Below are 57,671 nucleotides of genomic sequence, written 5' to 3'. Positions count from 1 at the left end.
AAAATTAAGGAAAAGTTTTTCAGACCGCTTGAAACTCTCTTTTGGAGCTGATTATTTTGTAACCCAATTCAATGAAGGTTTTAAGGAAAATTCAGGTTCCGTTTTTGCCAATGGTTATAGTGCTAACATTGGTGCTATTTACACAGAAGCTGATGTTTTTTTCTCTAAAAAATGGGCTACGAAAATAGGGTTTAGAGTTTCTAATACTGATTTGCTGAATGAAACAGCTTTTTCTCCTCGAATTTCATTGGCATATAAAATGGCTAAAAATAGTCAGTTCTCCTTTGCGTATGGTGATTTTACGCAAACTCCCAGTGCGGAATATATAAAATACTCGAAAAGTCATCAGTTTGAAAGCGAAAGGGCTTCACATTATATTTTGAATTTTCAATACAATAAAAACGGGAAAACGTTTCGTGCGGAAACGTATTATAAAAACTATAGTAATTTGGTTACATTCGATACGGAAAGAGCGGTGTATAATTCGGTTTACGACAATGCCGGTTATGGTTACGCCAAAGGATTGGATTTGTTTTGGAGAGACGGAAAATCCATTAAAAATTTAGAATATTGGGTTTCCTATTCGTACATCGATACTGAAAGAGCGTATAAAAATTTTAGTTCTCAAGTAACCCCCAGTTTTGTTGCGGATCACAGCTTGTCTATTGTAACAAAATACTGGATAAATGATTGGAAATCACAAATTGGTTTTACAAACTCATACAGTTCAGGGCGACCTTACAACAATCCCAACGAAACAAAATTTATGAATGGAAAAACGAAGTCCTACAATAGTTTGAGTTTCAATTGGGCGTACTTATTATCACAACAAAAAATCGTATACTTCTCTGTTTCCAATATTTTGGGTACTCAAAATGTATTTGGCTATGAGTATGCCAACAATCCGGATAATACAGGATTTTACAAAAGGAAGGAAATCATTCCTACGGCCGATCGTTTCTTCTTTGTAGGATTCTTCTGGACCATAAGCAACAATAAAAAAGACAATCAGTTGAGGAATCTTTAAAAAGAGTCATAAAGTCAAAGGTCTAAAATCCTTGTTTACAAAAAACTTTCAACTTTATAACAATTCATCCCTAAAATTCTACAGTTCAGTGTTTTTATATTTTAAATTAATAAAAAGCACAATACTTTTGAAGTATAAATTATAAATCGTTTCAATCATCAAATTCACAACCATTTAAAACCAAGAAATCATGACCAAAATTAGTATCACAATCGCATTTTTTATCTGTAGTTTATTATCCGCTCAAGGAAAATTTGAGCAAGGAATGGGAAAAGCATTTCAGCTTTGGGGAGAAGGAAAAAACACCGAAGCCTCTGATATGTTTGAAAGAATTGCCACTGCTGAAAAAACAAGCTGGTTGCCTAATTATTATGTGGCACTGGTGAATACAACTACGGCTTTTAGAACTAAAGATAAAGATCAAATGAATTTGTTATTGACAAAAGCACAAAAATCGATGGACACAGAAATGGATAAAAATCCAAACAATGCCGAGCTGTTAGTAATGCAAGCCATGATTCACACTGCCTGGATTGCATTTGACCCTATGACTAACGGACAAAAATTATCCGGAAAGGTTATGGAGTTGTATGGAAAAGCACAAGCAATGGCCCCAGAGAATCCTAGAGTTGTTTTTGGTAAAGCGGAGTTTGAAATTGGTGGTGCTAAATTTTGGGGGACTGATACCAAACCAATGTGTGCTCAAATTGAAAAAGCTATTGGACTTTTTGCTACTTTTAAACCGGAAACGCCTTTCTCGCCAAAATGGGGTTTAGACAGAGCCTTATTAGCACAGAAAAATTGTAAATAAGCCGATAGGAATTGTTCTTTTTAGAAAATAAAATATATAAATGTAACGATTGAAAACAATAAAATAATGTATCTAAAACCACATTTACTGAAAGCTTTATTTATTGGAGTTGTAATTTTTTTAGTATCCTTTCTAATTGAATTTATCACTGTAGGTACTGAAGTTTTTAACCTCAGTTTATATAGATATTTCTTATACTGTATGCTTTATAGTGTTACATTGTATATTGTTAATGCAGGGTTGTTTCAATTTTTAGATCAAAGATTTAAAGATAATATTTATTCGTCAACCCGAATAGTTATTGGTTTTGCCAGTTCTTTTTTTATTTCTCTATTTGTTATTTTTTTGTTGCGATTTTTTTTGAAAGTAGTTGTTGAGAAAAAAGCAGTAGCCGTTTTTTTAGCTAATGAAACTCCTTCGAATTATGTAGAATCATCCATTATTACTTTTATTGTTCTGTTGGGGTTTCACGCATTGCATTTTTATAAAGCCTACAATGAAAATAAAGTCAAAGAACAGAAAATTATTGCGGGAACTGCCAATGCTAAGTTCGAAAGTCTTAAGAATCAGATAGACCCCCATTTTCTATTCAATAGTTTGAATGTTTTAAGTTCTTTGATCGAAGAAAATCCAGACAATGCACAACGATTTACAACGTCCTTGTCTAAAATTTATAGATATGTATTGGAGCAAAAAGATAAAGAATTAGTTTCTGTTGAAGAAGAATTGGCTTTCGCCAAAACCTACATGAACCTACTGAAAATGCGTTTTGAGAATAGCTTGTTTTATGAAATGCCATCAGCGTACATAAATCCGGATGCCAAAGTAGTCCCACTTTCGCTTCAACTTTTATTGGAGAATACAGTAAAACATAATGTAGTTAGCGAACAAAGACCATTGCACATCAGGATATATGTAGAGGGGGATTATTTAGCTGTTCAAAACGATTATCAAAAGAAAGAAGTGTTGCAGGATCGTCAGGGCGTGGGACTACAAAATATTATTAATCGTTATGGGATTATTACAAAACGAAAAGTATTAATAGTTCAAAACCAACAAGTCTTTACTGTCAAAATACCTATTTTAACTAAACAAATTACCGTTATGGAAACTACTACAAATTATAACGAAAACAATGCGTATTACAGAGCCAAAAAAAGAGTGGAAGAATTAAAAGGATTTTATGGAAACCTGATTTCTTACTGTTGTGTGATTCCGCTTTTAGTATATATTAATTTAACTTTTTCACCTCAATTTCAATGGTTTTGGTTTTCAGCTGCCGGATGGGGATTTGGAGTGATTATGCATGCTTTCAAAGTTTTTGGATACAGTTCCAATTGGGAGGAAAGAAAAATTCAAGAAATTCTGCGAAAAGAAGAGCATAAACAAAACTGGAATTAGTATTATTTAAGGATGTGAACATTTAAAAATAAAGTAAAATCATGGAAAATACATATCAAAATGAAGAACGTTATTTCAAGGCCAAAAAACAAGTGGAGGAAATAAAAGGATTTTATGGCAATCTAACGTCTTATGTACTGGTAAATATTGTTTTATTTGTGATAAACATTGTTACCTCGCCAGAGCATTTATGGTTTTTCTGGCCGTTGTTAGGCTGGGGAATTGGAGTTGTTTTTCACGGAATGAAAACCTTTAATTATACCCCGTTTTTTGGCAAGGAATGGGAAGAACAAAAAATTAGAGAATTTATGGATAAAGAAAATAAACGTAACGAAACTTGGCATTAAGACTGTTTTTTTAAATTCAAATGCGAATGGATTAATTTTAATAAGAAATATTGATAAAATGAAACGGAACTATAAAACGGAGTTTGAAGGATATCAACCTGAAGATAAATACGCAGCAGCTGAGCGGGAAGTGAAGCGGTTAAAAGGATTTTACATCCATTTAATGGTGTACGTAATCATAAATATAATGATTGTATTCCTCAATATTAGAGATTTAGATAAAGGAGAAAGCTATTTCAAAATAGAAAATTTCTTTACTGCTTTCTTTTGGGGAATAGGATTAGCGGCTCATGGATTATCCATTTTTGGGAGAAATATGTTTTTTGGAAAAAATTGGGAAGAAAAAAAAATCCAAGAGTTAATGAAAAAAGAAAAAAGTGAGAAATGGGAGTAAAACAAGTATTTAGTTATAGTTTTAGTTAACGCAACAACTGGATAAACGATTCAATAGTATATGACGACAATAATAATAGAAGATGAAAAGCCAGCCGCTCGTTTGCTGCAACGTAAACTCGAAAAGCTAAATCTGACTGTAGGAGTAATGCTTCATTCCGTAGAGGAATCCATTGCTTGGTTCTCTAATAATGAACATCCAGATTTGATTTTTCTGGACATTCAATTATCGGACGGATTGTCGTTTGAGATATTTGAAAAAGTGACTATTAAGAGTGCCGTGATTTTTACAACAGCTTATGATGAATACGCGCTTCGTGCTTTCAAATTAAATAGTATTGATTATCTTTTGAAACCTATTGATGAAGATGATCTTCAAATTGCCGTTGCCAAATTCAAAACGCTGCTGCCAAAACAAGAATTAATGCCTCAAGGCTTTGGAATCGATTTGGAGCAAATTAAAAAAATGCTGACCAATCCATTTGAAAGAAACTACAAAAAACGGTTTACAGTTAAAATAGGGCAGTATTTGAAAGTAATTTCGATTGATGAAATCGAATGTTTTTTTAGTGAAAATAAAGGAACCTACCTGCATACATTTGACAATAGAAATTATTTAATCGAATGTACTTTGGAGCTTTTGGAGCAGGAATTAGATCCTGCGGATTTCTTTCGAACCAGCCGAAAATTTATAATTCCAATGAAAGCAATCAAAGAAATAGTCTTGTATAGTAACTCCAGATTAAAGGTTATTTTGCCTTCTTTTAAAGAAGAGGAAGTGATTGTAAGCAGGGAAAAAGTGGCCGAATTTAAAACGTGGATTGGGTGATTTTAGATCTAAAAAAACTGTTTCAAACACAAGATAAAAAGATCCTCAACAGAGATTTTTTTAGCTCTTGTAATTGAAACAGCTCATTGCATTTAGGAAGTAAAATTAATCAAATAGTGATTTAATTTCCTTTTGGGTTTTACCTAATTTTTGTTGTAATCTACCCCACATTTCATCCTCTTTTCCTTCTTCATACAACAAATCGTCATCGGTCAAATCGGCATACTTTTGTTTCAGTTTTCCTTTTAACTCATTCCAGTTTCCTTCAATCTCTTTTGAATTTGGCATAACATTTTAAGTTTAAATTACTATTTGTTCTTTTACAAATTTGGAAATTTTAGACCAGTATTTTGTTATATTATTTCAGGAAATAATTGCATAATTCCGATGATTTACTGTTTTAATCAAAAAAATAAGAATTATTTTTAATTAAAGTAAAATGCTAGGTTATGATTTGTAAAGTAATGGTAATTATTTATTTATAAATTAAGTATAGATTATATCTATGACCAATTTACACCTTAAATATTACTTTTCGAATGCTTATTATCACGAAAATAAGTGCGGTATAAATGATAAAGAACGGAATAATATATTCAATTAAATTCAGGGGAAGCATTACAGCGATAATGAGTAATTGAAAGCCTAAACCGTAAATTGAAAGCAAGGTCATAAACCAGTTGGGAAACGTTTTAACTTTATAGGCATCCTTGTCGAGATAGTGAATTATTTTGTCAAAGGTCCCATATACAATGGTGTAAATTAGAAACAAAATATCGACAGATTTTTGGGTCTCCCCTGGCAAAGCTCTTGGGGATTTGTGCTCAAAAATTTTGCTTGTTTTATCTCCGCCAATTGATTTAGTTCTTAAAATTACATAGTAATAATTGTATAAAGTACCTTGCAATTGGATACCAATAAACGCCAAAATTGTAAGCCAAATTGTAGTTTTTGAAACATAACAAATTGCCATTAGAAAGAGAAAATTTAGTATGATATCGAACACGCTATCTAGGTATCTTCCGGTGTAGGAAGGGGTCTTTTTTAATCGTGCCAATTCACCATCTGCAGCATCGATTCCCGATTTAAGAATAATGAAAAATCCAGCTAAAAAATAAGATCCTTCTAGAATGTAATAAATAGCGATTAGACCAGAAAGCCCAAAAAGTAGGGTGACATGTATGGGTGTGAAGCGGGTGTTTTTTAATTGATTGGCGAGAAATTTCCCAAAGATTCTTCCGTAATCGGATAGATCTAAAAATTTATCTTGAGCTGCAAGTTTAGACATTTAAGGTTATAAACAAAGGAATGCGACAATATAGTCTGGTATTATTTTATAGATATTATAATTTTATTTCGATAATCGGTGTAAAGTAAACGTCATTGCAGTGAGTAAAAAGAAGGCCATTATTTGATGTGCCAGCCCCAACCATAGCGGAACACTATAAAGCAAAGTGAAGACGCCTAAAGTAAATTGTAGAAAAACAAGAATTACTAAACTGTTGATTCCTTTTCTTTGTAGTGAGGAAAGCACCTGTTTTTTACTTTTGATATACAAAGCAACTATAAGTCCTACGACTACGTAAGCCATGGTTCTATGAACAAATTGCACACCGCTTTTTCCTTCAATAAGATTTAAAAATAGTGAATTTTTTTCTATAAAAACACTTTCGTGAATAAATTGTCCATCACTCATCAACGGCCAATGATTGTGAAGTAATCCGGCATTTAAACCGGCAACAAACCCACCGTATATAATTTGAATAATCAAAAACAGTAATGCAACACGCGCAAGATTTCGCAGTTGAACTATAACAATTGATTTATTTGGATAGAGTAGATCCAAAGCTACCCAAAGGGTATAAGCAAATGTTATGAAAGCAAATGTTAAGTGCAATGCCAATCTGAAATGGCTTACGTCAGGATTGTTAATTAAACCACTTCGTACCATAAACCAGCCCAAAAAACCTTGGAAACCTCCCATCAACAAAAGAACTACGCATTTCTTAATGGTCTCATTTGAAAGTCTTTTTTTAATCAAAAAATAAAGGAAAGGCACAATAAACGCTAATCCTATTATTCTTCCTATAAAGCGATGAAACCATTCCCAGAAATAAATAAATTTATAATCGCTTAGGGTAAAGTCATTATGGATATTTATTTTTTGATACTCTGGAAATTTTTTATATTCTTCAAATGCCTTCGACCATTTTTCGGCTGTCAATGGAGGGAAAGTATCTGTAACTAAATGCCAGTCTGTCATTGATAAACCAGAATTGGTCAATCGCGTAATTCCTCCCACTACCACCATCATAAACAATAATATGCACCCTGATAATAACCAAATGATAACGTAATTATTTTCCTTTTTCATTATTTGAGATTAATTTTTGCAAAGATATTTGAAATGAAATGAATTGTTAATTCAACAAGCGTTAATCTTTAATCCTAATTTTTTAGCTCTTTTTAACATAAATTCATAAGCCGGTTGGTACTCATTCTGTATTTCTCCCTCAAGTATCGCTTCCTTGATGGCCTCTTTTAGCATACCAATTTCCTTGGATGGCTTCAAATTAAATAGTTGCATGATTTCCTCTCCTGAAATTGGGGGTTGAAAATTACGAACATGATCGCGTTCTTCTACTTCTACAATTTTTTTACGGACGATTTCAAAATTATGATGGTATTTTTTGAATTTATTAGGGTTTTTGGTAGTAATGTCGGCTTCACATAATGTCATTAGATTTTCGACATCTTCACCGGCGTCAAAAACTAAACGGCGTACTGCGGAGTCCGTAACGGTGTCTTGTGACAGAACAATGGGGCGGGAACTCATCATGACCATCTTTTGTACAAATTTCATTTTCTGGTTCAATGGCATGTGCAAACGCTCAAATATTTTTTTTGCCATTTTACCGCCTAGAAATTCATGTCCATGAAATGTCCATCCTTGTTTTTTGTTAAAACGTTTCGTTGGTGCTTTTCCAATGTCATGTAATAACGCAGACCAGCGTAGCCAAACATCATCTGTATTGGGACAAATGTTATCGACAACTTCCAAGGTGTGATAAAAATTATTTTTGTGCGTGTGCCCTTCTATTTCTTCCACTTGATTCAAAGCGGTCAGTTCCGGAAGGATAATATCCAAAAGGCCCGTTTTGAACAATAGCAAAAATCCAATGGAGGGCTTATCTGTAGAAAGGATTTTATTCAATTCGTCAACAATGCGTTCCCCAGATATAATTTTAATTCGTGACGCATTTTTTGTAATAGAGTTCAAAGAGTGCTCCTCAATTTCAAAACCCAATTGGTTTGCAAAACGAATGCCTCTTAACATTCGTAAAGGATCATCAGAAAAAGTAATATCCGGATCCAAAGGGGTTTTGATTGTTTTGTTTTTTAAATCTTCCAGACCGTTAAAAGGATCTGATAATTCGCCAAAGTTTTTTGCGTTTAATGATAAAGCCAAAGCGTTTATAGTAAAATCACGACGGTTTTGATCATCCTCTAGCGTTCCGTTCTCTACGACAGGATTGCGACTATCAAGATTATAGGATTCTTTTCGAGCACCTACAAATTCAATTTCAGTATCTTCAAAACGCAACATCGCTGTTCCATACGTTTTGAAAACTTGAACTTTTGGTTTTTTAGGAAGTAATTGAGAGACTTTCAAAGCCAGTTCGATTCCGCTGCCAACGGCAACAATATCAATGTCTTTTTTAAAATCTCTATTCAAAATCAAATCTCTAACAAAACCACCAATTACATAACTATCAATGTTAAGTTCTTGGGAAGCTTGCGAAATGACTTCGAAAATTTTATTGTTTAAGGCTTCTTTATAGGAAGTTTTGATGCTCATTTTAAAAATGTTTAAAGTTTATAGTTGCTAAACTAAAAACTGAATCCTGCTAACTATTTGCGAATCACTTTTACCTGGGAATCGTTCGTCAATTTTATAATTGTAGATGGTTTTCCGGCAATTTTTTCGCGATGCAAATTTACAACATAGTCTACGCCTTTTATAATTTCAGGACTGATTTCTTTGAAACTTTTTGGAGTAGGTTGACCGGAGATATTTGCTGAGGTTGAAACCAACGGTTTTTTCATCTTTTCCAACAATTTAAAGCAAAATGGTTCTTTCACGATACGAATTCCAAGAGAGTTATCTGGAGAAACTAAATTTAGAGCCACATTTCTGGGTTTATCAAGGATTATTGTTGTCGGATTTTCAGATAAATCCATAATCTGCCAGGCTACTTCTGGGATATCCTTGAAGACATTGTACATCATTTTTTCGCCATTCATCAAAACAAGCATGCTTTGGGTTTCGGCTCGTTGTTTGAGTTTGTATATTTTAGCGACCGCCTCAGGATTTGTAGCGTCACAGCCTATTCCCCAGACGGTGTCAGTAGGGTAAAGAATTATGCCGCCTTCTTTTATGACGTCGTAAGCATTGTGTATTTCTTGGTTGATGTCCATTTTGTTGTTTTAATATGGCAAAGATATTTATATGAATCTAAAAAAATCAGGATACAATTAAAAATGTTTTTTTAGAATTTATGTCGTCAGATTGCTGGTTGATTTGAATCGAGAACTAATTTTCTAAATCTTTTTCTTTAGGATTATATAATATTACACAGGCTGCAATTCTCATTTTAATTTTAAATTAAAGGATTTTGAATTTGCAAAACTATACGTTTTTTATGAATTATTACCAGAAAAGCGATTTAGCTTAATTTGAAAAATTGTTTTAGTATGATTATAATTGGATAAGGGCTTGTTTTTCTATAAGCTTCACTTTGATCAAAGGCCTAGGCTAAAATTGTGGGTAGGTAAATAAAGTTAAAAGTTTATCTATATTATGTTTAATTAAGATTCTATTTTTGTAAAAAATAAATAGCTCAAAATAATTTATATAATGATAAAACCTAAACGCATAGCAATAATAACCACCCATTCATTTGGCTATATTGACTTTTTAGTTGCTAAACTTAAGGCGGCCCATACTGTTGATTTGACTTACGTTAATATTGATGCGATTCCTTTTTCTTATAAAAATATTTTTTCGAGACTTCTTAATTTTTTCATGAAACTGATGAGCCTTCCTAGTTTAAAAGAAGGTAATAAGACAAATTACATAAGACAAGTAATTCAAAACGGGGATTTATTTAATCAAATTTTAGTTATTAGACCTGATAAATTGCAACGAAAGACTTTGTTCGTATTAAGGGACAATGCAATTCAAATGACCTGTTTTTTGTTTGATGGTATTGAAAATTTTAAAGATCAAAAAAAGACATTGTCTTTTTTTGATACGGTTTACAGTTATGATAAAAAAGATGTTGAGAAGTATAATTTTCAATTTTTGACTAATTATATTTATGATGATAATATTCAAAACAATGATATTGTCAATAAAGTTTTTAATATTTCTTCATTTGATAGAAGATTCCCTTTTTTAGAAAAAATAGCCAATTATTTAGCTAAAAATTCTATTACTTTCAAGTTTGTAGTTAAAAAAGATAAAAGATTTAACCATAAAAACATAGAAATTATTACTGAATACTTACCCATTAGTGAGGTTAAAAAATTAATTGCAAACAGTTTAGTTTTGGTAGACATTCAGAAGGAAAATCAATACGGGTTGAGCTTTCGTATTTTTGAAGCCTTAGGTTACGAGAAAAAAATAATTACTAATAATGAGGATGTTATTACGTATGATTTTTATAATAAGAATAATATTTTTGTAATTTCTGAGGAAAATTATGAAATACCACTTGATTTTTTTGAAACGGATTATACTAAAATTGAGGATGAAATTATTAATAAATATAAATTATCAAGCTGGATTTTAGAGGTTTTTAAATTAAATTTAGAATAAAATGAGCCTTTTGAAATTCTTAAGTGCTTCTTAAGCGATTCTTAATCTTTCAAAATAATGTTTGGACTACATTTACCGTTAAAATAATGTTAAATGAGAGTAATACATTTTACAACTTCAAAAGTTTGGCGCGGCCATGAACAAATGATAATAGATATTTATGAATCATTTAGAGATAATAAATTTGTTCAAAATCAATTGATTCTGTGTACAGGGGATTCTGAGATTTTTAGGATTGCCACGGAAAGGAAATTGCATGTACAGACAATCAATTTTAAATCAGAATATGACCTTAAATTAGCTAAGAAATTTAAAAAAAATGTAGTCGATTATGGTGCCGATTTGATAATCATGCATAATAGTAAAGCACATACTATTAGTGTGTTGTCGTCTATTTTTTTTGGATTAAAAGTTCCTTTAATTTTATGCAGAACGTTAATTAAAGATATTGGAACTAATTTTTTTAGAAAATACAAGTACAATTATAAAGGGATAAAAAAAATCATATGTGTATCCGATTCAGTAGTTGAGATACTTAAACCTTCAATAAAAAATCATGACTCCATGACAGTCATTGGAAGTGTGGTTGATACAGATCGGTTTATTAACAATAAAAAAAATGGATTTCTGCACAGAGAATTCAATATACCATTAGATTATAAAATAATTGGAAATATCTCTGCATTTTGCAAAGTTAAAGACCACTATACTTGGGTAAATACAGTAGAAGAATTGCACCGTAGGGGTCTTAAAGCAAAATATATTTTAATAGGTGAAGGGTCTTTAGAACTAGAGATTAAAGACTATGTCAAATCTAAAGGATTAGAGAATGAAATTATTTTTGCGGGTTTTAGAAATGATATTAATAAATGCCTTCCTGAATTTGATTTGTTTTTATTTACCTCAAATTCTGAAGCGACAGGAGGGGTTATTCTCGAAAGTTATGCCTGTAAAGTTCCAGTTGTAGCTTCTAAAGCTGGTGGAATCCCAACTGTTTTAATTCATAATGAGACCGGTTTATTAGCAGAAACGGGCAATCCGATTGATTTTGCCAATAAAGTTGAGATTCTAATAAACGACAATACTATGCAGGATAAATTTATCAAAAATGGCTTTGATTTTTTGATGGCTACTTCCACACGCTTAATAATAGGCACTAAATTTTTAGATGTTTTGAATGAAGCAATTTTTATTAATTTAATTTAGTCAAATTTTTTATATTATGATTTCCATATTATGTCTGTTTTTATTTATTTTTTTAATTTTTATAAATTCTCAATTTAAATTGTTTTATTCTCCTTCAAAAAAAGTTAGAATTTTAGAATATCATTCTATCTCTACAAATGGTTTTGAGGACCAGATTACCATTAGTAAAGAGAAAATAATAGAACAATTTGAGTATTTAAAAAATAATAATTACACGACACTTTGGATGTCAGATCTTGATGACCTACAAAATAAAAAACAGAATTTAGCTCCAAAAACCGTTATCCTTACATTTGACGATGGTTTTTTAGATAATTATACAGTTTTATTTCCTTTATTAAAACACTACAATTTTAAAGCAGTTTGCTTTATGGTTTTGGGTAGAATAGGGCAAGATGTAGACTGGAACGGTCAGTATGTCAATGAGAATATGAAGTTGATGAATAAACAACAATTATTAGAAATTGGGACTCACATTGAGTTGGGGTATCATACATTTAAACATGATAATTACGCTGATTTGACTTTGGATGAAATTGAAAAAGATCTTGAGCAGTGTAAAGAAATAATAACAAGGGAAAATTTAAATGTTTTTCCTGCTTTGGCATATACTTACGGTGGATATTATAGGAAAAAAGGAGTCAATCAAAAACTGTTTTTTGATGTATTAAAAAACGCAGGCATTAAATATGCCCTAAGAATAGGAAACAGAATCAATATTTTTCCTTTAATAAACAGGTATGAAGTTCAACGTATCGATATTAGAGGTAGAGATTCGATGAAAGATTTTAAAAAGAAAATTATTTTTGGACGCACAAAATTATTTTAGATAGTAGAAATTTCATGAAATCCAGATTCTCATAATTCGTAGCATTAAATCAATTACTTAAATATTAGTTGTATAGAGGGTTATGTCGGTTTTAATAGCATAGTGAACCTTGATGTATTTTGGGCTAATTCCCATTTAAAATAGCTTGATATTCTTTTAAAGTTTTTTGAGCCATTACTGAAGCTGTATAACTTGAAATTAATTTTTCGTAGGAAAGGGTTACAAATTTTCTCTCAAGCTCTTTATTGTTAAACAAATAAATTATTTTTTCTGATAGCATCTCAAAATCTTCTTTTGGAGTTAAAAGACCGTTAATGCCTTCTTGTATAATTTCAGGAATTCCTCCTACATTAGTACTTATTACAGGTTTTTTATGATAAAAACTTTCAAATATTACTTCGGGTATGCCTTCGCTTTGTGAGGTCATTAATAATGCATCAAATTGTGGGATGAAGTTAGAAGCACTTGGTACATATCCTAAAAAATGGATGTAGTTTTCCAATTTTAATTCTTTAATTTTTGTTAATAAATCTTCCGTGCGCTCCGTAAAAGAGCCAATTTGCACAAATATTATATCTGTTCTTTTTTTTACATTCACAATTATATTAACTGTTTCTATAAGTGTCTCAAGATTTTTAGCCCTAATGTGATTTCCTATTGTTCCTACTATTTTTTTAGAGGCATCAATAGCAAATTTCTCGCGTAATAAAAAATCTGTCGCAGTGCTTTTATTGGTAACAGACGTGCCTTGGTAAACTGTAATTACCTTATCTCGATCTTTAATTGACTGTAAAGTAATTCTTCTGGTCTCGTCTGAAACACATAAATATTTTTTTATTTTAGAATAGTTGTATTTATAAAGTGTAAGTTTTTTATTTTTTATTGGGAATGACGTTTTCTTACTAAAAAGAAAAGGAGGTAAATTAGCGAATTTATCCGCAATAATAGTCAACGCAATTGCAGACGGATCATGAATGTGAATAATATCAACTTTTTTAGTTTTACATAAATTAATGATTTTCAATGAAAAGCGGAGATCTATATTATAAGCTAAAGGTGCAGTTTGAAATTCGATTTGGGTTTTATTTAAACGTTCGTGAAAAAGAGTGTTTTCAACACATAAGACAATATTTTTTATTTCAGGATTGGATTGTTTCAATTCATAACATAAGGTTTCAATATGGTTTTCGCCACCGCCCCAACTTTTTACTGCAGATATATGTAGAATGGTCATGTATTGATTTTATTGTTTAAATTTGTTTACTAATTTTTGGTTTTTATTAGAAAGTTCGTTCGTAATTCTAACATTTATTTAATTCAATCTTCCTTTACTTTCTCATTTATGTAACAATACAGCATGATTTAGGCATAATTTTAGGTAAAATTACATTAAATATTTTAAGTCTTGAATTCAATACTTACTTTTGTCATTCTATTGTCCCTTTTATGAAATATATTTTTGCCCCTTCTTTTAAATCTATTGAGAACCAAATCAGCAGCTGTATCAATAATTTTGATACGGATGGAATATTATTTGGTGATGGTCAAAGAAATAAGATAAAACTCTTCGATTTAGAAAGTAAAACCATTAATATCAAATCGTTTAAAATGCCTAATCTTATTAATCAAGTAGCCTATAAATATTTCAGAAAATCTAAAGCCAGACGTTCTTTCGAGTATGCAAATACATTAATAACAAAAGGTATAGGAACGCCTCAACCCATTGCTTATGCTGAAAATTTTAAAGTTTTAGGACTGGAAAATAGTTTTTACATTAGTGAACACCTTCCGGCCGAATTGACTTTTAGAGAACTAGTACAAAATCCGGACTACCCAGACCATGAGAATATCTTGCGTCAGTTTACCCAATTTACATTTGATTTACATCAAAAAGGAATTGAGTTTTTAGATCATTCTCCAGGAAATACATTGATACAAAAGCGATTGGAAGGTAAATATAATTTCTATTTGGTAGATTTAAACCGAATGAATTTTCATCATGTAATGGATTTTGATTGTCGTATGAAAAATTTTCATCGGCTTACGCCAAAAATTGAAATGTTAGCTATAATGAGTGATGAGTATGCAAAATTGTACGATAAGAAATACGATGAGATATTCAATAAAATGTGTTTTTATACCAATGATTTTCAGTCAAAATTTCATAGAAAAATTGCTCGTAAAAAGAAATTATTATTTTGGAGGTAACTGTAGTTTTCTTTTCCAAAGTTGTCCTAATTCTTGATAGCGAATGTGAATCGAATAAGCATTTAAATAACAAATAATCACCCCCTTTTCTCCGTCTAAAAAGCCTAATCGAACAATAAAATTAAATAAAAAATTATAAATTGGATGTAAAAGATGTAGTAAAAAAGAAGAATTTTGTTTCTTCATGAACATCTCTTGAGCTTTAAGTTTTCCGTAACGAATTGTTTTTGAATGATATGCTTGGTAATTCATATACGAATAATGAATGAGTCTATTTTTTAAAACACTTATGTTTCCATTTACTATTAATTTTTCATGTACGAGTTTATCGGTAGTGTATTCCGCATGTTTTTTATGAAAAAGGCGGTATATTTTATCATTTTGATTTCCGCTGAAATGCAAAACTTTATTTTTAAACATAAAAGTTCTTCGAAATAGAAAAGCGGCGTAGTTCGCATTATTATGTACAGTATCTACAATTTCCTTTTTTAATTCAGTAGTCAATCTTTCATCGGCATCGAGAAACAAAATCCAGTCATTTTTTGCTTGAGCAATTGCAAAATTTCTTTGTAAAGAATAATTTTCAAACTTATTTTGAATGAATTTTACGTTATCGAATGCTTTACAAATACCCTCAGTTCCATCTGTGCTGAATGAATCTACAACAATAATTTCGTCAGCAAAATCCAAATCAGCCAAAAGCGCTTTCATTTGACTCTCCTCGTTTAATGTAATTATTAAAACTGAAATGTTAGTATTGTGATTGAATTTCATTAATTTTTGAATGTTTTACAAAAATAGAGCATTATTCTAAATGTGTTTCCAAGAAAGTATGCAAAGAAGGAAAAATCAACTCGGGAGTAAACTCTTTGTAAAATACAATGGTTTCCTTTTTAATGATTTTAGCCGTTTTGCCTTCAAATAAATCAGGTCTAAACTCTTGTAAATGCAGCGAAACATGATTAATTCCATCTTCAAATGTGGCCCAACCTTTTTTGTCAATCCAAGGGGAAAAAACAATAAAAGAGGGTTTTTCTAATGCTTTTGCCATATTTATTGCCCCGCCATCGTTGCCAATTATCATATCACAATGATTCATTATAGCAATAAATTCTCGGATATTTTTCCCTAAAAGAGAGAAATAAATCTTCTGTTTGGTGCTTTCTTTACATTTATTGTAGATCGTTTTTGCATCTTCAATTTGCTTTGGAAAATAATTAAAAAGAATATTCACATCATCCTTATCTGCAATGAAATCGACTAATTGAGACATGTATTCCAGTGGATAGGTTTTATCAGAACTGCTCCCCATGAGACTGATCATAATTGTTTTTTTAGACTGGTCTATACCATGAGAGTCAAAAAGAGAAGCCGCAAAATCATTCTCTTCTTTTGTAACATAAATCTTGGGAAATGTTTCTAATTCAATATCCAGATGCAAAGGGTTTAGCAATGCTAATCGTTGTTCGATTATTAGACCTAAATTCGTATGGGTCGTTTTTTTTCTAATGACAGTATCCGTGTAAAGAAACTCTCTCCCTTTTTTCCAATACGATATTTTTTGTTTGGCACCCGAAAATAATACGACTAGCCAGCTTTCTAATTTAGAATACGCATCAATAACAATATCGTATTTTTCAGCTCGAATGGACTTCAATAATTTAAAATAGTGCCATTTGCTTTTTTGATGCTTTTCCTTGAAAAGAATTAGGTTGTCAAAACTGGTATTTCCTTGTAAAACTGCAATGGTAGATTCGTAAACCATATAATCAATTTGCGCTTTGGGATAGGATTTGCGTAAATTGTCGCACAATATGGAGCTTACTAAAACATCTCCAATCATTTTTTGTTGAATTACAAGTATTTTCATTCGAAGTAAATTTGAAAAAATTATGCTTTGGTTTTCAAGTAATTCATTGCACGAGGACTAATCCAGGTTTGTTTTCGTAGGGCATTTAAATAATAAACCGATAAATTTTTAAGCATCAACCGATTCACTTTCAATTTTGGAATAAAAAATAAAAACAAGCTTAAAAGCGTTAAAAATAGTTTCTCACTGAATACTCCTAAAATCAATACAGTATTCAAATAGAATTGTTTTCCTATTGAAAATTGATTGCTGATATAGACGTGTTTAGAAATAATCACTTCCGTTTTTGTAAGTGCTTTAGTCTTGACATTTAATCGGGATGCACCCCCATGTTGATGAAATATAGTTGCTTTTCGGGTAACGGCAACTTTTCCTTTATTCTCTGATATCTTTTTACAAAGAGCAACATCCTCAAAATACAACCAATAATCTTCGTCCCAGCCTTTAATTTTGTTAAACCAACCCCTGCTTATAAAAATGACCGCTCCGGTAACCCAATCGGGGTAAAACAAATCAGCAGTGTTGTTGAAGCGTTTCTCCAGTTTTGCTTTATTTAGCTTTCTAAAAAGAGATCTTGAGATTCCGAAAAAGTGTCCAAAAGCCGGAAATAAATTATTTTGTTTGTAAAAAACATCATTTTCATTTATTTGCAAACAAGACAAAATTCCAATTTCAGGATGTGAAACAGCTGTTTCTAAAAGTGTTTGAAGGGCTTCAAGGGTAAGTTTTGTATCTGGATTTAAAAAAAGGAAATGGTTTCCCGAAGTAATGCTTGCACCAAAGTTACAACCATTTGAGAAACCATTATTACCAGTATTTTCTATAAATGTAAACTTGGAATATTTTTGTTTAAAAACAGGAAATTGCCCGTCATTAGAAAAATTGTCAACAATGATTACTTCGAATGTGAATGCTCTTGAAATAATTGCCTCAATAGATTCTAAGCATTCGTCCAAGGCTTTCCAACCTCGGTAATTGACGATAATTATTGAAATATCCAATAGGTTTTTTATAAAATTTTTAAACGAAAACGGATTATACCGCTACGTCATATTCACGTAACGCATTGTTCAATGATGTTTTCAAATCAGTTGAAGGTTTACGAGTTCCAATAATCAAAGCACAAGGTACTTGAAATTCACCAGCAGCGAATTTTTTAGTATAACTTCCAGGTATTACAACGGAACGAGCAGGAACATATCCTTTCATTTCAACTGGAGTTTCACCGGTTACATCAATTATTTTTGTAGAGGCAGTCAAACATACATTAGCACCTAATACTGCTTCTTTTCCAACGTGAACGCCCTCAACAACAATACAACGAGAACCAATAAAGGCACCATCTTCAATGATTACCGGAGCCGCTTGCAAAGGTTCAAGAACACCACCAATTCCTACACCACCACTTAAATGTACGTTTTTACCAATTTGCGCACAACTTCCTACTGTTGCCCAAGTGTCCACCATAGTGCCTTCGTCAACATAAGCACCAATGTTTACATAACTTGGCATCAAGATAACACCACTTGAAATGTAAGCACCGTAACGTGCTACTGCATTAGGAACTACACGAATTCCTTTTTCGGCAAAGTCTTTTTTTAACAACATTTTGTCATGGTATTCAAAAATACCAGAATGTAACGTTTCCATTTTTTGAATTGGAAAATACATCACTACTGCTTTCTTAACCCATTCGTTTACTTGCCATCCTTCACCAACTGGCTCGGCAACACGTAATTTTCCGGTATCTAATAATTCGATAACTTCTCTGATAGCATCAGTTGTGTTTTTTTCCTGTAACAATGCACGGTTTTCCCAAGCTTGTTCTATAATAGTTTGTAATGGATTCATTTTTAATTTATTTTTGGCAAAGATAGGATTTTTAACCAAAAGCAAAAAGGCAAATTCAGTCGAAAATGTTACATATTTAACTTGTTTTATGTTATATGTTTTTAAATTAGAGAACTAACGAAAAAGCAGTAGGCAATCGAAAATAATTTTACTGCTGAAAGAGACAATACTTTAAATACCAGTCTTGGGGTGCTTATGATATGGATTCAAATTTGGTTTCAACTATCAAAAATAAATCAGTGATGCGTATTGTATCCACTGAAAATGGTAAGTACCGCATGATTTTTCTCCTAATTCTAAGATCATTTTACATAGACTTTTGAATGGCTAATTGGGAGTATGGAAAACAGGGTCGGCGAAACAATACTGTAATTCAAAAAACAATAAAAATATTTCTGAGTTGATTCATAAAGGATTAAAAAGTTTTTGGTAACAAAACAATACGAAAGTGATATTTCCACTACTACTAAAGTATTGAAAAAATAAAATAGTTATATTTGAAAAAAATAAATAAATGCCAAGAATTCTCTCCATCGATTATGGACAAAAACGAACTGGAATTGCCGTCACTGATGAAATGCAAATTATTGCTTCGGGATTGACAACCATTCCATCTGCAACAGCAATAACTTTTTTGAAGGAGTACTTCGCCAGAGAAAAGGTAGAAGCCGTGCTGATTGGCGAGCCTAAACAGATGAATGGCGAGCCTTCAGAGAGCGCCTCTATTATAAAAGGTTTTGTAACACATTTTACCAATCATTTTCCAGAGATGAAAGTCATTCGGGTTGATGAGCGGTTTACTTCCAAAATGGCATTCCAAACCATGATTGATAGCGGTATGAGTAAGAAAAAACGTCAAAACAAGGCTTTGATTGACGAGATATCGGCTACTATAATGCTTCAGGACTATTTGACTCAAAAGCGATTTTAAAATTACTATTGAATCAGTGTTTTGTCAATAAAACGTTTTGATAAATGTAACTTTTCAGACAAAATTTATGCTTTTTTTTGCAATTATATAATTTATCTTTGCACTTTAAAATATAGTTATGCCCGACACAACCATACGTACAAATAGTGAAGTAGTTCTTATAGGAGCTGGAATTATGAGCGCCACTCTGGGCTTACTCTTAAAAGAATTGCAGCCCGATATAAAGATTGAAATTTATGAGCGATTAGATATTGCCGCAGCCGAAAGTTCTGATGCATGGAATAATGCTGGTACAGGACATTCTGCCTTTTGTGAGCTCAATTATACTCCCGAAAGTGAAGATGGAAGTATTAGTGCTAAAAAAGCAATTAGCATTGCGGAATCTTTTGAAGTTTCGCGTCAATTTTGGGCTTATTTAGTCCAAGAGAATAAAGTTCCTTCTCCTGAAAAATTTATAAAAAGTATTCCACACATGAGTTTTGTTTGGGGGGATAAAAATGTAGAATATCTTAAAAAAAGATATGAGTCCTTACGGTCTAATCCTCTCTTTAAAGATATGATATTTAGTACTGATTTTTCTGAGTTGATGCAGTTAATGCCTTTGGTTATGGAAGGCAGGAAGGATTCTGACAAAGTGGCTGCTACCACAATGGCAATTGGTACCGATGTAAATTTTGGGGAATTAACCAGAAGTATTTTTGGTTATTTAACAACGCTAGAAGGGGTTACCATTCACTTTAATCATGAAGTACAAAAATTAAAACAAAGGGAAGATAAATCTTGGAGAATAAAAATCACTGATTTGGGTACAGGCCTAACTACAAAAGCCTACACTAAATTTGTTTTTATTGGTGCTGGTGGTGGTTCTTTACCATTATTAGAAAAAGCCAATGTTCCCGAAGGAAAAGGCTATGGCGGTTTTCCGGTAAGCGGGCAGTGGCTTAAATGTATCAATCCTGAAGTGATCGCAAAACATCAAGCAAAAGTATACGGGAAAGCTAGTGTTGGCGCACCACCAATGTCAGTACCCCATATTGATTCCCGCATGATAAATGGTGAAAAAGCATTGCTTTTTGGCCCTTTTGCTGGATTTTCAACTCGGTTTTTAAAAAATGGTTCGTATTCGGATTTGCCGTTGTCTATAAAACCAGACAATATTATTCCTATGCTTGCTGCGGGAATTAAGAATATTCCGTTGACCAAATATCTAATAGAGCAAGTGCGTCAATCACCAAAAGACAGAATTAATGCGTTGAGAGAATATGTGCCTAGTGCACGATCAAAAGACTGGGTTTTAGAGCGCGCAGGACAACGCGTACAAGTGATCAAGAAGGACGAGAAAGAAGGTGGGATTCTGGAGTTTGGTACTGAAGTGATTACCACTGATGATGGTACTTTGTCTGTTTTGCTTGGTGCTTCACCAGGCGCATCTACAGCTGTTTCTATTATGGTTGAATTGATCGAAAGGTGTTTTAAAGAACAATTTGAAACACCAGAATGGCAAAATAAATTTAAAACGATGATTCCTTCTTTTGGTCAAGAATTAAACAACAATCCTGACTTGTTAGCAGAAATTAGAAAAGAAACGGCTGCCGTTTTGAAGCTGAATAATTAGAAATTTATAAATAAAAGGCGCTACATTTTAGATTGTATTTATTTTTGCGCCTTTCCTTTAATGTTTTTTAAAACTTTAGTTGTTTTTACAATGTTTTCGGATAAATTAGTAAGCCAGATTAACTGCTCAATCACTAACTGTGCTTCTTGCATTTTCATTTGAAACGCTTCTTCATCGATTGGAATTCCTTCTTTTAATTCTTTTTCTCGAATGTTTTTTAAATCTGTAAAGCGAATCGCTAAATCTTCTTTGGGAAGATTTTCTTCTAGTTCTAAATTATTTTCTTTCAATAGCGCAATAGCATTATCTAAATTTTGAATTGCTGCGTTCACCACTACATTAAATGACTCAGAAGCAGTAGTAGTTTTATGTGATTGTATATAAGTTCCTAACGAAGCCAGCGAAGACAATAAAGAATGATTTAAGACTGTTAGTTTATATACTTGTGGGACTTGTTTTTGTTTTGATTTAGGCTCTTGAACCATTCTTTGAAAAGAGGCCATTAAGTTCCCAATTTCAATAAAAGCATTTTTTCTTGCTAAACGGTATGAAGTAGAAATACTTCCTTTTTTATTATAAAAAACAGAAATTTCTTTTAGATAATCTTGATTTGCTTTAATCGATTTTTCTAAATAGATAGGAATATTTAAAAATTCCCACGAAGGCCATAAAAAGTGATTTGCCATAAATGTTAAAACAGCCCCGACTAAGGTATCCAGTATGCGATATTGTACTAAATCACCAATATTAGGCGTTATGATTCCATAAATAAAAACGACATACATGGTTACAAAAGTAGCGCTTACTTTGTAGTTGATTTGTGTGAAGAAAAAACCCAAAAGCATACAAAGAATAGAAAAAACACTGATAATGATGTTGTCTTTTACATAGTAAAGAATTCCAAAAGCAATAAATCCACCTATAAAAGTCCCAATTATCCGATCAAATGAACGCTCTTTTGTCAAGCCATAACCAGGTCTCATAATTACAATTATAGTCAGTAAAATCCAGTAAACGTTGTGGAACGGCAGTAAGTTTCCAATAATCAGTCCAATCATCAAAGTTATCGTTAATCGCAAGGAATGTCTGAAAATAGTTGAGGATAAACTGAGGTTTTCTGTCAAAGTACTTAACGGATAATACTGTGGGGTCAGGAATTTTTCTAAATCGGTATCAATGCCTTTATAGTCTTGGGAATTAAAAGTTAATGTAAAAGCACGTTCGACAATTGTTATTTTTTCGACTTGCTTTTCAGCATACTGCAGCATGGTTGTCAACATAAAAACACCTTCAGTGGCAGTGATTTTACCTAAATCATTTTCATAATCTGAAATGGCTAACTGTAAAGCTTTTAGATCACTGAATAAAGTATGTTTAGAAATGTACTTCGTTTGTTTTTTTACACTTTTGGATAATTGTTTTAAACTAGCTGCCAAATTGTACGCTAAACGTTGGTAGGTAAGTAAAACCTTTGGATGATTATCGAATTTATGATGCAATTTATCATGATCGAATGCGGTAGATAAAGCCAGCTCCAAAATTTCTACTAATGAGATAAACACCAAAAGCATTTTACGGTTTTGATTGGAAGAACCTGACGTAATATGACTGCTGATTAATACTTCTCGGATGTTTTGATGAATGGTATTCAGTTCCACCTGAAGGTGTAACTGTTTTTCAGTAATGGCTTTTTTATCGGCATTGAGAGTCCACAAATCACCGCGTAGTTTTAAATATTTTGCCGTAAGCTTAATGCATTCTGCTATTTGTAATTCGATGTAACGATGCGGTCTGATGTAATGAAAAATAAGTGAAATCAAGAGGTAAAATAAGCCTCCAGCAAGAATTAAACTGGAATGCTGCACCATTACCCAGCCGGTATTGATACTTGAAAATGCCAGCGAAAGTGCAATGAGACTGGAGAAAGAAACCATCGTGGCGCGTTGTCCGTACACAGAAATCATAGATAACATAAAAATTAATACGGCTAAAAACGGATAGAAAACCCAAGAGTAAGGATAGACAATATTTACAATTAAATTGATGCCTGCTACTAAAAAGGCAGTAACTAAAACACCATTAATTTTATGTTTTAGACTGCTCGGAATATCACTGGGATAGGTAAAAAAAGCACCCAGAGCCATTGCAAAACCCATTTCGAATTTATCAAAAAACGAAAACAATACAACGGGAACTACTGCTGCTATGGTAACTTTTATAGCATTAGTAAAATTGGTAGTATCAGTAAATTTTCGGATTTTGTAAATCATATTATAGTATAGTGACAAAGGTAAGAATTGTATGAATTATTCAAAGAATAAATAGAGGTCTTTTATTTTAAATTGTAAATATTAGCTAATATTTAACGGCAGATTATTCATTGTCTATTTTTTTACTATTTTTGCAAACTGAATGAAAAGGAAATCTATTTCAATTTCAGTAGACAATACCTAATATAAGACGAATGATTTTACCAATTATAGGATACGGCGATCCCGTTTTAAGAAAAACAGGTGAAGTTCTTTCACCAGAACATCCAAATTTGAAAGAAACGATTGCTAATATGTACGAGACCATGTATAATGCCTATGGCGTTGGACTTGCTGCGCCACAAGTAGGATTAGCCCTTCGTTTATTTGTGATCGACACCACTCCTTTTAGCGATGATGAAGAATTAGAAGATGCGGAACAAAAGGAGTTAAAAGGATTCAAAAAAACTTTTATCAATGCCAAAATGATAAAAGAAGAAGGTGAAGAGTGGAGTTTTAACGAAGGGTGTTTAAGTATTCCTGATGTTAGAGAGGATGTTTACAGAAACCCAACCATAACAATAGAATATTGTGAAGAGGATTTTGTGATGAAAACCGAAGTATTTGATGGATTAATAGCCAGAGTAATTCAACACGAGTACGACCACATTGAAGGAATTTTGTTCACAGACAAAATATCATCATTAAAAAAACGATTGATTCAAAAGAAACTAAAAAACATCTTAGAAGGTAAAACATTCCAAGATTACAGAATGAAATTTTTTGCCAAAAAGGGAAGATAAAACAAATTTACAGCTTTGCTTGGTATGATTTTTGGTTTTAAAATAAAAAATAAATAAGTCAAATTCTTAATAATAATTACACAAAACATGAATTTAGAAAAAATATTAGCCATTTCAGGGAAACCAGGTTTATATGTATTGAAAGTACAAACAAGAACTGGCTTTGTAGCAGAATCATTAGCAGACGGAAAGAAAATCACAGTGAACTTGAAAAGCAATGTGAGTTTATTGTCTGAAATTTCAATTTACACCTATGAAGGTGAAAAACCGTTAGCTGAAATCATTCAAAAAATTGCAGATAAAGAAAATAAAGGTGCAGCAATATCTCATAAAGAAGACAATGCTACATTGATGGCTTATTTTAAAGAAATTCTACCAGATTATGACGAAGAAAGAGTGTATCCTTCTGATATCAAAAAAGTTTTAAACTGGTACAATATGCTTCAAGCAAAAGGATTAATTACTGATGAAGCTCCAACTGATGCAGTGACAGAAGAGCTTGCCGCCGTTGCAGAAGAAACTCCTGCGCCAGAAGTGAAAGTTCCTGCAAAAAAAGCAAAAGCTAAAAAAGAGTAATGCTACTTTAAAAAAATATTTAATCCTGTTCAGCTATTTTTCTGAACAGGATTTTTTTATTTTTACCAAAAACCATTTCTGATGAATTCAAGACAACACCAATTGCAAGCTTTCGAACGATTATTAGACATTATGGATGATTTGCGAGAAAAATGTCCTTGGGACAAAAAGCAAACCATGCAAACCTTGCGTCATCTTACCATTGAAGAAACCTACGAATTAGGGGATGCTATTTTAGACAACGATTTAAATGAAGTCAAAAAGGAATTAGGAGATTTGTTATTGCATATTGTTTTTTATGCCAAAATAGGGAGCGAAACCAACGATTTTGACATGGCTGACGTGTGCAACGAAATTTGTGAAAAGCTAATTCACCGTCATCCGCATATTTACGGTGATGTGGTGGTAAAAGACGAGGAAGAAGTAAAACAAAACTGGGAAAAACTGAAACTTAAGGAAGGCAAAAAGTCTGTTCTGGAAGGGGTTCCCAAAAGTTTACCTGCTTTAGTTAAAGCAAGCCGAATTCAAGATAAAGTAAAAGGAGTGGGGTTTGACTGGGAAGAGTCCCATCAGGTTTGGGATAAAGTTCAAGAAGAATTAGAGGAATTGCAAGTTGAGGTTGAAGCGGGCGATCAGGATAAAATTGAGGCTGAATTTGGAGATGTTTTATTTTCGATGATCAATTATGCCCGATTTTTGAATGTTAATCCGGAAGATGCATTGGAACGAACCAATAAAAAATTCATCAAACGCTTCCAGTACTTAGAAAGCAAAGCCGGAGAATTAGGAAAACCCTTAATGGATATGACTTTAGCTGAAATGGATGTGTTTTGGGAAGAAGCGAAGCGACTTCCTAAATAAATAGGAATTGGAAATCTACGATTTCTAAATAACTCAATTTTGGGAAGAAGCGAAGCGACTTCCTAAATAAATAGGAATCGGAAATCTACGATTTCTAAATAACTCAATTTTGGGAAGAAGCGAAGCGACTTCCTAAATAAATAGGAATTGGAAATCTACGATTTCTAAATAACTCAATTTTGGGAAGAAGCGAAGCGACTTCCTAAATAAATAGGAATTGGAAATCTACGATTTCAAAATAACTCAATTTTGGGAAGAAGCGAAGCGACTTCCTAAATAAATAGGAATTGGAAATCTATGATTTAAAAATACTTTACTTTTGGGACGAAGTGAAGAAGTTGTAGTATTCAATTAGAGAATGTAATGTTCTCTATTAAATAATTAAAATTAACCAATGGCAGAAGATAAAACTGAGTTAAAACGTTCTTTAGGATTAATAGATGCCACGAGTTTAGTTGCGGGTTCCATGATTGGATCTGGGATTTTCATTGTAACATCAGCTATGGCCAGGGATATTGGTTCGGCGGCGTGGTTATTGGTTATTTGGTTGGTAACGGGAGTAATTACAGTTGCAGCGGCATTGAGTTATGGAGAATTGGCTGGAATGATGCCCAATGCGGGCGGGCAATTTGTATATATTCAACGCGCTTATGGGCGATTGGTTTCTTTCCTGTATGGTTGGACTGTTTTCACTGTAATTCAAACCGGAGTTATTGCAGCCATTGCAGTTACTTTTGCTAATTATGCTGCTATCTTCTTTCCTGTTTTGGATCATACACTTTTTACGGTTGGTACTAGTTTTGTTTTTTCCTACCAAAAAGTATTGGCTATTTTTAGTATAATTTTGTTAACGTACATTAATACGAAAGGTGTAGAAAGCGGAAAAACAGTTCAGTTGCTCTTTACTTCAGCTAAATTAATTGCACTTTTTGCGCTGATAGTTTTAGGATTATACGTTGGTTTGCAAACGGATGTTTTGGCTAATAATTTTGAAAACATGTGGGCGGCTAGTAAAACGATTGTTAATCCTGACGGAACGATTACAGTGACAAAATTAGTAGGAATGGCTATTTTGGGAGCTGCTGGAGCAACGATAATAAACTCCTTATTTTCTAGTGACGCTTGGAATAATGTTACTTTTATAGCAGGTGAAATTAAAGAGCCTAAAAAGAATATTCCCCGAAGCTTGTTTCTTGGAACTTTAATTGTTACTGTCATTTATGTTTTAGCGAATGTTGCTTATTTGGCTTTGTTGCCCCTTCAAGGAACTCCAAACGCTACTGATATTGCCGGTAACGGAATCATGTTTGCCAGTAATGATAGAGTAGGAGCGGGCGCAGCTAGCATGATTATGGGAAATGTAGGGGTTTTTGTGATGGCTGGATTAATTATGGTTTCTACTTTTGGGTGCAATAGCGGTTTGATTCTTTCGGGAGGGAGATTGTTTTTTGCAATGGCAAAGGACGGATTGTTTTTTAAACAAGCAACCGAGCTGAATAAAAATCAAGTACCAGCCAAAGCCTTATGGGTGCAGTGTATTTGGGCTTGTATACTCTGTATTTCGGGAAAATTCGGAGATTTACTTACGTATGCTACTTTTGCGTCCTTATTGTTTTATATTTTGACCATTTTTGGGGTTTTTATCCTTAGAAAAAAAGAACCCAATGCTGAGAGGCCCTATAAAGCTTTTGGATATCCTGTAGTTCCGGCTATATATATTATGGTGACCTCAGCCATTTGTCTCACCTTGCTAATCTATGACACGTTCAATACTGGGTTGGGATTGTGTATAGTAGCGCTGGGAATTCCGGTATATTATTTTGTGATGAATAAGAAAGAATAAAGCAAGTTGAATTAATCCGCTAGTTTTTTAAGGCTGTTGATGTCTTTCAAAACGATTTTTTTGCCCTTCAATTCAATCAATCCTAATTTATTGAAATCCGATAATAAACGAATGCAACTTTCAGTAGCAGTACCAATCATGCTGGCTAATTCATCTCTGGAGAGTTGTATTTTTAAAGAGTTGTCTTTGTTTTTTCCAAAAGTATCATGTAAATAAAGAAGCGTTTCGGCGAGTCTTTCTTTGACCGTTTTTTGGGCTAAAGTAACCATGTGATCATCGGCTTCTTTTAAATCACCGCAAATAGTTTTCATTACATTCATCGAAAACTGGTTGTTCTTGTCAAAATATCCCATGACTTCTGACTTGGGAATAAAACAAACTTGCATGTCTTCCAGAGCTACTGCACTTAAGTTTACTGGCTCATCACTAATCATAGAACGTTGGCCTAATAATTCTCCTTTTGTAACCAGTTTTACTATATGGTCTTTACCATTAGCACTGAGTTTTGTCAATTTGCAAATACCATCTTTGATGCAATAAATACCATTGACATTCTCTCCTTCTTCAAATATAACATCACCTTTCTTAATGATATGTGATGTTTTGCAACTGGAAAGTTTTAATAACTCCTCTTTAGTAAGGGCTTTTAAAGAGCTAAATTCTCTGACGATACATTGTTCGCATTTGCTCATATTGTTAGTCATTTATTAATAGTGCAAAACTAACCCTTTAATATGATAAATGTCATATTTTAATTAACAATCGTTTAGGTACTTTGTTGAAGGTAAAATGAGTAAAGTTATGGACACACAAAACTGTTTTCATTGTGGTTTAGATGGTATAAAAGAAGAAGCAATTTTTTTTGATGCGAAAAATTTTTGTTGCAACGGATGTAAAACCGTCTACGAAATTTTCAGTCTTAATGATTTGACTTGTTATTATGATTTTGAAAAATCACCTGGAGCAACCCCGCAAGATAGTAATGGAAAATATGATTTTTTAGATAATGAAGGTATCGTTTCAAAACTTTTGGAATTTCAAGAGAATACAACCGCTATTGTTTCACTTAACATTCCACATATTCATTGTAGCTCGTGTATTTGGATTTTGGAAAATTTACAGCGCCTTCAAAAAGGAATAAACACTTCTCAGGTAAATTTTCCAGAAAAAAGAGTCCGAATCACTTTTAATCCAGAAGTGGTTTCTTTCAAAGAAATTGCTTATTTGTTGGGTTCCATTGGTTATGATCCCTACATTAGTTTAGAAAACTATCAAGCAGGTACTACTAATATAGATAGAAGTTTAACCTATAAATTGGGCGTTGCCTTCTTTTGTTTTGGAAATATCATGTTGCTTTCGTTTCCGGAATACTTTGAAGTAAAGGAATATTGGTTAGACCACTACCGCGGCTTTTTCCGTTGGTTGATTTTTGCTTTAGCCTTGCCCAGTTTCTTTTACTCGGCCAGCGGTTATTATGTTTCAGCTTATAAAAGTATCAAAACTAAAATGCTGAATATCGATATTCCTATTGCGTTAGGAATTGTTGTGATGTTTGTCCGTAGTACGTTTGATATTGTTATGGAGTATGGATCTGGTTTTTTTGACAGCTTAGCTGGGTTGATTTTCTTTATGCTTTTGGGTAAAATGTTCCAAATCAAAACGTATGGTTTTTTGAGTTTTGAAAGGGATTATAAATCGTATTTCCCAATAGCGATCACCAAAATAAATACGGATCTATCCGAAGAGAGCGTGGCTATTTACGAAGTCGAAAAAGGAGACAGACTACTCATTAGAAACCAAGAGCTCATTCCCGTGGATGGGATTTTAATTTCTGAAAAAGCAGCAATTGATTATAGTTTTGTCACCGGAGAAGCGATTCCTATTGCGAAACAATCCGGAGACAAAGTTTTTGCCGGTGGTAAACAAATAGGTAAAGTTATCGAAATAGAAGTCATGCATTCGGTTTCTCAAAGTTATTTGACACAATTATGGAGTAATGATGTGTTCCAGAAAAATGTGGAGCAAAAACACAAAACCATTACAGACAGAATTTCTCGTTATTTTACTCCAATACTGTTATTAATTGCTTTTGTGGGATTTGGATATTGGATTTCTAAAGACGTTAATATTGCTTTCAATGTGTTTACGGCTGTTCTTATTGTTGCCTGTCCATGCGCTTTGGCATTGACGGCGCCTTTCACTTTTGGAAATGTATTACGAATTGTAGGCAAGCAGAAATTCTATCTCAAAAACGCATTGGTTATTGAGCAATTGGCCAAAGTAGATACAATTGTTTTTGACAAAACAGGAACCATTACCACCAATAAAAAATCGAATATCGTTTACGAGGGTAATGAGATTACGAATGAAAATTTGCGATTAATTAAAAACACACTTCGTGGATCAAACCACCCATTAAGTAGAATTTTGTATGACTTTTTACCTGAAATGAAAAGAGTAAAGACGAGTTGTTTTGAAGAGATTACAGGGAAAGGTATTGAAGCAAAAATTGAAGAAAATATAATTAAGATTGGTTCACAAGAATTTTGTGTACCTCCATTTTGTGTTTCGTCTCCCTATTCTATGGCGAGGGTTGAGGAGAGGACTTCGGTTCACATACAGATAAATGATGTTTATTATGGGAAATACATTTTCAATAATCAATACAGGGAAGGACTTGAGACGCTTTTCAAAAACTTAAGCAACACCTATAAAATCAAGGTTTTATCCGGTGATAATGAAGGCGAACGTACCATTCTTGAGCAACTTTTGCCGAAAGGCACAGAATTAATTTTCAATCAAAAACCGGAACAGAAATTAGAATTTATTAGAAACTTGCAAGACAAAGGTAAAAACGTGATGATGGTAGGCGATGGGTTAAATGATGCCGGAGCTTTGGCACAAAGCAATGTTGGGATTTCCATTTCTGAAAATGTGAATGTTTTTTCACCAGCTTGTGATGCTATTTTAGATGCCAATGAGTTTCAAAAATTGAACTATTTTTTGAAATTATCCAAAAATGCCATAACGACTATCAAAATAAGTTTTGGATTGTCCTTATTGTACAATGTGGTGGGATTATCATTTGCTATTACTGGAAATTTATTGCCTTTGGTTGCGGCAATTATTATGCCTTTGAGTACAGTAACCATAGTAAGCTTTGTAACATTAATGAGTAATTATTATGCAAATAAGAAATAGAATTATTCCCGTTTTTCAATTGTGCTTTTATCAAAAATTAGGAGCTACCAATAAGTATGATAAATGTCATATTTTACTCGGAAACGTCAAAGTAACTTTGTTAACACAAATTAAGGTATGAGTGTCATTTATCTATTAATCACCATCAGTATATTAGTAGCCATTGGTTTCTTTATTGCTTTTATACGAGCAGTAAAAACAGGTCAATATGACGATGATTATACGCCATCAGTAAGAATGCTTTTTGACGATGAACTCGTTCAGTCGAAAGCAGAAAAACCAAAAGGCAAGAGTGAGGAGACTTTTTAATAGTCAACACAAACTTTAAATTTTCCAATCATTTAATTTTATAATTTATGAAAATGCAGCAGTTTTATTATGATAACACAATTGTAAAAAAATTCATTTATGCAACCATTGTTTTTGGAGTTGTAGGAATGATAGTGGGGCTTACCTTGGCCTTTATGTTTCTTTTTCCAAATATAACGGATGGTATTTCGTGGTTGAGTTACGGTCGATTGAGACCTTTGCACACGAATGCAGTTATTTTTGCCTTTGTGGGAAATGCCATGTTTGCGGGTATTTATTACTCATTACAGCGATTGTTAAAAGCCAGAATGTATAGTGATTTTTTGAGTAATCTTAATTTCTGGGGCTGGCAATTAATCATTGTGGCTGCAGCTATATCCTTGCCATTGGGGTATAGTTCTTCAAAAGAATATGCTGAATTAGAATGGCCAATAGATATTGCAATTGCTTTAATTTGGGTTGTTTTTGGGATCAATATGATTGGAACCATTTTAAAACGTAGAGAGCGCCATTTATATGTTGCCATTTGGTTCTACTTGGCAACATTCGTTACCGTGGCAGTTTTACATATTTTTAATAGTTTATCATTACCAGTTTCTGGAATGAAAAGTTATTCGGTGTATGCAGGAGTTCAAGATGCCTTAGTGCAATGGTGGTATGGTCACAATGCGGTTGCTTTTTTCTTAACCACGCCTTTCTTAGGACTGATGTATTATTTTATTCCCAAAGCTGCAAATCGTCCGGTATATTCTTATAGACTGTCTATTGTACACTTTTGGTCGTTGATTTTTATTTACATCTGGGCTGGACCGCACCATTTATTATATTCTGCATTGCCTAACTGGGCACAAAATTTAGGGGTTGCTTTTTCTATTATGTTAATTGCACCCTCTTGGGGTGGAATGATAAACGGATTATTAACCTTGAGAGGAGTTTGGGACAAAGTAAGAGTCGACCCAGTTTTAAAATTCTTCGTGGTAGCAATCACTGGTTACGGAATGGCAACTTTTGAAGGTCCAATGCTATCGCTTAAAAATGTAAACGCTATTGCACATTACACGGACTGGATTATTGCTCACGTGCACGTAGGCGCATTGGCTTGGAATGGATTTATGGCTTTCGGTATGATTTATTGGTTGGTACCCAGAATGACCAAAAGTAATTTGTACTCACTTAAGTTAGCTAATTTTCACTTTTGGATTGGTACTTTAGGAATCATTTTATATACAATTCCCATGTATGTTGCTGGTTTTTTACAAGCATCGATGTGGAAACAATTTAACCCAGACGGAACTTTAACCTACGGTAACTTCCTGGAAACAGTAACTCAAATTATGCCAATGTATTGGATGAGAGCCATTGGTGGAACCCTTTATTTAATTGGAATGTTTACTTTGGTGTATAATATTATTCAAACGGTAAGAGCTGGTTCTAAAATTGAAGATGAATTAGCGGAAGCTCCTGAATTATTGAAAATTAGTGCGGGAAGAGTTAAAGGGGAGAAATTTCACCCTTGGTTAGAAAGAAAACCCATTCAATTAACCATTTTAGCAACTGTCGCGATTTTAATCGGGGGTGTTATCCAAATTGTACCTACGATTTTGGTGAAATCTAATATTCCAACTATTGCAAGTGTAAAACCGTATTCTCCATTAGAATTAGAAGGACGTGATTTATACATTCGGGAAGGTTGTGTAGGGTGTCACTCGCAGTCTGTTCGTCCTTTCCGTAGTGAAGTGGAACGGTATGGACCGCAATCTAAAGCTGGAGAATTTGTTTACGATCATCCATTTCTTTGGGGATCCAAACGTACCGGTCCGGATTTATTAAGAGTGGGAGCAAAATACAATGATAATTGGCATTTTAACCACTTTTGGAATCCGCAAAGTATATCTGCAGGCTCCATTATGCCAGGTTACAAATGGCTGTTTGACAATAAACCGATGGATATTTCTTTGACTCAAAAGAAAATGCAGGTTATGGTGACGCTTGGTGTCCCTTACACAGCAACTGAGATAAAAAGTGGTTTAGATGATTTAAGAAGACAAGCTCTTGCAATTGAAGAAAGCTTAAAAAATGATCCTGACTTTGTGAAAAGTTATAATGAAAGCAAGAAAAAAGCCGAAGCTAGAGGAGAGGAATTTGTTCCAATGAACGAAAGAGAAATTGTAGCTATGATTGCTTACATGCAAAGACTTGGAACCGATATTAAAGTAAAAGATGTCGCTAAAAAATAAAAGTTATGTTCGAACAAATAAAGCACAATATGGAAACGATAGAAGGTGTGGCACTATATCCCATCATATCATTATTAATTTTTTTCGTCTTTTTCGTGGGCCTCGGGCTTTGGGTTTTCTCTTATAAGAAAGAAACGATAAGCGAATTGAGCCAAATTCCATTGCGAGACAATTAAACAATATAATTTTTTAAAATTTAAAAATGAAAAAATTAATTCCAGTATACGTTAGAGTCCCCGTTATTTTCTTTGCTGTATTGATGGCAATGGAATATTTTATTGACTCAGGAGATCGTCCTGCTTTTATAAAATTTCCAATGGTTTCTGTATTCTTATTCGTGTTTCTTTTTCTTTTGATAGCAATTGAAATGACGATGGGCGCTGTTGATACTATTATGTATCATTTATTGACCGAAGAACAAAAAAACAAATTAAATGAGGCAAACGATTTTAGTTTCAAGGATAGCGAATGGTACCAAAAGCTGATGGAAAAATTGACTAAAACCAAGTCATTGGATAATGAAGGTCAGTTATTATTAGAACATGATTACGACGGAATAAAAGAATTAGATAACAATTTACCGCCGTGGTGGGTGTATTTATTCTATGCTTGTATCATTTTTGGGGTTGTTTACATGGTTCGATACGAAGTCTTAGGAGCTGACAATCAAGAAATGGAACTTAAAAAAGAAGTGGCTCAAGCCAAAATTGATATTGCCGAATACATGAAAACGGCTCCGGACATGATGGATGAAAAAACGGTGACCTTGCTGACAGATCCTACGGATTTAGCAGCGGGAAAAGAAATTTTTACTACTAATTGTGCCGCTTGTCACCGAGCTGACGGTGGAGGACAAATTGGACCAAATCTAACGGACGAACAATGGATTTTAGGTGGCGGAATAAAAAATGTATTTCATACGCTAGTAAATGGAGGACGTGACGGAAAAGGAATGATTTCCTGGAAAGGAACATTAAAACCTAAAGAAATGCAAAAAGTGGCCAGCTACATTCTATCCTTGAAGGGAACTAATCCACCTGATGCAAAAGCTCCAGAAGGGGAATTTTGGGTGGAAGAAAAGGGTACTGTTGCTGTTAAATAACAATTAGAAACACACGTTTTTATTTAGCTTAAGAACTTTAATAATTATTTTGAACTTGTTTTTAAATAAAAAAAATGTCAAAATTATCAGACGAAACTTTTAGAGATACCATTGGGACGATTGATGAGGAAGGAAACAGAAAATTTATTTTCCCCAAAAAGCCTTCCGGAAAGTTTTATGATTATAGGAAATGGGTTAGTTATTTTTTACTCATTGTACTTGTTGCGAATCCTTTTATAAAGATAAATGGCAATCAGTTCATGATGTTCAATATATTGGAGCGGCGATTTAATATTTTCGGATTTCCATTTTGGCCTCAGGATATATATCTTTTTGTTCTTTTTATGGTTATTGGTGTCGTTTTCGTCATCCTTTTTACGGTGATTTATGGACGAATATTTTGCGGATGGATTTGTCCACAGACTATCTTTTTAGAAATGGTTTTCCGCAGAATAGAATACGGGATTGAAGGCGATCGTGGTGCTCAGATTCGTTTGGAAAAACAGGAATGGAATGCAGAGAAAATTAGAAAAAAAGCCTTTAAATGGACAATTTTCTTAATCATCTCTTTTTTTATTGCCAATGTTTTTCTGGCTTATCTTATCAGCAGTGACAAGCTACTTTTAATGATTGTAGAAGGACCTGAAAATCATCTGAGTACTTTAGTTTCTTTATTTATTTTTACAGGAGTTTTCTATTTTATTTTTGCTTGGTTTAGAGAACAGGTTTGTATTATCGCCTGTCCTTATGGAAGATTACAAGGTGTTTTATTAGACGATAAATCGATTAATGTAGCGTACGATTTTGTTCGTGGCGAAAAAGAGTTGGGTAGGGCTAAATTCAACAAAAAAGAGGATAGAACTGTTACTGGAAAAGGCGATTGTATCGATTGCAAGCAATGCGTAAATGTTTGCCCAACCGGAATTGATATTCGTAACGGGACTCAAATGGAATGCATCAATTGTACCGCTTGTATTGATGAATGTGATACGATTATGGACGGTATAGGATTGCCAAAAGGACTGATTCGTTATGCATCTGAAGATGAAATTGAGAAAAAAGTAACGTTCAAGTTCACACCCAGAATGAAAGGGTATTCAGCCGTATTATTCATTCTTACAGGAATTTTGATTGGATTGTTGTTTTTGCGTTCGGATGTTGAAGCCAGTATTTTTAGGCTACCAGGTCAGTTATTCGAACACAAAGGCGAAAATATCAGTAATATTTATACTTTTAAAATTATCAATAAAACCAATACCGATTTTAATGATATTCATTTCAAATTGGTGGGTGTAAAAGGAACTTTAAAAGTAGTTGGGAAGCAATATTTAAAAGTGTCAAAACAAGGTATGAATGGCGGAACGCTGTTTGTTGAAATCAAGCAAAATTTATTGGACAGTGATAAAACAAAATTGAAAATTGAGGTGTATAATGGAGATGAAAAAATTGAAACCAGCACCACTAATTTCTTAAGTCCGCGAAGTTTTGATTAATATCCTTTTAATCTGGGAATAGAATTAATAAAAAGAATAGTATGAAAATTAATTGGGGAATGGGAATCGTTATTGCTTTTGGTTTGTTTATAACCTTCATTTTGTATTTTGTTTTTACGGTACAATCCGATTCAAAATATGACAATGAGTTAGTGGTAGAAGAATATTACAAACACGATGCACATTTTGGAGATGAAATGGCTCGTGTTCAAAATGTTGCAGATTTAGGACAAAAGCCAACAATAAATAATGCTTCAAATGGAGTTGAAATAATATTCCCAAAAGTATTTGTTCCAAAAAACATCAAAGGTAAAGTGTCCCTTTACAGACCGTCTAACAAAAAATTAGATTTTGAAATTCCAATTTCACTATCTGATGCTACTACTTTACTCATACCTAAAAAAAGTTTGGCAGGCGGTCGATGGGATATTAATATGGAATGGCAATACGAAGGAAAATCGTATTTGTCTAAAGAAACAATTTATATTAATTAATCTTAAGTCAAAAATTATAAAGTTCAGTAATCGGCTTTAAGACTTTCGACTTTATAACATTAGACTAAAAAAATGCTGTACACTGCCTTCATTTTCGGTTTAATAAGTAGTTTTCACTGCATTGGTATGTGCGGTCCTATTGCTATGATGTTGCCCGTAGACAGAACGAATCAGACCAAAAAAGCAGCTCAAATCATTACCTATCATTTAGGAAGATTAATGGCTTATGCTACAATAGGTTTTGTTTTTGGATTGCTTGGAAAAGGTTTTTTTATGGCCGGCTTACAACAGAATTTATCCATATTCATTGGTGTAGCCATGATTCTGATAGTTATAATTCCAGACAAACTTTTTGCTAAATACAATTTTTCAAAACCAGTTTTTAAATTAATTTCTAAAATCAAAACGGCATTAGGAAGTCAGTTTAGAAACAAGAGTTACAAATCTCTGTTCACGATTGGTTTGCTGAATGGTTTTTTACCTTGCGGAATGGTTTATTTTGCGTTGTTTGGTGCTATCGCCATGCAAAGTGAAAGTCTGGGGGTTTTGTATATGATTTTATTCGGATTAGGAACCGTTCCTTTGATGAGTACCGTAATGTATATCAATTCATTCCTAACGGTACCCATTCGAAACCGAATCCAGAAAGCGATTCCTTATGTAGCGGTATGCATTGGTTGCTTATTTATTTTAAGGGGATTGGGATTAGGGATTCCTTATATTTCCCCGTCAAATATGAGTTTGTATATTCAATCTAACCCGGATTGTCATTAATTTCCTAATTACAGAGTATATAAAAAGCACGCCATTCAGCGTGCTTTTTTATTTTGGAATATTAGTAATTATTAGATTGTCATTGAGAACAATTCGGTTTCTGGAGTTTTTCTTTTCAAACGTAAATCGAATGCCATACAAATATTACGAACATACGGTTTCCCTTTTTCTGTAACTGTAATGCTATTGTCTGTAATGATTAGTATACCATCATTTTCCATTTCTTTCAATTGAAATAAAATAGTGGGAATTTCATTGAAATACATTTCCTTGTTTGTCCAGGAAGTTTCAAATTGGCACATTAAATTCAGAATGTGTTTTCTGATGATGAGGTCTTCATTAGTCAATAAATGTCCTCTGAAAATCGGTAATTTATTCCATTCTAATATTTGATAATAATCTTCTAAATCTTTTACGTTCTGTGCAAAACTGTACCAATTGTCACTGATAGAAGAAACTCCCAATCCAACCATTACTTGTGTCTTTGAAGAGCTGTAGCCCATAAAATTACGGTGCAATGTGCCGTTTTGAAAAGCCTCGTGTAAACGGTCTGTTTTCAACGCAAAATGATCCATTCCTATTTCATAATAACCATTTTTATGTAATAATTTTTTACCAATTTCATATAATATCCTCTTCTTGTCGTCTTTTGGAATATCATTATCATGAAAACCCCGTTGTCCATTTCCTTTAATCCATGGAACGTGCGCGTAACTATAAAAGGCCAATCGATCGGGCTGTAATGATTTTGTTTTCTCAATTGTATCGATAACATCTTCTAGGTCCTGAAATGGCAAACCAAAAATAATGTCATGGCCTATAGATGTATACCCAATTTCTCTGGCCCAGAATGTAACTTTAGCCACATAATGAAAAGGCTGCAAGCGGTGAATAGCTTTTTGTACTTTCTCTGAATAGTCCTGAACACCAAAACTTACTCTTCTAAAACCTAAATCGTACAGCTTTTGTAAATGTTCGTACGATGTATTATTGGGGTGACCTTCAAAACTAAACTCATGGTCTTTGGCTTTATTGGCATGAGAAAAAATACCATTCATTAAATCTTCTAAATTTTTTGTAGAGAAAAATGTGGGTGTTCCACCACCCAAATGAATTTCTTTGATGGTTGGTTTTTCTCCAAGAATTTTACAATATAATGTCCATTCTTTCAAAACTGCCTTTATATACGGATTTTCAACCGCATGATTTTTTGTAATACGCTTATTACAGCCACAAAAAGTGCATAAGCTTTCACAAAAAGGCAAATGAATGTATAAACTGATTCCCTCAATGTGATTATTTGTTTTAAATGATTTTTTTAGCGTTTCAGCCCAAATTTTATCTGAAAAATCAGTTTCATCCCAATAGGGAACCGTTGGATAACTGGTGTATCTGGGGCCTGGAACATTGTATTTTTGAATTAAAGAATTTTTCATAGCGGAGTCATTTAACATTAAGCAAAAGTAAAACGACTGCTCAAATATTAAAATGATAATTATCATATTGAAAAAACCTTTCATAAAAAAAGAGGCTTATAAAGCCTCTTTTTTAGAACAAAACAGTTTTTTAAACCGTAAGGCAATCCTGAATCATTTTTGTCCATTTTTTGGCTAGTTGATGATCCTCATACAAGCAAACTTGACCTATTTGATCATTCTCAATTTTATAAAACGGTATGAATGCTGCAGTTTTGCTTACTTTGTATTGAAATTCAAATTCAATTTTTAGAATCGTATCACTATTATTTTCTGTAGTTAGAACTAGTTTGCAGGATTGTATACTTTTTAAGTCAACAAACGAAACAACTTCTTGCTTTGCGTTTAAATCTATCAAAAGAAATCCTTTATTTATTTCATCTAACGCCAATACTTTTTTATTAAGTGTTTCGGTTGATTTAAAATTAAAATAATCGTTTTGACTGAATTTAGCTTTTATGGCTTTAATCTTTGTTTTATTAATCGAGCTATTCCTAATAGAATAGAAAAGAGGAATAGCAATTATTAATATTAGTATAATGCCAATTATTGTTACGGATGTATCCATTTTTTTGTTTTTAAGTTTTTGATAAATCATGGTAAGTTGAACTGAAAACCAAATGGGATCAATTCAATGGGAAGAAAAGTCTATCTTCTAAATAAGAAACCAGGGTTTATATCACCAAAAAGAATGAAAAGGAAAGAGTAGGAGCGAAACCATTTCGCATCTATTGATGTCTTGTTTCGCGAAACCAATTAAAAAGGTAGTAATTTTAAATTCAGGAATTGGAATGAAAAAATTTTCTAGATATTTTGTAATGGTGTAATCTGGAGTTTTATGACAAGCAGTGCCTGTATTACTAACTTGCGGTTGTATAAAATCGGAAGAATGGAAGCTGTCAACAGAAACTGAAGAACTGGAGTTTTCTAATGGTATTATTGTAGGCATTGATTCTTCCTTTGCTGCAAAAGCAAATAATAAAACTAGTATCAGTCCAATAAAAACTCCTATTTTTTGAATCCAATTCATTTTACAAATTTAAAATTTAGAAGTGGTTTTAGATTTTTTGTTCTAATAAATGTAAGTTAAAATTTATGTGAGCAAATTCATTTTATAAAAAAAGCCTCAAACTAATATTGTTTGAGGCTTATGATTTTTGATTTTGAAATAATTTTGAAATTTAGTCTATTTTCAAATTTCTTAATTGTTTTAGTTTGTCTTTCCAAACATCAAGACTTTCCTTATGAATGGCTATGTTTTTACGAACTTCTAATACTATAGAATTTTCTTTTTTAGCATTTCTCGTATTGGTAAAAAACTGAATATTATTTTCCAGTTGAAAAATTTCATTCTGTACTTCATCAATTTTACGCATCAAGAAAATTTTCTCATTATCAAGTTTGCGAGTGTCATTGCTTTCAGAGAAGTGATCCATCCTATTAGCAAAACGCATCATATCAGTATCTTTTTTGCTTAAACTCAATTTTTCAAAAAGGGCATCCAGAATTTTATTGAATTTCCCTTCAATATGCCTTCTTGGGAACGGTACTTTTCCAAAGTTTTTCCAGGTTTCAATATGTAACTTGATAGCGTCCAAATCTGTTTTGTGATCTCCGCTCAATTGAAATTCTCTCAATGTTTCCAAGTAGGCTTTTTTATTATCAAAAGCATCAACTTCCTCCCCATTTTCCTCATTTTTTTGCTCTTTTAATTTGTCAAAATAATGATTACAGGCATCTTTAAACTCTTTCCAAATTTTATCTGAATATTTTCTTGGCACATGCCCTATCTGTTTCCATTCATCCTGAATTTGTTTCATGATTGGAGTAGTGGCAGCAAAATCAAGACTTTCTTGTAATTCTTTGGCTTTGGCAACAAGAGCCGTTTTTTTATTCAAGTTGTCATTTTGATCTTTCTTAATATCTTTATAAAATGAATTTTTGAAAGAATTAAAATTTCTTACCGCAGTTTTAAAACTAGCCCAAGTTTCTTCATTTACATCCGAAGGTACTTTTCCTGCTGAGAAGAAGGCGGTACGCAACGCTTCCACTTTTTCTATTTGGGTGAGCCATTGGGTATGAGCATTGACTTTTTCAGTAGCCAAAACTTCAATTTTAGCAATAATTTCTTTTTTCTTTTCTAAATTTTCTACTTCAGTTCCCCTTTGATTTTCAAACAGGACTTCGCGTTTATCATGCAATTGTTTTGTCAAATCACTGAATTTATTCCAGATTGCATCACGGTGTTCTCTCGAAACTGGACCAATGTCTTCTTTCCAGATTCTATGTAAATCTTGTAATTCTCTAAATGCTTTGTTGATATCCGCTTCATTCACTAATTCTTCAACACGTGCTACAATTTTTTGCTTTTGCTCTAAGTTGTGTTTAAAATCTAAATCCCTGGCTTCTCTGTCCAAGTGCAAATAATCGTAGAAATTTTCAACATGAAAATGAAAGTTATTCCAAACGTGATTGTATTTATCTTTTGGAATTGGTCCAGCGGTTTTCCATCGTTCTCTTAAATCATTGAAATGTTTTAAAGTGTCTTTGATGTTGGCCTGAGGATCTATTAATTCCTTTAGTTCTTCAACAATTGCTAAGCGGTTTTCTAAATTGGTTTTCAGATTCGTTTGCAGACTTTTGAAATGGGTGTTTTTAGTATCTCTAAATTGAGAGTAGTATTTATCAAATTGGGCCTTCAGTGGAGAATAATATTGAAATTCTTCATTTGAATCTTTATTTTCGGCTAGGAATTCTTCTTTTTTCTCCTCGAGAAGATGATTGTATTTTGCTAAAAAGGCTTTTTTAATTTCTTCTATATGCTCCTTAAAGGACATTACTTTTTCATTAGAAACTAAACTTTTAAGCTCGTCTAGAAGTGCTTCAAGAGATAAGGTATCATAATCCTGCATAGGAATTTCATGACGTTCTTTTAATGATTCATCTTCACTTTCCTCAGCGTTAGTTTCTGCTATAGCATCTGTTGCTGATTGATTATCGGTTTCAATATAGGAAACTGTTTTTGCAGCATCCTTCTCAGATGGAATAACCACATTATCTTCTGCTGGTAAATCGCTGGGTTCAGCAATTGAAGCAGTTGCTAAAACTGTAGGTTCTGATGGACTAGATTCAACAAAATTTTGTTCTGAATTTCCATCTGCATTAAGCAGGTTATCGTTCTTTTCTTCTAACATTTTTTCAATGTGTAAGGTTTCTAATTGTAATGAAGACGAAAGATAGTAAAGCAGTATGAAATTTCAAAACAAATCCTTTATTTATAGTCGTTTTAGGTTATGAAATATTTTTTTTTGAAGTAATTTACTACTGTGTAGTGTATCGTTTTTGGCTCTGGAAAAAGAAATGAAAAAAGAAATACCTTACATTATAGCTAAGATTTTGGATGTGAAATTGAGATTTGTTTGGTCGAGTTCGATTTTTCATTCAAACAAAAAAACTACTTTCAAAGTGGTTTTTTACTTATTCAAAAACGTCTAATAAGTCAACTTTGTATTTAGATTATTTATTCCAAATCTTCCACGCTTTCTCCGCTTGAAAAATAAGCATATCCAGTCCGTTTTTTATTTGAGCTCCCTGTGCTGAGGCTCTTTTAAGAAATTGTGTTTCGGCAGGATTATAAATCAAATCATAAGCAATATGTTTATCCGTGAAAAACTCATATGGAATCAATGGTATCGCATCTACATTAGGACTCGTTCCGACTGGAGTACAATTGATTATGATTTGGTAATTATCAAATGTCGTTGCGTTAATTCGCTCATAATTGATAGCATTATCGTTAGCTTCTCTAGAGACAAATGTGTATGGGATATTCAGTTCCTCCAAAGCATACGCTACTCCTTTGGACGCGCCTCCAGTCCCTAAGATTAAGGCTTTTTTATGGTGCGGTTCTAATAGAGGCACTAGTGATTTTTTAAAGCCATAATAGTCAGTATTGTAGCCTTTTGACTGTCCTTTCTTTGTGATTTTAATGGTGTTTACAGCGCCTATTATTTTTGCCTTTTTAGATAATTTATCCAGAAATGGCAATACGGTTTCCTTGTAGGGTATCGTAACACTCAGTCCTTTTAAATCCGAAGTATTTTTAATTATTTCAGAAAAAGCATTTATTTCTTGAATATCAAAATTCTCATAGGTACAACCAGTAAAATTTTCGTTATTAAATTTGTCTGTAAAATACCCTTTGGAAAAGGAATAACTAATATTACGACCCAGTAATCCGAAGCGTTTCCTAACAATTTCTACCATTATTGTTTTTTATGTTTTGCGATATAATTTTGCACCATTTTTTTTGCCCAAACCACTGGAAATAAGTCCTCTAAAAGGATGTAATTATCAAAATTCAATCGTAAAGCATTGCTGAGATGAAATTTTGCTTTTGTAGTATCAGTTAGCATAAAATATAATCCTGCCAAACGGTATTCAACTTCATTTTCTTCCGGAAAATATTCAGAAGCTTGTAATAAAGTTTGAATAGCACTTTCGAATTCTCCTAAAAACTGTAAAATATCTACCCAAAATAACCAAGTGTCAAGTTCCGTATCGCCAAATTCTACTGCTTTTCGGTATCCAAATTCAGCTTCTTCAAAGAAGCTCATTTGTTTATTTATAGTAGCAAAGCGTTTCCAATACAAACGATTTTGATTGTCAATAGCTAATGCTTTGTTGACATAAAATAATGCTTTTTGATAATTTTTTTGACGTACATAGAAGTCGGTTATGGCAATCCAACCTTTGTCTAAAAGAGGATCTTCATGAACTGTTTGATTGAAATATTTTAACGCTAGAGCTTTGTTGCCTAATCTTTCATAGCATTTTCCCATTCGAAGCAAAGCATATGAAGTAGCATCATCTAATTCTATGGTTCTGCTGTAGCTTTCAATAGCTTCATCGTATTTTTTTAAACGTTCATAGGCTTTGGCTTTTTCCATGAAAGCACCCAGGAATTCATCGTCTATCAAAGTAGCATAATCAAAAGCTCGAATGGCATTTTCATACTCTTTTACACCGTAATGCAAACGGCCTAGTTGATGCCAAGCTATTTCGCTGTACGGATTTTGATCAATGTATTTATTCAAATAGGCAATTGCATCTTGGTTTTGATCTAGAAATTCAAAACAATACACAACGTTATATAGGGCTGATTGATCTTCTAAATCTTCTTCTAAGCACTTGATAAAGCTTTCTTTTGCCATTTCAAGATTGTCCATAAAAAGATACTCCATACCTATCAAATTATAGACATCGGCATAATCATCGGTGTATTGTAATGCTATTTTTAACATTTCCACAGCCTTTTCGTGCTGGTCTCTTTTAGAACAAATATTGGCTTTTTGAATGTAAATTTCTTCATTTGTTGGCTCGATGGCGTACAACTCATTCAATAGCTTTTCAGCTAATTCGAGTTTGTCATCATAAACAAGCATTTCCACTTGGACTAGTTTAAGACCAGTAGATTTTGGATGTTGTTCTAATGCCAGCTTAAGTGCTTTTTTTGCTAAAGCAGCTTTCCCCATATCGAGATAATGAAGAATGATTTCTTCAAATTCTTCGGAGTCAAAAAAGAGCACTTTGTTGGTTTTCAACATGGACTCAAATTTGGACAGGGATAAGTTATAGTCTTCTTCTTCGTTGCTTAATTGCATACTGTGTGTTTTTAATTTAGCCTAAATAAATTTAGGTAATCGTACTTGTAATGGGAGGGAAAGTTATAATTGTTGTGAACAATTTAATTAACAAAAAAGTTTTGATTTAATATTGATGCGAGAGCTGTTAATTACTTCACTGTCCTTTTAATTTAATTGGGATTCAGTGAACATCGTTTGAAGTGGAAATCCTTCTCTTTTTGCTTGGTTTACAACCCATATTAGGAAATAGTTTCCTGTTATTTTAAGTGTTTTGAATACTAATGTGCTATGTAACTCGTCATATTAATTTGTAATCAAAAATTGTTAATCATTATTTCATTCAGTACTTCAAGTATGATGTTGCACCCTTCGTGAATTTCATCTTCAGAAATAGTTAGCGGAGGTGTTATTCTAATGGCACATCCTTCAAACAACAACCAGAATAAAATGAGTCCTTTGTCTTGACATTTGAGGATCACTTGGTTTGTTATATCAGCACTTTTAGTCATTGCTGCCAGCATCAATCCTTTTCCCCTTATCTCTATTATCAAAGGATGTACCAAAAGTGATCTGAATAGGTTTTCTTTCTCTACTGCTTCAGCCATGAGATTGGTTTCAGTAATTTCCTGCAATGTCGCCAAACAAGCTGACGAAATGACAGGATGGCCTCCAAAAGTAGTGATGTGACCCAGCTTAGGATTATCGCTCAGTAGATCCATCATGGCTGAAGAAGCTGTAAAAGCACCCACTGGCATGCCACCACCCATTCCTTTTCCCATTACTACAATATCAGGAACGACATCGTAATTTTGGAATCCGAAAAGTTTTCCTGTTCTCCCAAAACCCGGCTGGATTTCGTCTAGAATCATTATAGCTCCCACTTCCGTGCAACGTTGACGTACTTTTTTAAGGAAATTATTGTGTGGTTGTATAAATCCTGCACCTCCCTGAATGGTTTCCAGGATAATTCCTGCCGTTTTCGTTGTTATTTTTTGCAAATCATCTTCGTTATTGAACGTGATAAAATCGACATCAGGAATCAAGGGACGAAAGATTTGTTTGCGTTCTTCAAATCCCATTACGCTCATGGATCCCATAGTATTTCCGTGATAGGCATTGTGACACGAGATCAATTGGCTTCTTCCGGTAGTTCTTCTGGCGAGTTTTAAGGCACCCTCAATGGCTTCCGTCCCTGAATTGACTAAATAAGTTTTGTCTAAAGGAGCGGGCAAAAGCGAGGCCAATAACTTGCAGTATTCCACGGAAGGACTTTGTGAATATTCACCATAAACCATCACATGAGAGTATTTATCTAACTGATCTTTGATGGCCTTATTGACTCTTGGGTGTTGGTGTCCTAAAGTACAAGCAGACACTCCGGCTACAAAATCCAAATATTTTTTATTATTGGAATCGTAAATATAAGAACCTACAGCATGCGATACTTCCATGCCCAAAGGGTACGGAGAAGTCTGTGCTTGGTATTTTAGGAAATCGTTATTCACGGTTATTTGTTTAATTGTTTAATTTGTAAAGTGCTATCTGAAACCTTTTGTCTTTGCAACTGTTATAGATTGCGGACTATTACTTTTTACCTATCTTTTTATCGTAATTGAGCGTTTCCTTTCGAATTTTCATGGGAACATCCTCTTTGGCTTCTGCCGCTTGAGTTGCTTTGGCTATTTTATTATTGTCTTCATTTTCTTCTGGAGGAAAAATATCTTCCTTGGATTTTATGCGTTCATCACCTCGCCAAACTAATCCTCTTAGTTTACGAGCATTTTCTGGCAAGTCCTTTTCCGGATAAATATCACCATCCACTTGCTGAAAAAAGGTAATGGTTTCGATCTCATTTTTTTCTAAAATAAGATTTATTTTACTGCTTACATTTTTATTGATGCCAATGAGTTCTTGTGCTTCGTTCCGCATGTAATAGATGACTTCTGCATTTTTTATAATATCTACCTCATGTAGTTTTCCTTCTTCAAATTTTCCGTATAAATTTTGTCCCTTGACCTGATTAAAACCCGTTCCTATTGTGTCTTTGGATACTATAAATGTATTATTGAGCACTTTGAGGGAATCTAGTTTTTGTGTCGTATTGTTCCCTATTAGATGCATTACATCACCTGTTATTTGATTTTCAGCATTCCAAAGTATCGGATTTCCAATCATTTTGGTTAAAGATGTTTTGGAACTCGAATGAATCGAGTCACATTTACCGCTCATGTCTGTTTTAAAAAATCGGACATTATTGAATGCTCTGATAATTCGGTTTCCTTCTTTTCCAGTAACCATTAATTTTTTTCCGTGGATGTAAACCGAGTCATTTTCGACAAAATTCACCGCAACGGCCCTTTTAGTAACATACATAGAATCCAGTTTTTTGTATACTTCAGCATAATGTCCTTTTACGATTCCGCGATTGATAGAATCGGTGATTTTTACATTTCTTGTTGCCGATGCAAATTCCCTGTTTCGGTCATAATACAAACTGTCGCCTTTAATCAACCGATCATCATATCGGATGTACGATTTATTTAGAAAATGGGCTAGATTTTTTTTGGTGTCATAAAACCCTTTTTCAGTATAAATATAATTCGCTTTACTGGTTATAGTGGAAGGTCCGAAAAGATACGAATGTCCTGAATTACTAAAATAATCCAAATGATTGGATTTAATTACATACGTTGGATTTGTGATAGTAACGGCTGTCAGGAATTGGAATTTTTTTTGTTTTACATAATATCTCCCTGAATTACTTTGTAGGGTATTGTCTTTATTAGTTATCGTCCCTGGAGTATCATAAAACACTTCTTGAATGTTGCGATCAAAATTTATTATTTCAGTAACTAAAGTGGCATCTGGAGAACTCATAACGGCATCTCCAGAAGCGTATGCTTTTTTTACATTCCCATTATATTCGGCATATTTACTATTCAAAAATAAAGTATCACCTTGTACCATTTGCACATTTCCAAAAGCCTTGATGTAGTTTTCTTTTTGGAAATAATACGCCTTATTACAGGTCATGACCACTCCGTCATGATTCACGCGTACGTTTCCAATAAGCAACAATGCATCCGGTATTTCTACTTGATTTACGTCTGCAAAATCAGAATTTTCTACAATAATTTTTTTTGGAGCTTGTGCCAAAACCAAATTAGTAATTAGCAATAGGAAACAACAACAAAGGAAAAACAGCGATTTCTTCAATGGATTTATTTTTTGTCAAATTTATGAAAAAGGATACAATCCTAATCCATATTAGGATTTATTTATAATTACTATAAAAGCCAAGGAAAGCTATTTGTTTTGTCTTTTTTAAGTTATCAACAATTAGATTGACTCTTTCGTTGTAGTTGTAATTTAGAAACTGGATTTTTTTTAATTTTAAACGATATCGGCTTCATTTATCTAAATTATATTAAATTTAAAAATTGATAGTTAAATTGGATTATCAGTTTAAAAAAAAGGTTTCAAAATCAGCAAAAATAATTTTATATGATAAAAAAAATAACTATTGTTGCAGGGATAAGTGTGGTGTTTTTAGCAACAGCTTGTAAAACGAAAGATTTAAAAATGAATGCAGTTAAGAACAAAGAATTGTCTAATAAAAAAGAAGTAGTGTATCAGGTTTTCACCAGACTATTCGGGAATAAGAATACTACAAATAAGCCTTGGGGTACCCTTGAAGAAAACGGAGTAGGGAAGTTCAACGATTTTACGGGTAGGGCATTACAGGAAATAAAAGATTTAGGAGTTACGTATGTTTGGTATACTGGAGTTCCCCATCATGCTTTAATTAGGGATTATTCAGCTATTGGGATTTCTAATGATGACCCCGAAGTGGTAAAAGGAAGAGCAGGTTCTCCTTATGCCGTAAAAGATTATTACAACGTAAATCCAGATTTAGCCGTAATTCCTGCGAATAGATTGCAAGAATTTGAAGCTTTGATTGGGCGAACTCACAAAGCGGGATTAAAAGTGATAATTGATATTGTTCCCAATCATATTGCACGAAAGTATGAAGGCAAGAGCAATCCGGTCGGGGTTAGCGATTTTGGAGCTGATGATGACACAACTGTTGAATACAAAAGAGACAATAACTTTTATTATATTCCAAATACCCGCTTTGAAATTCCCGATACAGACAAGCCATTAAATGGAGAAAAGAATCCATTAATTGATGGGAAATTTGAAGAAATTCCAGCAAAATGGACTGGAAACGGTTCCCGAATGGCAAAACCAGATAAAAATGACTGGTACGAAACCATAAAAGTAAATTATGGAATTCGTCCGGATGGCTCCAAAGATTTTCCAGAACTTCCTGCTGGTTTTGATAACAAATCACATCAGGAACATTTTGATTTTTGGAAAGGAAAAAATGTGCCGAATTCTTGGGATAAATTTAAAGATATTGCATTGTATTGGACAGAAAAAGGGGTGGATGGTTTTCGATTTGACATGGCCGAAATGGTACCGTATGAATTTTGGAGTTACATGAATTCAGCCATCAAAGTAAATAATCCGGATGCTTTTTTATTAGCCGAAGTCTATAATCCTAAAGAATATAGAAATTATATTCATTTAGGTAAAATGGATTATTTGTATGATAAAGTGGAAACCTATGATAAATTAAAAGATATCATTCAAGGAAGAGCATTGCCGGATGGATTATCAGACATACAAAACGGAATGGCAGATATTGAACATCACATGTTGCATTTTCTGGACAATCATGATGAGCAACGTTTGGCAAGTGCTGAATTTGCAGGAAGCCCGCAAAAAGGAAAACCTTTGATGGTCGTTTCGACTACAATAAGCACTTCGCCTACAATGGTTTATTTTGGGCAGGAAGTAGGAGAGGCAGGAAATGAAAACGCAGGATTTGGAACCCATTCCAGAACGTCAATCTTTGATTATATCGGAGTACCCAATCATCAGCGTTGGATGAACGGTGGTAAATTTGATGGAGGTCAATTGACTAAAGATGAAACAGAGTTGCGTGATTTTTATAAAAAATTGCTGAATTTCTCTTTGAATAGTTCCGCTTTAATGGGAAAATACCAAGAAATTCAAACGGTGAACCGCCAAACAACTCAAGGTTACGATTCTGGTATTTATGCATTCTCACGTTGGTCTGATACTCAAAAACTTATCGTTGTCACTAATTTTTCTTGGTTGACCACCAGTAGTTTCGATTTAAAAATCCCGGCTGATATTATTCAAAAATGGAATTTGAAAGATGGTAATTACACATTAAGAGATCAATTATACCATAAAAGCTCTGTTCAATTGCAGGTTGTTAATGGTGAAGGGAAAGCACAAATTACAATCGCACCCTCGGAATCGTTTATTTATCAATTGTAAGAAAGAGTTTTTTGTAGTAGTAAAAGAGCAAAAAAAATGCTGATATAAATTTATATCAGCATTTTTTTATGATAAAAAGCGAAAGCTATTTTTTTGGAACAGCTTCGTAATTTTCTTCTATTTTTTTCCAATTGATGACATTAAAAAAGGCATCAATATAATTTTTTCGTCGGTATTGGTAATCCATATAATAAGCATGTTCCCAAATATCTATGGCTAATATTGGTGTTCCTGGAAGTATCGCATTTTTCATCAAAGGATTATCCTGATTCGCGGTGCTTGTCACTTGTAATTTCCCGGAGCGATCCACTATAAGCCAAGCCCAACCTGAACCAAATTGTTTCGTAGCTTCGGCTTTAAATACCGTGGTGAAATTTTCAAATGAACCAAAATCTTTAGATATTGCCTCTGCTAAAATATTTTTTGGTTCGCCTCCAGCTTTTGGAGCCATAGATTTCCAATACAATGAATGGTTATAGAAACCTCCAGCATTGTTCCGAAGTGCAGTATCATTTGGATCTAATTTTGCTAATACTTCCTCTATAGTTAAATTTTCTAAAGGAGTTCCTAGTATTGCTTTGTTCAAATTATTAGTATAGGTCAAATGATGCTTAGAATAGTGCATTTCTAAAGTAGTAGCTGATATATTTGGTGCCAAGGCATTGTAAGTGTACGGCAACTTTTCCAGCTGGAACGATCCTTCATTTGCTTTTACATCATCTGGGGAACCAATGGATGTTTTTTCCTCTGTAACAGTAGGCAAAGGAACTTCTACAACCTCAATTAATTTTTTATTATTGCAAGATTGTAGTGCTAAGCACAGCAATAAAATAGCAATAATTTTTTTTATTATTTTCATAATTAGATTATTTTTCCAACAGAGAATTAATTATTTCGATGTAGTGTTGCTTAGCTTTATCTGGAGTAATATGACTAATTTGCATCCAGGCATTCGTTTTAAAAGCATCTCTTAAATGATAGGAAGAGTTTTGTTTTAGATCTAAAGTTCCCAAAATGGCTTGTTTGTAGAATGCATAAAGGCGCAATTGAACATCTTGCGGTAAAGATGCTTGCGTCATTTCAGATGCTTTTTCTACGGCTTCCAAAAATTGGGTATTTAAATCTTTTGCATTCATTATGCTTTTGTGGCAATAATTGTTTTCCCTCCAATTGCTTTTTGATTCAATACTACATTAACAGGTGTTCCTAAAGGTAAAAATATATCTACTCTGGAACCAAATTTTATAAATCCAGCATCAGTACCCTGAATTACCTGCATTCCTTCTTCGGCATAATTAACGATTCTTCGTGCCAAAGCTCCAGCTATTTGTCTATAAAGAATTTCTCCGAATGTTTTATTTTCGATTACAATAGTAGTCCTTTCGTTTTCCTCACTTGCTTTTGGATGCCAAGCCACCAAAAATTTACCCGGATGGTATTTACTGAATTTTACAATTCCGCTCAGTCCATAACGCGTCACGTGAACGTTAATGGGAGACATAAAAATGGATATTTGCAAGCGCTTGTCTTTAAAATATTCACCTTCATACATCTCTTCAATAACCACAACTTTACCGTCTACAGGTGCAAGAATATGATTTTCATTAATGATAACATCTCTTTTTGGATTTCTGAAAAATTGCAAGATGATAATCAAAAGCAATAAAGCTGCTATTTGTATAGCCATTTTGAGCCAGTTTGTGTCATTAAAATTGTCAGACAATAATAGGACAACAGCTGTGAAAATAGTACCTAATAAAATAGATTGGGTTCCTTCTTTATGAAACATAGTTTAAAATTTGATAAAATAAAAATATAATTGGTGCTACAAATATAACACTATCTAAACGATCTAAGATGCCTCCATGTCCAGGCATTATGCTTCCGCTATCTTTTACGCCAGCAATACGTTTGAATTTGGATTCTATTAAATCTCCAATAGTACCAGCAATTCCTACTATAATGGCAATAGAGGTCCAAATTAGGATGGATCTGTCGCTAAATTCAGGATTTGCTTTGATGTAATATTTTGATATTAAATAACCAGCTAAAACTGCAAAAAGTATTCCTCCTAAGAATCCTTCAACAGTTTTTTTTGGTGATATTTTTTCGAATAATTTGGTACGACCTATAGATTTACCTACAATATAAGCAAAAGTGTCGTTAGTCCAAATTAAGATAAATAATCCAATTATAATTTTAGGATTATAGTCATTTATTCCAAAAGAAATTTTTGTAATAAACACAAAAGGCAAAATAATATAGCCTAATAAATACAAATATTTTGAGGAGGTGCTTATTTTTTGAATATTATCATAAAATAAGAAAAGAATACATTTTATGGATACTACTAATGCTATTACTAGTAATACGACGTCCAATTGCTGTATGTTAATTGCTATTGATACATCGCTATTGAAAATTTGATTCAAAAGATCGGTAGTCATTTCATTGTAGTGGCTTACCAATGTAATTATAGTAAACAAGACAATGCCAAAAAGAATTGGAAAAATTTTATGTATTTGAACTAAATTACAAAATTCATAAACTGCAATACTAAGAAATAGACCAAAAAGGATAAAAAAGCTTTCAGTAGAATATAAAATAGAAGTGAGTAACAATATAATATAAATAGCTCCTGATATACCTCGTTTTAGAGTTTCATTCATTTTAAAGATCTTCTAAAAGCAATAAATAAAGATTTTTAGCAGAACTTCCGTATTGTGTAAAGTCTTCTTCTTTGGCTTTCTCGAAATATTTTATGGTAGTAATATTTGTCGGATAATCTCTTTCGTATTTCTTTTTAATCGCACTCAGTCCATCACTTTTTGTACCAAGAATTTGGCTTGTTTTAGCTAAAACAATAATATTTATAGGTAATTCGTTTGGTTTGTGCTGTTTAATTTGTTTTGATGAAAATAATATAGACCCTTCATCAGCAATCAAATTTTCGCAACTAGCAAGTAGAAACTTAGGATTTGTAGGTTTGTCATACGTAAGTTTGTTATCTTCTAACATTGTAAAGAGAGTAGCATCATAACACAAAACCTGACTTTCAAACCAGTCATTTTCTTCTAAAATATTTTCAAATTGTTCTTTTACTTCGTCTGTGTTTTCACAGTACAAAAATTTGCCTCCATTTTTTTTGAAATTAAAGATAAACTGTTCGTCAATAGAGGTCGTATTTTTAGCATGGGATTTACTAAACTCACTTTCTTGATCTTCATCAGATGTCGGATTGCTAGAACCAAAAATTTTTCTAAAAAGACTCATATTTATGTAAACTGCTAAATTGTATTATTTGAAAACGTTCAAAGATAAAAAAATCTTAATTCAAAAGTACTTTTTGAATTAAGATTTTAAAAATAATTAAATATTTAATATGTTTACTAGGACACGACTTCTTCTAAATTTTTGTCAAAAGTTCTTTTCCCAAAAATGGCTTCTAAATCATCTTTAAAAATGACTTCTTTTTCAATTAAAATATTTGCCAGTTGATTCAGTTTGTCTTTATTCTCCTCCAAAATTTGGATAGCTCTTTGGTACTGACTTTCAATTAGTAATGAGATTTCCTCATCAATAACTCGAGCTGTTTCTTCGGAATATGGTTTAGATAAATTGTATTCACTTTGTCCGGTAGAATCATAATATGTTACATTACCAATTTTTTCATTCAATCCATAAATGGTAACCATTGCTCGTGCTTGTTTGGTTACTTTTTCTAAATCGCTTAATGCACCAGTCGAAATTCTATTAAAAGTTACTTTTTCAGCGGCTCTTCCGCCCATAGTTGCACACATTTCGTCTAGCATTTGGTCTGGACGAACAATTAAACGTTCTTCCGGTAAATACCAAGCAGCTCCTAAGCTTTGTCCTCTTGGAACAATAGTTACCTTGATTAATGGCGCAGCATGTTCTAACATCCAACTTACAGTTGCATGACCCGCTTCATGTATAGCAATAGCTTTCTTTTCATCTGGGGTAACGATTTTATTTTTCTTTTCAAGACCACCAACAATCCTGTCAACAGCGTCTAAAAAATCTTGTTTATCTACAGCCGTTTTGTTATTTCTAGCAGCAATCAAAGCCGCTTCATTACAAACATTTGCTATATCAGCCCCAGAAAAACCAGGGGTTTGTTTGGCTAAAAAATCAGTATCCAAACCTTCTATTTTTTTCAAAGGGGCTAAGTGTACTTTGAAAATTTCAGCACGTTCACGGATGTCTGGTAAGTCTACAAAAATTTGTCTGTCAAAACGACCTGCACGCATCAAAGCCTTGTCTAGTACATCAGCTCTGTTTGTTGCTGCTAAAACTATTACGTTAGAATTAGTACCAAAACCGTCCATCTCTGTCAGTAATTGATTTAAAGTATTTTCTCGTTCATCATTTCCACCAGACATATTACTTTTTCCTCTAGCTCTACCCACAGCATCAATCTCATCAATGAATATGATTGCCGGAGATTTTTCTTTGGCTTGTTTGAATAAATCACGAACACGTGACGCTCCAACACCCACAAACATTTCTACAAAATCAGAACCTGATAAAGAAAAGAAAGGTACTTGGGCTTCACCAGCTACGGCTTTTGCTAATAATGTTTTACCAGTTCCCGGAGGTCCAACAAGTAAGGCTCCTTTTGGAATTTTACCACCCAGATTGGTGTATTTTTCAGGGTTTTTAAGGAATTCAACAATTTCTTGTATTTCCTCTTTTGCTCCTTCTAAACCTGCTACATCTTTAAAAGTAGTTTTTATATCTGTTTTTTCATCAAATAGTTTTGCTTTTGATTTTCCAATATTGAAAATCTGACCACCTCCACCTGCGCCTCCACCTGACATTTTTCTCATTATAAAGATCCAAACAGCAATAATGATGATGATTGGTAATAAACTAATTAAAATGTCAGACCAATTGTTCTTTGGTAAGAAATTGAAATCTTTTAGCTTACCTTCTGAAACCGCTTTTTCTAATTTGTTTTGAAATATTTGATCATTACCAATATCAAAAGTGTAATGTGGTCCTTTATTGGGTCTGTCAAAAACATCTTTAGAGACCTTTTTGTGCGCAGCGTCTTTAAGAGCGGCAGCGTTAAGAAAAACTTCAGCTTCCGTTTTATTGTAAACAATAACTTTTTCAATTTGACCTTTTTCTAGAAAAGTATTAAATTTAGAAGATGTTAATTGTCCCGGTTCATTTAAACTTGAACCACCTGTTATAAAACTTATAAATAAGAAAATTAATAATATTGCAGCATAAATTAACCAAGGGCTTACTTTAAACTTATTCGGATTTGGATTATTTTCTTTAGCCATTACTAGGATTATATGTCTTTAGTATTTGTTTTCTATGGTTGTTATTTTTGCATCGCCCCATAAACTTTCGATGTTATAATATTCTCTAATGTGTTTTTGAAACACGTGAACAACAATATTCACATAATCCATCAATACCCATTCCGCATTATCAGTTCCTTCAACATGCCAAGGCTTGTCTTTCAATTCTTTAGAAACTGTTTTTTGGATAGAGTTTACTATGGCGTTAACTTGTGTATTTGAATTACCGTTGCAAATAATGAAATAGTCGCAAACTGCCGTGTCTATTTCTCTTAAATCAAGAATATCGATATCATTCCCTTTTACTTCTTCAATTCCCTTAATGATATTCGCTAATAAAGCGTCATTATCTATAGTCTTTTTCGCCATGAATTATTTTTATATAAGTTTGTAAAGTTACCATTTTTTGTGATTATTTTTGAACCTTAACATAATATTAAATTCTGTTTCACAAAAAAACGTATATGAGAGTAATCAAACTCGATGCCATAGATTCTACAAACGAATTCCTAAAAGGGCTATCGAACAAACAAGAGCTTGAAAACTTCACGGTTGCAACTGCAGAGGTTCAAACAAACGGGAAAGGTCAAATGGGTGCGGTTTGGGCTTCAGAGGCTAGTAAAAACTTAATAATGAGTATTTTGGTTAGGGATTTTTTACCGGATATTAATCAGATTTTCAATTTAAACATAGCCGTTTCTCTTGCTGTATTAGAAGCTTTAGAATCAATTAAGATTCCTGGTCTTAGTATCAAATGGCCTAACGACATAATGTCATATAATAAAAAAATAGGAGGCATTTTGATAGAAAATAGTATTAAAAGTGACGGAACTATCACTTCAATTGTCGGTTTGGGACTGAATGTGAATCAAACTAATTTTAAAAATTTACCCAAAGCATCTTCTTTAGCCGTCATTTGTGACACTGAATTTGATAAAGAAACACTCCTTTTTTTAATTGGTAACGCTATCGAGAAAAATATAAAGTTATGGAAACGGGATCAAATAGTTTTAAAGACTGCATACACGAATAATTTATTTAAAAAAGGAGTGCCAATGGCTTTTTCAACCCCAGATAATACTAAGTATATGGGTATTATTCAAGGTGTTTCTACTTTTGGAAAACTCCAAGTTCTTCTTGAAGATGATTGTGTTTTAGAATTTGACATCAAAGAAATTCAGATGTTGTATTGATACAGAAAAAGCACTTCTAACTTAAAAACAACATCAAATAAAAAACCCTTCTAGTAAGGACTAAAAGGGTTTAAAAAAAATATAAATTAATTATAATTTATTCATATTCAACGCCAATGTTTCAATAAATTTTCCAATTGGCCCTTTTATCATCATTGCCATCATTGGATTAAAATCACCTTCAAAATCAAGTTTTACAGTACTCGAATTTTCTGAAATTGTATCGATGTTTGCTATTAAAGTAAACGGAAGTTTGTCGCTCGCAGCACCCAATACAATTTTGCTTGGTACTACTTTTTCCTTCATTTTTAGTTTTATTTCAGGCATTCCTTTTAATCCAAAAATAAAAGCATCGTCACCTATCACTTCAAACTTGGCAATGTTTTCAGGCATTAATTTTTCGAAATTTTTTACATCGCTTAATAAATCGAATAATTCTTGTGCTGATTTTTGAACTGTAACTTTAGGACTTTCTAAGTTCATTTTATTTGTTTTTATTTAATTGTTAAACTTCAATAGTCCATGTAGAAGGACTAACATTCCATTCTCTTAAAGTCTGCTCTTCCTCCTCAGTGATGTATCGTTTAGCAACGGCTAAATTCAATAAATTTTGATAATTACTCAATGTAAATAAATCTACATTTACATTTTTAAAATTTTCTTCCGCCACAGTAAAGCCATACGTAAAGATAGCGGCCATGCCTTTTACATTTGCTCCGGCTTCGCGCAAAGCTTCAACAGCTAACAAACTACTGTTTCCGGTACTGATCAAATCTTCTACAACGACTACATTTTGTCCTTTTTGTAAAAAACCTTCGACTTGGTTTTGTCTTCCGTGTTTCTTGGGTTCTGGACGTACATACACAAAAGGCAATCCCATACTTTCCGCTACCAGCATACCAATTCCTATTGCTCCGGTAGCAACACCGGCAATAACATCTGGTTTGCCAAATTGTTTCTCAATATTTTTAGAAAATTCATCCCGGACATAATTTCTTACGGCTGGAAATGAGAGGATTAATCGGTTGTCACAATAAATAGGTGATTTCCATCCTGAAGCCCATGTAAAAGGATTTCTTGGATTCAATTTAATTGCATTTATTTGCAATAGAAATTCGGCTGTTTTTTCGGCTGTATCTTTATTAAAAATCATAGTACAAATGTATAAAGTTTTTGTTAACGACAAACCACTTTTTTTGACAAATCACATCTCTAAAGAGACGGATTTTCAGCTTTTTTTATTAGAAAGTATTGACATAGAGCAACTTATAGTAAAAATCTTTCAAAATAAAATTAATAAAGCCTATTTATATCATCCAGACGAAAGCTTGATTATGAAGACTTTAAAGGCTAAAATCCCAGTATCTAAAGCTGGAGGCGGATTGGTCTACAATAAAAAAGGCGAAGTGCTTTTCATTTTTAGAAACGGAAAATGGGATTTACCCAAAGGCGGAATCGAAAAAGGAGAAGAAATTCAGGATACTGCCATGCGCGAAGTAGAGGAAGAA

Annotated in this window: 56 protein-coding genes (2 of these 56 running past the window's edge); 27 read left to right on the top strand and 29 right to left on the bottom strand. The window is 33.0% G+C overall.

Going from position 1 to position 57,671, the window contains the following annotated elements; all coding sequences use genetic code 11:
* From ACNQF9_RS10185 to ACNQF9_RS10160, 6 genes are all read left to right on the top strand, one after another.
* On the top strand, positions 1 to 1,027 hold the 3' end of the coding sequence (locus ACNQF9_RS10185; protein ID WP_417959528.1) for a TonB-dependent receptor. Its footprint begins 1,178 nt before the window's first position; 1,027 of the gene's 2,205 nt are visible here — the last part of the coding sequence; its start codon lies off the left edge, out of view; the stop codon is at positions 1,025 to 1,027.
* A gap of 190 nt (positions 1,028 to 1,217) precedes the next feature.
* A complete protein-coding gene (locus tag ACNQF9_RS10180; RefSeq protein ID WP_417959529.1) occupies positions 1,218 to 1,838 on the top strand; it encodes a hypothetical protein in 621 nt (206 codons plus the stop codon).
* A gap of 66 nt (positions 1,839 to 1,904) precedes the next feature.
* Positions 1,905 to 3,239: a histidine kinase gene (locus tag ACNQF9_RS10175; protein WP_417959531.1), complete on the top strand. Its 1,335-nt coding sequence runs from the start codon at positions 1,905 to 1,907 to the stop codon at positions 3,237 to 3,239.
* Positions 3,240 to 3,280: 41 nt separating this feature from the next.
* Positions 3,281 to 3,586 (top strand): 2TM domain-containing protein, encoded by a 306-nt coding sequence (locus ACNQF9_RS10170; RefSeq protein WP_417959533.1) that lies wholly within the window; start codon positions 3,281 to 3,283, stop codon positions 3,584 to 3,586.
* Between the two features lie 58 nt (positions 3,587 to 3,644).
* Positions 3,645 to 3,980 carry a 2TM domain-containing protein gene (locus tag ACNQF9_RS10165; RefSeq protein ID WP_417990179.1) on the top strand — a complete coding sequence of 112 codons (336 nt, stop codon included), beginning with the start codon at positions 3,645 to 3,647 and terminating at the stop codon, positions 3,978 to 3,980.
* 60 nt (positions 3,981 to 4,040) lie between these two features.
* Complete coding sequence (locus ACNQF9_RS10160) at positions 4,041 to 4,808, top strand: LytR/AlgR family response regulator transcription factor (protein WP_417959536.1); 768 nt, start codon at positions 4,041 to 4,043, stop codon at positions 4,806 to 4,808.
* A 105-nt stretch (positions 4,809 to 4,913) separates the two neighbouring features.
* Here the strand turns inward: ACNQF9_RS10160 and ACNQF9_RS10155 are convergent, their stop codons facing one another.
* From ACNQF9_RS10155 to ACNQF9_RS10135, 5 genes are all read right to left on the bottom strand, one after another.
* Positions 4,914 to 5,096 carry a CsbD family protein gene (locus ACNQF9_RS10155; RefSeq protein WP_417959537.1) on the bottom strand — a complete coding sequence of 61 codons (183 nt, stop codon included), beginning with the start codon at positions 5,094 to 5,096 and terminating at the stop codon, positions 4,914 to 4,916.
* A 226-nt stretch (positions 5,097 to 5,322) separates the two neighbouring features.
* Positions 5,323 to 6,096 carry a CDP-alcohol phosphatidyltransferase family protein gene (locus tag ACNQF9_RS10150; protein ID WP_417959538.1) on the bottom strand — a complete coding sequence of 258 codons (774 nt, stop codon included), beginning with the start codon at positions 6,094 to 6,096 and terminating at the stop codon, positions 5,323 to 5,325.
* A 63-nt stretch (positions 6,097 to 6,159) separates the two neighbouring features.
* The gene (locus tag ACNQF9_RS10145; protein WP_417959540.1) at positions 6,160 to 7,182 is read right to left on the bottom strand and encodes a COX15/CtaA family protein; all 1,023 of its coding nucleotides are present in this window, start codon (positions 7,180 to 7,182) and stop codon (positions 6,160 to 6,162) included.
* A gap of 51 nt (positions 7,183 to 7,233) precedes the next feature.
* The gene (locus ACNQF9_RS10140; RefSeq protein ID WP_417959542.1) at positions 7,234 to 8,667 is read right to left on the bottom strand and encodes a CCA tRNA nucleotidyltransferase; all 1,434 of its coding nucleotides are present in this window, start codon (positions 8,665 to 8,667) and stop codon (positions 7,234 to 7,236) included.
* A gap of 53 nt (positions 8,668 to 8,720) precedes the next feature.
* Entirely contained in the window at positions 8,721 to 9,287 is a 567-nt protein-coding gene (locus ACNQF9_RS10135; protein WP_417959543.1) for an L-threonylcarbamoyladenylate synthase, read from the bottom strand.
* A gap of 439 nt (positions 9,288 to 9,726) precedes the next feature.
* On the opposite strand from ACNQF9_RS10135, the gene ACNQF9_RS10130 reads away from it, so the two are divergent.
* The 3 genes from ACNQF9_RS10130 to ACNQF9_RS10120 all read left to right on the top strand — a co-directional run bounded on the left by ACNQF9_RS10130 (position 9,727) and on the right by ACNQF9_RS10120 (position 12,724).
* Complete coding sequence (locus ACNQF9_RS10130) at positions 9,727 to 10,689, top strand: WaaS/CpsH family glycosyltransferase (RefSeq protein WP_417959544.1); 963 nt, start codon at positions 9,727 to 9,729, stop codon at positions 10,687 to 10,689.
* A gap of 93 nt (positions 10,690 to 10,782) precedes the next feature.
* Positions 10,783 to 11,895 (top strand): glycosyltransferase, encoded by a 1,113-nt coding sequence (locus tag ACNQF9_RS10125; RefSeq protein ID WP_417959545.1) that lies wholly within the window; start codon positions 10,783 to 10,785, stop codon positions 11,893 to 11,895.
* 16 nt (positions 11,896 to 11,911) lie between these two features.
* Positions 11,912 to 12,724, top strand: coding sequence for a polysaccharide deacetylase family protein (locus ACNQF9_RS10120; RefSeq protein ID WP_417959546.1), 813 nt, complete (start codon positions 11,912 to 11,914; stop codon positions 12,722 to 12,724).
* Positions 12,725 to 12,848: 124 nt separating this feature from the next.
* Here the strand turns inward: ACNQF9_RS10120 and ACNQF9_RS10115 are convergent, their stop codons facing one another.
* The gene (locus ACNQF9_RS10115) at positions 12,849 to 13,958 is read right to left on the bottom strand and encodes a glycosyltransferase family 4 protein (protein WP_417959547.1); all 1,110 of its coding nucleotides are present in this window, start codon (positions 13,956 to 13,958) and stop codon (positions 12,849 to 12,851) included.
* Between the two features lie 212 nt (positions 13,959 to 14,170).
* Between ACNQF9_RS10115 and ACNQF9_RS10110 the strand changes: the two genes are divergently transcribed.
* Positions 14,171 to 14,932, top strand: coding sequence for a lipopolysaccharide kinase InaA family protein (locus ACNQF9_RS10110; RefSeq protein WP_417959549.1), 762 nt, complete (start codon positions 14,171 to 14,173; stop codon positions 14,930 to 14,932).
* On the opposite strand, the gene ACNQF9_RS10105 is transcribed toward ACNQF9_RS10110, so the two are convergent.
* The 4 genes from ACNQF9_RS10105 to ACNQF9_RS10090 are packed head-to-tail and all read right to left on the bottom strand — an operon-like array spanning position 14,918 to position 18,653.
* On the bottom strand, positions 14,918 to 15,706 hold the full coding sequence (locus tag ACNQF9_RS10105; RefSeq protein ID WP_417959550.1) for a glycosyltransferase family 2 protein: 789 nt from the start codon (positions 15,704 to 15,706) through the stop codon (positions 14,918 to 14,920). The genes ACNQF9_RS10110 and ACNQF9_RS10105 overlap by 15 nt on opposite strands.
* Before the next feature lie 31 nt (positions 15,707 to 15,737).
* Positions 15,738 to 16,802: a glycosyltransferase family 9 protein gene (locus ACNQF9_RS10100; RefSeq protein WP_417959551.1), complete on the bottom strand. Its 1,065-nt coding sequence runs from the start codon at positions 16,800 to 16,802 to the stop codon at positions 15,738 to 15,740.
* A gap of 20 nt (positions 16,803 to 16,822) precedes the next feature.
* Positions 16,823 to 17,803: a glycosyltransferase family 2 protein gene (locus tag ACNQF9_RS10095; RefSeq protein ID WP_417959552.1), complete on the bottom strand. Its 981-nt coding sequence runs from the start codon at positions 17,801 to 17,803 to the stop codon at positions 16,823 to 16,825.
* Positions 17,804 to 17,837: 34 nt separating this feature from the next.
* Entirely contained in the window at positions 17,838 to 18,653 is an 816-nt protein-coding gene (locus tag ACNQF9_RS10090) for a 2,3,4,5-tetrahydropyridine-2,6-dicarboxylate N-succinyltransferase (RefSeq protein ID WP_417959553.1), read from the bottom strand.
* A 514-nt stretch (positions 18,654 to 19,167) separates the two neighbouring features.
* Here ACNQF9_RS10090 and ruvX point away from each other — a divergent pair.
* Both ruvX and ACNQF9_RS10080 read left to right on the top strand, forming a co-directional pair.
* Entirely contained in the window at positions 19,168 to 19,584 is a 417-nt protein-coding gene (gene ruvX, locus ACNQF9_RS10085) for a Holliday junction resolvase RuvX (protein WP_417959555.1), read from the top strand.
* A 118-nt stretch (positions 19,585 to 19,702) separates the two neighbouring features.
* Positions 19,703 to 21,199, top strand: coding sequence for a malate:quinone oxidoreductase (locus tag ACNQF9_RS10080; protein WP_417990178.1), 1,497 nt, complete (start codon positions 19,703 to 19,705; stop codon positions 21,197 to 21,199).
* A 38-nt stretch (positions 21,200 to 21,237) separates the two neighbouring features.
* Here ACNQF9_RS10080 and ACNQF9_RS10075 read toward each other — a convergent pair whose 3' ends face one another.
* Positions 21,238 to 23,469, bottom strand: a complete 2,232-nt coding sequence (locus ACNQF9_RS10075; protein WP_417990177.1) for an FUSC family protein — start codon at positions 23,467 to 23,469, stop codon at positions 21,238 to 21,240.
* A 194-nt stretch (positions 23,470 to 23,663) separates the two neighbouring features.
* On the opposite strand from ACNQF9_RS10075, the gene def reads away from it, so the two are divergent.
* The 4 genes from def to ACNQF9_RS10055 all read left to right on the top strand — a co-directional run bounded on the left by def (position 23,664) and on the right by ACNQF9_RS10055 (position 27,531).
* Positions 23,664 to 24,251 carry a peptide deformylase gene (def, locus tag ACNQF9_RS10070; protein ID WP_113634291.1) on the top strand — a complete coding sequence of 196 codons (588 nt, stop codon included), beginning with the start codon at positions 23,664 to 23,666 and terminating at the stop codon, positions 24,249 to 24,251.
* An 87-nt stretch (positions 24,252 to 24,338) separates the two neighbouring features.
* The gene (locus tag ACNQF9_RS10065; protein WP_417959559.1) at positions 24,339 to 24,827 is read left to right on the top strand and encodes a DUF5606 family protein; all 489 of its coding nucleotides are present in this window, start codon (positions 24,339 to 24,341) and stop codon (positions 24,825 to 24,827) included.
* An 81-nt stretch (positions 24,828 to 24,908) separates the two neighbouring features.
* Entirely contained in the window at positions 24,909 to 25,688 is a 780-nt protein-coding gene (gene mazG, locus ACNQF9_RS10060; protein ID WP_417959560.1) for a nucleoside triphosphate pyrophosphohydrolase, read from the top strand.
* Positions 25,689 to 26,082: 394 nt separating this feature from the next.
* Entirely contained in the window at positions 26,083 to 27,531 is a 1,449-nt protein-coding gene (locus ACNQF9_RS10055) for an APC family permease (RefSeq protein WP_417959561.1), read from the top strand.
* A gap of 11 nt (positions 27,532 to 27,542) precedes the next feature.
* On the opposite strand, the gene ACNQF9_RS10050 is transcribed toward ACNQF9_RS10055, so the two are convergent.
* Positions 27,543 to 28,223 (bottom strand): Crp/Fnr family transcriptional regulator, encoded by a 681-nt coding sequence (locus ACNQF9_RS10050; RefSeq protein ID WP_417959562.1) that lies wholly within the window; start codon positions 28,221 to 28,223, stop codon positions 27,543 to 27,545.
* A gap of 109 nt (positions 28,224 to 28,332) precedes the next feature.
* Here ACNQF9_RS10050 and ACNQF9_RS10045 point away from each other — a divergent pair, with 109 nt between their 5' ends.
* From ACNQF9_RS10045 to ACNQF9_RS10010, 8 genes are all read left to right on the top strand, one after another.
* Positions 28,333 to 30,732: a heavy metal translocating P-type ATPase gene (locus tag ACNQF9_RS10045; RefSeq protein ID WP_417990176.1), complete on the top strand. Its 2,400-nt coding sequence runs from the start codon at positions 28,333 to 28,335 to the stop codon at positions 30,730 to 30,732.
* A 117-nt stretch (positions 30,733 to 30,849) separates the two neighbouring features.
* Positions 30,850 to 31,041 (top strand): cbb3-type cytochrome oxidase assembly protein CcoS, encoded by a 192-nt coding sequence (gene ccoS, locus ACNQF9_RS10040; protein ID WP_417959565.1) that lies wholly within the window; start codon positions 30,850 to 30,852, stop codon positions 31,039 to 31,041.
* 47 nt (positions 31,042 to 31,088) lie between these two features.
* Positions 31,089 to 33,278 (top strand): cytochrome-c oxidase, cbb3-type subunit I, encoded by a 2,190-nt coding sequence (gene ccoN / locus ACNQF9_RS10035; RefSeq protein WP_417990175.1) that lies wholly within the window; start codon positions 31,089 to 31,091, stop codon positions 33,276 to 33,278.
* A 5-nt stretch (positions 33,279 to 33,283) separates the two neighbouring features.
* Positions 33,284 to 33,454 carry a cbb3-type cytochrome oxidase subunit 3 gene (locus ACNQF9_RS10030; protein ID WP_417959568.1) on the top strand — a complete coding sequence of 57 codons (171 nt, stop codon included), beginning with the start codon at positions 33,284 to 33,286 and terminating at the stop codon, positions 33,452 to 33,454.
* Positions 33,455 to 33,480: 26 nt separating this feature from the next.
* Entirely contained in the window at positions 33,481 to 34,380 is a 900-nt protein-coding gene (locus ACNQF9_RS10025) for a cbb3-type cytochrome c oxidase N-terminal domain-containing protein (protein ID WP_417990174.1), read from the top strand.
* Positions 34,381 to 34,454: 74 nt separating this feature from the next.
* Entirely contained in the window at positions 34,455 to 35,873 is a 1,419-nt protein-coding gene (gene ccoG / locus ACNQF9_RS10020) for a cytochrome c oxidase accessory protein CcoG (protein ID WP_417990173.1), read from the top strand.
* Positions 35,874 to 35,914: 41 nt separating this feature from the next.
* Positions 35,915 to 36,367 carry a FixH family protein gene (locus tag ACNQF9_RS10015; protein WP_417990172.1) on the top strand — a complete coding sequence of 151 codons (453 nt, stop codon included), beginning with the start codon at positions 35,915 to 35,917 and terminating at the stop codon, positions 36,365 to 36,367.
* A gap of 72 nt (positions 36,368 to 36,439) precedes the next feature.
* On the top strand, positions 36,440 to 37,141 hold the full coding sequence (locus tag ACNQF9_RS10010) for a sulfite exporter TauE/SafE family protein (protein ID WP_417990171.1): 702 nt from the start codon (positions 36,440 to 36,442) through the stop codon (positions 37,139 to 37,141).
* Between the two features lie 71 nt (positions 37,142 to 37,212).
* Here ACNQF9_RS10010 and hemN read toward each other — a convergent pair whose 3' ends face one another.
* The 8 genes from hemN to ACNQF9_RS09970 all read right to left on the bottom strand — a co-directional run bounded on the left by hemN (position 37,213) and on the right by ACNQF9_RS09970 (position 47,477).
* Complete coding sequence (hemN, locus tag ACNQF9_RS10005) at positions 37,213 to 38,577, bottom strand: oxygen-independent coproporphyrinogen III oxidase (RefSeq protein ID WP_417990170.1); 1,365 nt, start codon at positions 38,575 to 38,577, stop codon at positions 37,213 to 37,215.
* 130 nt (positions 38,578 to 38,707) lie between these two features.
* Positions 38,708 to 39,184 (bottom strand): hypothetical protein, encoded by a 477-nt coding sequence (locus ACNQF9_RS10000; protein ID WP_417990169.1) that lies wholly within the window; start codon positions 39,182 to 39,184, stop codon positions 38,708 to 38,710.
* Between the two features lie 111 nt (positions 39,185 to 39,295).
* Positions 39,296 to 39,646 carry a hypothetical protein gene (locus tag ACNQF9_RS09995; RefSeq protein ID WP_417990168.1) on the bottom strand — a complete coding sequence of 117 codons (351 nt, stop codon included), beginning with the start codon at positions 39,644 to 39,646 and terminating at the stop codon, positions 39,296 to 39,298.
* Positions 39,647 to 39,797: 151 nt separating this feature from the next.
* Positions 39,798 to 41,810, bottom strand: a complete 2,013-nt coding sequence (locus ACNQF9_RS09990; protein WP_417990167.1) for a DUF349 domain-containing protein — start codon at positions 41,808 to 41,810, stop codon at positions 39,798 to 39,800.
* Between the two features lie 322 nt (positions 41,811 to 42,132).
* The gene (locus ACNQF9_RS09985; protein WP_417990166.1) at positions 42,133 to 42,882 is read right to left on the bottom strand and encodes a shikimate dehydrogenase family protein; all 750 of its coding nucleotides are present in this window, start codon (positions 42,880 to 42,882) and stop codon (positions 42,133 to 42,135) included.
* The gene (locus ACNQF9_RS09980; protein WP_417959581.1) at positions 42,882 to 44,279 is read right to left on the bottom strand and encodes a tetratricopeptide repeat protein; all 1,398 of its coding nucleotides are present in this window, start codon (positions 44,277 to 44,279) and stop codon (positions 42,882 to 42,884) included. The genes ACNQF9_RS09985 and ACNQF9_RS09980 overlap by 1 nt, the downstream gene beginning before the upstream one ends.
* A 296-nt stretch (positions 44,280 to 44,575) precedes the next feature.
* Positions 44,576 to 45,766: an aspartate aminotransferase family protein gene (locus ACNQF9_RS09975; RefSeq protein WP_417959582.1), complete on the bottom strand. Its 1,191-nt coding sequence runs from the start codon at positions 45,764 to 45,766 to the stop codon at positions 44,576 to 44,578.
* Between the two features lie 79 nt (positions 45,767 to 45,845).
* A complete protein-coding gene (locus ACNQF9_RS09970; RefSeq protein WP_417990165.1) occupies positions 45,846 to 47,477 on the bottom strand; it encodes an OstA-like protein in 1,632 nt (543 codons plus the stop codon).
* Between the two features lie 288 nt (positions 47,478 to 47,765).
* Here ACNQF9_RS09970 and ACNQF9_RS09965 point away from each other — a divergent pair, with 288 nt between their 5' ends.
* On the top strand, positions 47,766 to 49,634 hold the full coding sequence (locus ACNQF9_RS09965; protein WP_417990164.1) for an alpha-amylase family protein: 1,869 nt from the start codon (positions 47,766 to 47,768) through the stop codon (positions 49,632 to 49,634).
* Between the two features lie 85 nt (positions 49,635 to 49,719).
* Here the strand turns inward: ACNQF9_RS09965 and ACNQF9_RS09960 are convergent, their stop codons facing one another.
* The 7 genes from ACNQF9_RS09960 to rsfS form a co-directional block, all read right to left on the bottom strand.
* On the bottom strand, positions 49,720 to 50,493 hold the full coding sequence (locus ACNQF9_RS09960; protein ID WP_417990163.1) for a superoxide dismutase: 774 nt from the start codon (positions 50,491 to 50,493) through the stop codon (positions 49,720 to 49,722).
* 7 nt (positions 50,494 to 50,500) lie between these two features.
* Complete coding sequence (locus ACNQF9_RS09955; RefSeq protein ID WP_417990162.1) at positions 50,501 to 50,770, bottom strand: acyl-CoA-binding protein; 270 nt, start codon at positions 50,768 to 50,770, stop codon at positions 50,501 to 50,503.
* Positions 50,770 to 51,423 (bottom strand): phosphatidylserine decarboxylase family protein, encoded by a 654-nt coding sequence (locus ACNQF9_RS09950; RefSeq protein WP_417990161.1) that lies wholly within the window; start codon positions 51,421 to 51,423, stop codon positions 50,770 to 50,772. The genes ACNQF9_RS09955 and ACNQF9_RS09950 overlap by 1 nt, the downstream gene beginning before the upstream one ends.
* A complete protein-coding gene (locus tag ACNQF9_RS09945) occupies positions 51,413 to 52,303 on the bottom strand; it encodes a phosphatidate cytidylyltransferase (protein WP_417990160.1) in 891 nt (296 codons plus the stop codon). The genes ACNQF9_RS09950 and ACNQF9_RS09945 overlap by 11 nt, the downstream gene beginning before the upstream one ends.
* Position 52,304: 1 nt before the next feature.
* Positions 52,305 to 52,907 carry a lactate utilization protein B/C gene (locus ACNQF9_RS09940; RefSeq protein ID WP_417959591.1) on the bottom strand — a complete coding sequence of 201 codons (603 nt, stop codon included), beginning with the start codon at positions 52,905 to 52,907 and terminating at the stop codon, positions 52,305 to 52,307.
* 116 nt (positions 52,908 to 53,023) lie between these two features.
* Positions 53,024 to 54,949 carry an ATP-dependent zinc metalloprotease FtsH gene (gene ftsH / locus ACNQF9_RS09935; protein ID WP_417959592.1) on the bottom strand — a complete coding sequence of 642 codons (1,926 nt, stop codon included), beginning with the start codon at positions 54,947 to 54,949 and terminating at the stop codon, positions 53,024 to 53,026.
* A gap of 18 nt (positions 54,950 to 54,967) precedes the next feature.
* On the bottom strand, positions 54,968 to 55,339 hold the full coding sequence (rsfS, locus tag ACNQF9_RS09930; protein ID WP_417959593.1) for a ribosome silencing factor: 372 nt from the start codon (positions 55,337 to 55,339) through the stop codon (positions 54,968 to 54,970).
* A 95-nt stretch (positions 55,340 to 55,434) separates the two neighbouring features.
* Between rsfS and ACNQF9_RS09925 the strand changes: the two genes are divergently transcribed.
* Complete coding sequence (locus ACNQF9_RS09925) at positions 55,435 to 56,163, top strand: biotin--[acetyl-CoA-carboxylase] ligase (RefSeq protein ID WP_417959594.1); 729 nt, start codon at positions 55,435 to 55,437, stop codon at positions 56,161 to 56,163.
* 90 nt (positions 56,164 to 56,253) lie between these two features.
* On the opposite strand, the gene ACNQF9_RS09920 is transcribed toward ACNQF9_RS09925, so the two are convergent.
* Both ACNQF9_RS09920 and pyrE read right to left on the bottom strand, forming a co-directional pair.
* Complete coding sequence (locus ACNQF9_RS09920) at positions 56,254 to 56,646, bottom strand: SRPBCC family protein (protein ID WP_417959596.1); 393 nt, start codon at positions 56,644 to 56,646, stop codon at positions 56,254 to 56,256.
* Between the two features lie 22 nt (positions 56,647 to 56,668).
* A complete protein-coding gene (pyrE, locus tag ACNQF9_RS09915; RefSeq protein WP_417959598.1) occupies positions 56,669 to 57,316 on the bottom strand; it encodes an orotate phosphoribosyltransferase in 648 nt (215 codons plus the stop codon).
* A 7-nt stretch (positions 57,317 to 57,323) separates the two neighbouring features.
* Here pyrE and ACNQF9_RS09910 point away from each other — a divergent pair, with 7 nt between their 5' ends.
* Positions 57,324 to 57,671 carry the 5' portion of an NUDIX hydrolase gene (locus ACNQF9_RS09910; RefSeq protein ID WP_417959599.1) on the top strand. Its footprint extends 255 nt past the window's final position, so 348 of the gene's 603 nt are visible here — the first part of the coding sequence; its start codon is at positions 57,324 to 57,326; the stop codon falls past the right edge of the window.

This window comes from Flavobacterium amylolyticum (genome assembly GCF_048284335.1).
Lineage (GTDB): Bacteria > Bacteroidota > Bacteroidia > Flavobacteriales > Flavobacteriaceae > Flavobacterium.
The sequence above is the reverse complement of the archived record's forward strand: the minus strand, read 5'-3'. Positions and strand labels throughout refer to the sequence as shown.

Excerpts from the sequence above, each read along its gene's own strand:
- ACNQF9_RS10180 (WP_417959529.1), top strand. The coding sequence starts at position 1,218 with ATGACCAAAATTAGTATCACAATCGCATTTTTTATCTGTAGTTTATTA.
- ACNQF9_RS10175 (WP_417959531.1), top strand. The coding sequence starts at position 1,905 with ATGTATCTAAAACCACATTTACTGAAAGCTTTATTTATTGGAGTTGTA.
- ACNQF9_RS10170 (WP_417959533.1), top strand. The coding sequence starts at position 3,281 with ATGGAAAATACATATCAAAATGAAGAACGTTATTTCAAGGCCAAAAAA.
- ACNQF9_RS10165 (WP_417990179.1), top strand. The coding sequence starts at position 3,645 with ATGAAACGGAACTATAAAACGGAGTTTGAAGGATATCAACCTGAAGAT.
- ACNQF9_RS10160 (WP_417959536.1), top strand. The coding sequence starts at position 4,041 with ATGACGACAATAATAATAGAAGATGAAAAGCCAGCCGCTCGTTTGCTG.
- ACNQF9_RS10155 (WP_417959537.1), bottom strand. The coding sequence starts at position 5,096 with ATGCCAAATTCAAAAGAGATTGAAGGAAACTGGAATGAGTTAAAAGGA.
- ACNQF9_RS10150 (WP_417959538.1), bottom strand. The coding sequence starts at position 6,096 with ATGTCTAAACTTGCAGCTCAAGATAAATTTTTAGATCTATCCGATTAC.
- ACNQF9_RS10145 (WP_417959540.1), bottom strand. The coding sequence starts at position 7,182 with ATGAAAAAGGAAAATAATTACGTTATCATTTGGTTATTATCAGGGTGC.
- ACNQF9_RS10140 (WP_417959542.1), bottom strand. The coding sequence starts at position 8,667 with ATGAGCATCAAAACTTCCTATAAAGAAGCCTTAAACAATAAAATTTTC.
- ACNQF9_RS10135 (WP_417959543.1), bottom strand. The coding sequence starts at position 9,287 with ATGGACATCAACCAAGAAATACACAATGCTTACGACGTCATAAAAGAA.
- ACNQF9_RS10130 (WP_417959544.1), top strand. The coding sequence starts at position 9,727 with ATGATAAAACCTAAACGCATAGCAATAATAACCACCCATTCATTTGGC.
- ACNQF9_RS10125 (WP_417959545.1), top strand. The coding sequence starts at position 10,783 with ATGAGAGTAATACATTTTACAACTTCAAAAGTTTGGCGCGGCCATGAA.
- ACNQF9_RS10120 (WP_417959546.1), top strand. The coding sequence starts at position 11,912 with ATGATTTCCATATTATGTCTGTTTTTATTTATTTTTTTAATTTTTATA.
- ACNQF9_RS10115 (WP_417959547.1), bottom strand. The coding sequence starts at position 13,958 with ATGACCATTCTACATATATCTGCAGTAAAAAGTTGGGGCGGTGGCGAA.
- ACNQF9_RS10110 (WP_417959549.1), top strand. The coding sequence starts at position 14,171 with ATGAAATATATTTTTGCCCCTTCTTTTAAATCTATTGAGAACCAAATC.
- ACNQF9_RS10105 (WP_417959550.1), bottom strand. The coding sequence starts at position 15,706 with ATGAAATTCAATCACAATACTAACATTTCAGTTTTAATAATTACATTA.
- ACNQF9_RS10100 (WP_417959551.1), bottom strand. The coding sequence starts at position 16,802 with ATGAAAATACTTGTAATTCAACAAAAAATGATTGGAGATGTTTTAGTA.
- ACNQF9_RS10090 (WP_417959553.1), bottom strand. The coding sequence starts at position 18,653 with ATGAATCCATTACAAACTATTATAGAACAAGCTTGGGAAAACCGTGCA.
- ruvX (WP_417959555.1), top strand. The coding sequence starts at position 19,168 with ATGCCAAGAATTCTCTCCATCGATTATGGACAAAAACGAACTGGAATT.
- ACNQF9_RS10080 (WP_417990178.1), top strand. The coding sequence starts at position 19,703 with ATGCCCGACACAACCATACGTACAAATAGTGAAGTAGTTCTTATAGGA.
- ACNQF9_RS10075 (WP_417990177.1), bottom strand. The coding sequence starts at position 23,469 with ATGATTTACAAAATCCGAAAATTTACTGATACTACCAATTTTACTAAT.
- def (WP_113634291.1), top strand. The coding sequence starts at position 23,664 with ATGATTTTACCAATTATAGGATACGGCGATCCCGTTTTAAGAAAAACA.
- ACNQF9_RS10065 (WP_417959559.1), top strand. The coding sequence starts at position 24,339 with ATGAATTTAGAAAAAATATTAGCCATTTCAGGGAAACCAGGTTTATAT.
- mazG (WP_417959560.1), top strand. The coding sequence starts at position 24,909 with ATGAATTCAAGACAACACCAATTGCAAGCTTTCGAACGATTATTAGAC.
- ACNQF9_RS10055 (WP_417959561.1), top strand. The coding sequence starts at position 26,083 with ATGGCAGAAGATAAAACTGAGTTAAAACGTTCTTTAGGATTAATAGAT.
- ACNQF9_RS10050 (WP_417959562.1), bottom strand. The coding sequence starts at position 28,223 with ATGAGCAAATGCGAACAATGTATCGTCAGAGAATTTAGCTCTTTAAAA.
- ACNQF9_RS10045 (WP_417990176.1), top strand. The coding sequence starts at position 28,333 with ATGGACACACAAAACTGTTTTCATTGTGGTTTAGATGGTATAAAAGAA.
- ccoS (WP_417959565.1), top strand. The coding sequence starts at position 30,850 with ATGAGTGTCATTTATCTATTAATCACCATCAGTATATTAGTAGCCATT.
- ccoN (WP_417990175.1), top strand. The coding sequence starts at position 31,089 with ATGAAAATGCAGCAGTTTTATTATGATAACACAATTGTAAAAAAATTC.
- ACNQF9_RS10030 (WP_417959568.1), top strand. The coding sequence starts at position 33,284 with ATGTTCGAACAAATAAAGCACAATATGGAAACGATAGAAGGTGTGGCA.
- ACNQF9_RS10025 (WP_417990174.1), top strand. The coding sequence starts at position 33,481 with ATGAAAAAATTAATTCCAGTATACGTTAGAGTCCCCGTTATTTTCTTT.
- ccoG (WP_417990173.1), top strand. The coding sequence starts at position 34,455 with ATGTCAAAATTATCAGACGAAACTTTTAGAGATACCATTGGGACGATT.
- ACNQF9_RS10015 (WP_417990172.1), top strand. The coding sequence starts at position 35,915 with ATGAAAATTAATTGGGGAATGGGAATCGTTATTGCTTTTGGTTTGTTT.
- ACNQF9_RS10010 (WP_417990171.1), top strand. The coding sequence starts at position 36,440 with ATGCTGTACACTGCCTTCATTTTCGGTTTAATAAGTAGTTTTCACTGC.
- hemN (WP_417990170.1), bottom strand. The coding sequence starts at position 38,577 with ATGAAAAATTCTTTAATTCAAAAATACAATGTTCCAGGCCCCAGATAC.
- ACNQF9_RS10000 (WP_417990169.1), bottom strand. The coding sequence starts at position 39,184 with ATGGATACATCCGTAACAATAATTGGCATTATACTAATATTAATAATT.
- ACNQF9_RS09995 (WP_417990168.1), bottom strand. The coding sequence starts at position 39,646 with ATGAATTGGATTCAAAAAATAGGAGTTTTTATTGGACTGATACTAGTT.
- ACNQF9_RS09990 (WP_417990167.1), bottom strand. The coding sequence starts at position 41,810 with ATGTTAGAAGAAAAGAACGATAACCTGCTTAATGCAGATGGAAATTCA.
- ACNQF9_RS09985 (WP_417990166.1), bottom strand. The coding sequence starts at position 42,882 with ATGGTAGAAATTGTTAGGAAACGCTTCGGATTACTGGGTCGTAATATT.
- ACNQF9_RS09980 (WP_417959581.1), bottom strand. The coding sequence starts at position 44,279 with ATGCAATTAAGCAACGAAGAAGAAGACTATAACTTATCCCTGTCCAAA.
- ACNQF9_RS09965 (WP_417990164.1), top strand. The coding sequence starts at position 47,766 with ATGATAAAAAAAATAACTATTGTTGCAGGGATAAGTGTGGTGTTTTTA.
- ACNQF9_RS09960 (WP_417990163.1), bottom strand. The coding sequence starts at position 50,493 with ATGAAAATAATAAAAAAAATTATTGCTATTTTATTGCTGTGCTTAGCA.
- ACNQF9_RS09955 (WP_417990162.1), bottom strand. The coding sequence starts at position 50,770 with ATGAATGCAAAAGATTTAAATACCCAATTTTTGGAAGCCGTAGAAAAA.
- ACNQF9_RS09950 (WP_417990161.1), bottom strand. The coding sequence starts at position 51,423 with ATGTTTCATAAAGAAGGAACCCAATCTATTTTATTAGGTACTATTTTC.
- ACNQF9_RS09945 (WP_417990160.1), bottom strand. The coding sequence starts at position 52,303 with ATGAATGAAACTCTAAAACGAGGTATATCAGGAGCTATTTATATTATA.
- ACNQF9_RS09940 (WP_417959591.1), bottom strand. The coding sequence starts at position 52,907 with ATGAGTCTTTTTAGAAAAATTTTTGGTTCTAGCAATCCGACATCTGAT.
- ftsH (WP_417959592.1), bottom strand. The coding sequence starts at position 54,949 with ATGGCTAAAGAAAATAATCCAAATCCGAATAAGTTTAAAGTAAGCCCT.
- rsfS (WP_417959593.1), bottom strand. The coding sequence starts at position 55,339 with ATGGCGAAAAAGACTATAGATAATGACGCTTTATTAGCGAATATCATT.
- ACNQF9_RS09925 (WP_417959594.1), top strand. The coding sequence starts at position 55,435 with ATGAGAGTAATCAAACTCGATGCCATAGATTCTACAAACGAATTCCTA.
- ACNQF9_RS09920 (WP_417959596.1), bottom strand. The coding sequence starts at position 56,646 with ATGAACTTAGAAAGTCCTAAAGTTACAGTTCAAAAATCAGCACAAGAA.
- pyrE (WP_417959598.1), bottom strand. The coding sequence starts at position 57,316 with ATGATTTTTAATAAAGATACAGCCGAAAAAACAGCCGAATTTCTATTG.